The following is a 51,234-nucleotide window of genomic DNA, read 5'->3' as shown; positions in this document are numbered from 1 at the left end:
GGGGAAAATCCGGATGAAAAGGGCCAGGCCAAAGAGGAAGAAGCCGATGGTCCCCAGGAAAAGCGTCCAGTCCACCCAAGTGGGGTAGTAGAGGTGGAAGTTGCCCGGCAAGAAGTCGTGGGAGAGGCTGATCACCACGATGACGAAGCGCTCCAGCCACATGCCCACGTTGGCCAGGATGGAAAAGAGGAAAAGCCAGGTGAGGTTTTTGCGGAAGCGGGGGAACCATAGGGTCTGGAGGAGGACCACGTTGATGAGCATCATGGCCCAGTAGTAGGGGGCGTAGGGCCCCGTCATGCGCCAAAGCTGCTGGGCCCACTCCGCCGGCTCCCCGCTATACCAGGCGATGAAGATTTCCAAAAGGTAGATGTAGGCCACCCCGAGCCCCGAGGCCAGGGTCACCTTGGCCATCCAGTCCAGGTGCCTGTCGGTGATGACCCCCTCCAGCCGGTACCACCGGCGCAAGGGGATGATGAGGGTGAGGGCCATGGCGAAGCCCGAGTAGATGGCCCCGGCGGCGAAGAAGGGGGGGAAGACGGTGAGGTGCCAGCCCGGCACCAGACCGTAGGCGAAGTCCATGCTCACCACGGAGTGCACGGAGATGACCACGGGGGTGGCGAGGCCCGCCAGGAGGACGTACACCGCCCGGTAGCGTTGCCAGTGGACGGCGTTCCCCGTCCAGCCTAAGGAAAGCCAGCCGTAGAGCTTCCTCCGCCAGCCCGTGCTCCTCTCCCGCAAAAGGGCCAGGTCGGGGATGAGCCCCAGGTAGAGGAAGAGGGTGGAGATGGTGAGGTAGGTCATGATGGCCAGCACGTCCCAGGAGAGGGGGCTCTTGTACTGGGGCCAGAGGGCCATGTGGGTGGGGTAGGGCATGACCCAGTAGAAGTGTTGTGGCCGGCCCATGTGGATGAGGGGGTAGGTGGCGGCGCAGAGCACGGCGAAGAGGGTCATGGCCTCGGTAACCCGGTTGAGGGAGTCCCGCCAGTTCTGCCGCATGAGAACCAGGATGGCGCTGATGAGGGTCCCAGCGTGGCCGATGCCGATCCACCAGACGAAGTGGACGATATCGTACCCCCAGGCCACGGGCTGGTTGATGCCCCAGGTGCCCAGGCCCTGGACGAAGGTCACGAAGATGGCGTAAAGCCAGGCCAGGGTGAGGGCGAAACCCACGGCCAAAACCACCTTCCAGGGCCTTGGCGGGGGCTTCTCCACGGGCTCCAAGAGCTTTTCCACCAAGCTCCTCTCCGTCCATTCCCCTTGGATGAGGTCGCGGTCCGGGTGGGGTTCCTTAGCCATGGGCCTCCTCCTTCCTTAGGCGCGGGTTCGGGTTTTTGAGGTGGGCCAGGTAGGTGGTGCGGGGCCAGGTGTTGGCCTCCTCCAAAAGGGTGTAGTGCCGCCCCTCCTTGCGGTGGGCCTGGATGGGGTCCTCGGGGTCCAGGAGGTCGCCGAAGTGGATGGCCTTCCCCGGGCAGACCTCCTGGCAGGCGGTCCTTACCTCCCCGGTGCGGATCTTGCGCCCCTCTTTGGCGGCCTCGGCCCGGGCGAGCTCTATCCGCTGGACGCAGTAGGTGCACTTCTCCATGACCCCCCGGCTCCGCACCGTCACCTCGGGGTTCATGAGGAGGGCGAGGGGGCTTTCCTTGGCCCGCCGGGGGTCCCCTTGGCCCACGAAACGCTCGGCGTAGGGGAAGAAGTTGAAGCGGCGGGCCTTATAGGGGCAGTTGGCGGAGCAGTACTTGGTGCCCACGCAGCGGTTGTAGACCATGAGGTTTAGCCCCTCATCGGAGTGCTCCGTGGCCGCCACCGGGCAGACCGCCTCGCAAGGGGCCTTCTCGCAGTGCTGGCACATCACGGGCTGGTGCAAAGCCCCTTCGGGGGTGAAGTAGCGGTCCAGGCGGATCCAGTGCATCTCCCGCCCCTTCTGCACCTCCTCCTTCCCCACCACGGGGATGTTGTTCTCCACCTGGCAGGCCAAGACGCAAAGCCCGCACCCCAGGCAGCGGCTTAGGTCCACGGTCATGGCCCAGGCGTGCTCCCCTTGGGGCCAAGGGGGGTAGAAGGAGAGGCGCTTTTCCGCCTTGGGCTCCTTCAAGGCCTCCTTCTCGGTCATGACGTGGACCGCCTCCACCTCTCCCAAATAGCCGTGGTACTGGGTGGAAACCAGGGGGTAGTCCCGCCCGGTGGGGCTGACCTCCGCCGGGAAGGCCACCCCTCCCGGGTGGAAGAAGTGGGCGAGGGAAGCCACCAAGCTCCCCTCCGGCAAAAGGGGCAAGGGCCAAAGGGGCAGGAGGGCCTCCTGCCCCCCCGCCCGCACCCGGAGGAGGGGCCTTCGGGGATCGGCCCGGCGCTCCCGGGCCTGCACCTCCTCCAAAAACCCCCAGGCCTCCGCCTGCCCCTCCCCCGCCAAGAGGGCCCCGTCCCAGACCAAGCGGGTGAGGGGCCGGGGGAGCTCTTGGAGGTAGGGGTTTTCCCGGTAGCGGCCGTCAAAAAGGCTGGCGTCCGGGCGCAGGGTGAGCTCCAGGGGGGCCTCCTCCCGCAAGGGGGGAAGCCGGTCCATAAGGCCTGGCCTTAGGGCCACCGCCAAGGCCTCCGCCTCCGCCAAGGGGCGGCCCTCCGCCAGGGCCCGCTTCTCCTCGGGGGAGAGGGCGGGAAGCTCCTCCCCTAGGAGGCCCGCCAGGACCTCCTCCAAGGACTTTCCCCCCCAAAGGGGCTTCACCAAGGCCTGGGCGGGCCAAAGCCGCCCCTGGGCGTCCCGGTACTGGCCGGAGGCCTCCAGGGGGTGGGCGAGGGGGAGGCTATGGGGTGCCTCCTTGGGGTAGAGGGAGAGCACGGCGGCGAAGGCCTTCCCCTGAAGGCTTGGTAGGGGGCCTTCCGCCGCCCAGACCAGGCGGCTTGCCCCTTCGGCTTCCCGGAAGGCCCTAGGGGTGGCCGCCTCCCCCTCGGGCGGGGGCACATAGGCCACGGGGGCCCTTAGGTGGGCGTTCACCGCCATGGCCAGGGCCTGGGCCCCTGGGGAGAGGTGGACCCCAGGGAGCACCACCCCGCCCCTACCCAGGTCCTCCACCAGGGCGGGGAGGAAGCCGCCGTAGTCCGAGGTAGGGCTTCCCGGAACCACCCCGAGGGCCCGGGCCAGGTCCAGGAGGAAGGCCTCCACCCCGCTCGGCTTCAGGGCCAGGCGGTGGTCCGCCAGGGTCCCGAGGAGGCTTGCCCCGCTTTCCACGGCGTAGATGCGGTTCATAGGGGGAAGGCGCCTTTGGGCCAGGGCGCTTCCCCAGAGGTAGCCTGCGGGGTGCTCGTGGAGGTCCACGTCCAAGAGGAGCACGGTTTCGGCGCGCTCGGGCCGGTAAACGGGCCAGGCCCTGCGCCCGAAGGCGAGCTCGGCCCCCAGGTAGACGTTTTCCAGGCTCCAGGCCTCAAACCGGGCCACCCGCAGGTTGGGGTAGCGCCTCAGGGCCTCCCGCACCAGGCCCTCGAGGCGGGGGGAGGTGGTCCGAGGGAGGACGAGGAGGGTCTCCCCTTCCCCAAGCGCCTTGCGCCAGGCGGCGAAAAAGCCCTCCCAGTCCGGCCCTTTCCCCTTGCGGGCGGGGTCGTAGAGGGCGTAGAGGGAGGCCAGGGGGTAAGGGCTCATGGCCGCCTCGAGGGGGGTGAGGAAGAGGGGCCGCTCCTGGTAGTGGCGCACCCGCACGGGCTCGGCGAAGCCGGCGTGGGGGAAGGCGGTGACGAACTCCGCCCTTCCCCCCTCCACCACCCACTCGGGCTGGCGCACGTAGGGCACCCCCTTGCGCCGCACCACCGGGGTGCAGGCGGCGAGGCTCAAGAGGCCCAAGGCCAAAACGCCCCTTCGGGTCACGGGGCCAAAGGGAAACTCTTCCCGGAAGAGCTCCTTTTCCAGGGCTTCGGAAAAACCGCGCGTCTCCTTCATACGCCTCCTAGCGGTGGCAGGTGTTGCAGCTCGTGAGGGCCTCGGGGGAACGGATCTGGTAAACCTCCTTGAGCTTCTTGCCGAGTTCGGGATCGGGGGTGTAGGCCATGTTGAAGACCTGCTCTTTTGGCCTCAAGTGGGCCTCGGGGTTCCGGTGGCAGGAGAGGCAGAACTTCATGGTGAAGGCCTGGGGCTGGTAGACCACCGCCATCTGGTCCACCCGGCCGTGACACTCGGCGCACCCCACCCCCTTGGCCACGTGGGCGGCGTGGTTGAAGTAGACGAAATCCGGCAGGTTGATGACCCGGTTCCACTCTATGGGCTTGCCCGTCTCCCAGCTTTCCCGCACCAGGGCCAGGTTGGGGCTATCGGGCTTCACGTAGGTGTGGCAGGTCATGCAGGTTTCCGTGGGGGGAAGCCCGGCGTAGGGAGCGTGCTCCACCGCCGCATGGCAGTAACGGCAGGAAAGGCCAAGCCCCCCGGCATGGAAGGCGTGGCTAAAGGGAATAGGTTGGGCCACGGGAAGGGTGCGCTGTTCAAAGGCCCCCACCGCCACCCCGGAGAAGATCACCCCCAAGAGGGCGAACACCCCGAAGACCGAGCCCCAAAAAAGGGTGCGTACCCAACGGTTGCGTCTCCGCATGCCACCTCCGGCCTTGGGGCCTTAGGCTAAGGGCACGCCGCCTCGGTTTCCATCAGGGGCCCTGGACCATTCCATAAGAAGCGCGGCCGTACCCGTACCTAACCCCTTCGCAAGGACTTGTCAGGGGTAATCTACCGAAAGGGTGTAGGGACAAATGTCCCAAGCCCGCCAACCTTGACAAAGAAGGGGCTTTTGCTAAACTAAGCCTTGCGCGTGAGGCGCGCCCTGCCGGGATGGTGGAACTGGTAGACACGCCATCTTGAGGGGGTGGTGCCCGCAAGGGCGTGCGGGTTCAAGTCCCGCTCCCGGCACCAAGAAAGGCCCTTCGGGGCCTTTTCTGCTTATGCGGAAGACCCTCCTGCTTGCCCGAACCCTGGGGAGCCTCGAGGACACCGAAGCCCTGGCCCAGGAGGTCCTCCCCCTCCTGCCCGAAGGGGCCCTCGTGGTCCTGGAAGGTCCCTTGGGGGCGGGAAAGACCACCTTTACCCGTTTCCTGGCAGAGGCCCTGGGCTTCGGGGGCCGGGTGACGAGCCCTACCTACACCCTGATCCACACCTACCCCACCCCCCAAGGCCCCCTGGTCCACGCCGACCTCTACCGCCTAAAGGACCCCCACCTCCTCCTACCCCAGTTGGAGGCGGCCCGGGAGGGGGCGAGGCTCCTTCTGGTGGAGTGGGGCGACCCGGAGGCCCTGGAAGCGGACTTCCTCCTGCGCCTTATCCCCCAGGGCGAGGTACGGCGAGCGGAGCTATGGCACCTCCACCCCGGCGAGGAGGAGGGCGTCTAGCAAGGCCTCCCGCCCGGCACGCCCGGCGAAGAGGGCCACCACCTTGCCCTCCCCGTCCACCACGAAGGTCCAGGGCTGCCCCAAGACCTTGAAGCGGTTCGCCACCTCGTGGGGCCTGTCCCGGTCCGAGGCCAGGAGGGGGATAAAACGAGGGTAGGCCTTCATATAGGCCAGGACCACCTCCTTGGTGTCCTTGGGCTCGCGGCTGATGACGTAGAAGGGCACCCCGGTTTCCTCCGCCACCTTGTGAAGGCCCGGGAACTCCGCCCGGCACACCGGGCACCAGTTTGCCCAAAAAACGAGGACCGCGGGTTTTTTCATGGTGGCGGGGGTGACGAGGTTCCCCTGGGGGTCCAAAAGGGCGAAGTCGGGGATGCGCTGCCCAGGCTGGACGGCAAAGGCCAAGCCCAATAGGACCCCTAACGCCCAAAGAACCCGCTTGCGCATGCCCTCATTCTCTACCCTGCCCCGGCTTGGTATGTAAACCGCCTCACCTTGGCCGCCGGAGTTGCCTGAGGTCGTGGTCCGGCCAAATGCCGTCCGCCACCAAGTGCAGCCACTGGGAGAGGTAGTAGCCCAAAAGCCCCCACCCCAAGGCTTCTTTGGGCCAAACGGGAAACCTAAGGTCCAGGTCCACCCCTAAGTAGGCCAAAATCCTCCCCAAGAGGAAGGCCAAAACCCCACCCACTCCCCCCAGGTAGGCGAGCCGGGTGAGGGGCCCGAGCACCCAGGTGTGGGAAAGGCCCCGGTGGCGGAAAAGCCAGCCATAGGGCCGCCAGAGGAGGCGCAAAACCCCCCAGCGCCGCCCGGGGCCTGACCCCTTTTCCGCCAAGTCCAGGTCCGGGGAAAGCAGATAGGTGCCGGCCAAATAGGCCAAGGCGAAAGCCAGGGCCCGGGGCTCCTCCGGAGAACCCCCTTGGGCCAGGTAGGCGAGGGCCCCAGCCCCCAGAACGGTCAGGTTAAGAGCCTCGTGCACGCGCCCCGAGGGCATGGGGCCATGGTAAGGCTAAAGGGCGGGCAGAGGGAAGCGCTCCCCCGCCGCAAGCACGTCCACCTTGAGCCCCTTCACCCCCCTGGCGGTGAACTCCGCCCCCCCTGCGTCCACCAGGGTCACCCCCCCGGCCCAGACCTCCCCCAGGCCCCTCAGGAGGCGCAAGGCGGTGTTCTCCAATAGCCCTAAGCCCACCAGGTCGGGGTTGTCCGCCACCAGGCGGGAAAGGGCCAAGAAGCGGCCCTTCTCCTCCACCCGGGGCAAGAGGGCGAGGCCCCGGAGAAGGGCTAGGCCCAAGGCGGCCCGCACCTCCCCCTCCAGGGTGTAAAAGGCCGCCTCGCCCAAGATCCCCGCCGCCTCTCCCAAGGCCACCACCCCCCCGCCCTGGCGGTGGACCTCCAGGAGGGCCTCGAGGAGGAGGCTTCCCCGTATGAGGTCCAAAAACTCCGGGAGGCCCTCGGCGGCCAAAAGCACCAGGGGGCTTTCCGCCACCTTCTGGGCCACCTCGGGGTCAAAGGCCTCTTCCCGGCGCCTCAGGTAGACCACCCTCCCCCGCTTGAGCCCCAGGTGGCGGTAGGCCAGGCGCCAGGCCTCCGCCACGTCCCGCAAGGGGTAGGGAACGAGGAAAAGGGCTTCCCCCCGGGCCTCCGCCAAGAGCCTTTCCTCCACGGGGCGCAAAGCCCCCCGCAAGGGGTCTGCGGTGAGCAAGGCGAAGAAGCCCTGACGCATACCCTGCCTCCTTGTCCCTTAGGGTAGCGCTTTCCTCATGAAAGGAAAAGGGCGGTGTGGTAGACTCAAGGACGTGGCCGCGATGGTATCCCCCCCGGGGGCGATTTCCAAGGACAAGAAGCGGGCCATCCTCGAGGCCACCTTGGAAATCCTCCGGGAGATGGGGCTTTCCGGGCTCAAGATGGAGGAGGTGGCCCGGAGAGCGGAGGTGGGCAAGGGCACCATCTACCTCTACTTCCGCGACAAGAAGGACCTCCTGCGCTCCTTGGTGGAGGAAAGGACCTGGGCCTTCTACCGGGAGGTGGAGGAGGTGGTGCGCCTGCGGGCGCCCTTTTTTGTGCGCCTGGAGGCCCTCTTGCGCAAGCGCCTGGCCTGGATAGAGGAGTGGCGGGGCCTTTGGGCCGCCGTGGCCCGGGAGGCCATGGAAGACCCCACCCCTTGGCTCAAGGGCTTGCACCAGCACTACCTGGACCTTCTGGAAGAACTGGTGCGAAGCGGCCAGGCGGAAGGGGCCGTGCGGCCCGAGCTTTCCCCGAAGGCCACCGCCGCCGTCCTTGCGGCCTTAGGGTGTACCCCCCAGCTAGAGGTGGAGGCCTACATGGAGCACCTCCTTTTGGTGCTCCGGAAAGGAGTCGCGCCGTGAAAGAGTTTCGTCCCGGCGACAAGGTGGTCCTACCCCCTTATGGGGTCGGTGTGGTGGCGGGCATAGCCCAAAGGAGCGTTAGCGGCGTAAGCCGGGCCTACTACCAGGTGGATTTCCCCGGCTCCCGCTCCAAGGCCTACGTACCCGTGGAAGCCCCCCATAGCGTGGGGATGCGCAAGGCCTTAAGCCCGGACGAGGTTCCCGTCATCCTGGACCTCCTAAAGAACGGGCGCATGCCCCTGCCCAAGCAGTGGGCGGCGAGGCACCGGAAGACGAGCGAGATCCTGGCGGACGGGAACCCCTACCGCATCGCCCAGATGGCGGGGCAGCTTCGGGCTTGGGAACTAGAGCGGGGCCTGGCCGACCTGGACCGCCAGGCCCTGAGGCGGGCCATCTACCTCCTGGCCGAAGAGGTTTCCCAGACCCTGGAGATTTCCGTCCAGGAGGCTAAGCGCCTCTTTGAGGAGGCCTGGGGCGAGGAGCTCAACTAAAGGAGCAGGCTCCAGGTCTTCTTCTCCATCTCCAGGATGCGGGCCAGGTAGGCCTGCAGGAGATGGGGGTTTAGCTCGGCCAACAGGCCCTGGGCGATGACCTCCAGGTCGTAGAGCACCGCCTGGAACTCCGGGGCCGACCAGTGTTCGGCGAGCTCCTGCCAGGGGCCTTCCCCTTCCACGTGGGCGTTCCAGGCCTCGAGGAAGAGGCGGTTGAGGAAGTAAAAGAGGACGAGGCGGTAAGGGTAGGCCAGGCCCCCCATCTCCCCCAGGAGGGCGGCGTATTCCTGGCGCACGGGGTGCACGGGCTCCTTGGGATCCGCCCCTTGCGAAAGGAGCCAGTCCAGCTCCTCCACCGTGGCCAAGAGGGCCTGGACCAAGGGGAAGCGGTGGGCCTGGGGCGCCTCCGCCAAAAGCCCCACCTGGAAGCGGTAAAGAGCCTCCACAAAGGGATAGTCCTGCCTGAGCCAGAAGAGAAACCGCTCCTGGTCCCAACGGATGGGCAGGGCCTTGAGCTCCGCCAAGGCCTCGCTATAGGGAAAAAGCGCCGTTTCCAAGGGGGACATGGGAACCTCCCAGGATACCCTTGCGGACAAAACCCTGGTGCCTTAGGGCCTTCACCACCTCCTCGGCGTGGTCCTCGCTTTCCGCTAGGCCAAAAAAGGCGCTCCCCGAACCCGACATGAGGACCCCTTTGAGCCCGAAAGCCTTGAGGCGGGCCTTCACCTCCTTGAGCTCGGGGTAGAGGCGGAAGGCGGGGCCCTCGAGGCTATTCCAATAGGGGGGCTCTTCCCCCCGGGCGAGGGCCGCCAGGATCTCCTCCACGGGGAGCTCGGGGGCGAAGTCGTGGGGCTTCACCTCCCCGTACACCCGGGGGGTGGGAAGGCGCAGGCCCGGGGCGAAGACCACCACGGGCAAGGGGGGAAGGGCCAAAGGGCGAAGCTTCTCCCCCACCCCTCGGGCCTCTGCCCCCCCGCCCTGGAGGAAAAAGGGCACGTCCGCCCCCAAGGAAAGGGCCAAGGCGAAGAGGTCCACCTCCGCCGGATAGAGCTCCTTCAGGCCCAAAAGCACCTGGGCGGCGTCCGAGCTCCCCCCGCCCAAGCCCGCTCCCTCGGGCAGGGCCTTCTCCAACACGATGCGCACCCCCCCCGGAAAGCCCGCCCTCTCCAGGTAAAGGGCCGCCGCCCGGTAGGCCAGGTTCCGCTTGCCGTAACGCCCCCTGAACTCAATCCCCTCGGGAATGGGCTCCAGATAGAGCCGGTCCCCGAAGGTGAGGGCGGCGAAGAGGGTGTGGAGCTCGTGGTACCCATCGGGCCGCCGCCCCAAGAGGGAAAGCCCCAGGTTCACCTTGGCCACCGCTAGCCGTTCCATACCTGCGCCAAAGCCTCCGCCAAGGCCAAGTCCTCTGGGTAGGTGACCTTGAACGCCGTGCGCTCCCCCGGCACCAGGGCCACGGGGTAGCCCAGGGCCCGCACCAGCTGGGCATCGTCCGTGGCGGAAAGGCCCCGTTTCCTGGCGTAGGCATGGGCCTCCCGCAAAAGGGCGGTGAAGAAGCCCTGGGGGGTCTGCACCAGGCGCAAGGCCTCCCGGGGCACCACCTCCCCGTAGCCCTCCCCTTCCGGCTGGACCAAGGTGTCCGGCACGGGCAAAACGGGCACCGCCGCCCCCGTGGCCTCTGTGGCCTTCAGGACCCTATCCAAAAGGCCCCGGCTCACGAAGGGCCGGGCCACATCGTGCACCAGGACCAAGGGGAGGCTTGCCGCCTCCAGAAGCCGGGCCACGGAGGCCTGGCGGGTTTCCCCGCCCGGCAGAAAGGTGGCCCTGAGGCCCTTGGGCGCCTCCATCCCGGGAGGAAGGGCCACCAGGACCTCCGCCGCCTGGGCAAAAGCGGCCAAGGCCCATTCCAAGAGGGTCTTTCCCCCCACCTTCAGGAAGGCCTTGGGCCCAAGGCCGAGCCGCTCCCCCCTCCCGGCGGCGGGGATGAGGACGGAAACCTCCACGCCCCCATGGTAGCATGGGCCGCATGAGCGCTTGGGAAGCCCTTCTCTTGGGGGTGGTGGAGGGGCTCACGGAGTTCCTGCCCGTCTCCTCCACCGGCCACCTGACGCTGCTTTTCCACCTTCTCGGCCTACCCGTGGAAAGCGATGCCTTTTTGAAAACTTTCCTCATCGCCATCCAGCTTGGGGCCATCCTGGCCATCCTCCTCCTTTACGGGAAGCGCTTCCTGGTGGACCGGGCCCTGTGGCTCCGCATCGGGGTGGCCTTCCTGCCCACGGCGGCCATGGGCTTCCTCCTCTACCCCTTCATCAAGGGGGTGGTCCTGGGGCGGGACGAGGTGGTGGTCTTCTTCCTCTTCTTCGTGGGCCTCGTCCTCCTCTTCGCCGACCGCCTGGCGGAAAGGGCCCGCTTCCGGGACGCCACCGAGCTCCCTTGGGAACGGGTGGCCCTCATCGGCGTCTTCCAGGGCCTAGCCGCCCTCTTCCCGGGCACGAGCCGGAGCGGGGCCACCATCCTGGGGGGGCTCTTGCTGGGGCTATCCCGGAAGGGCGCGGCGGAGTTTAGCTTCCTCCTCGCTCTCCCCACCATGCTGGCGGCGGTGGGCTACGACCTCCTCAAAAGCGCCCAAGCGGTGCCCGAGGGGGGGTATGGCCTCCTCCTCCTGGGCTTTTCCGCCGCCCTCCTCACCGCCCTCCTCACCGTGCGCTGGATGCTCGGCTTCGTGGAGCGCTATGGCTTCCGCCCCTTCGCCTACTACCGCATGGCCTTAGCCCTCCTCTACGCCTACTTCTTCCTACACTAGGGCCAAGGCCCGGTCCAAGGCCGCCAGGAAGACCTGGTAAAGCTCCTTCCGCGCCCCCTCCCCCATGAGGCCAAGCCGCAGAACCGCTCCCCGGGTGGGGCCGATCCCCCCGGCCACCGCCACCCCTTGGGCGTACAGGGCCTTGACCAGGCGGTCCGCCTCCACCCCCTCAGGGGGACGGACCACCAGGACCGTGGGCAGGGGGCTTTCCTTGGGGTAAGGGCTAAAGCCCCGGACCCTTAGCTCCTCAAGAAGCCAAGCGTAGACCTCCCGCGCCCTCTTTTCCCTCGCCTCCACGCCCTCCTCCAAGACCAGGTCCAGGGCCTCGAGGAGGGCGTAGTGCAGGAGGACGGGGGTGGTGTGGTGGTACCCCCCCCGCTCCCAGTGCTCCGCCACCCGGGCGAGGTCCAGGTACCAGCCCCGCCTCCCGGAAAAGGCCTTCCTCGCCTCCGCCGAAACCGCCACCGGGGCCAGGCCCGGGGGGGCGGAGAGGCACTTCTGGCTCCCGGTGAAGGCGTAGTCCACCCCCATGGCCTGCATGGAGAAGGGGAGCATCCCCAAGGTGGTCACGGCGTCCAAGAAGAAAAGGGCCCCGGCCTCCTTGGCCAGGGCCCCGATGGCCTCCGCCGGGTTCAAAACCCCCGTGGAGGTCTCCCCGTGGACCAGGGCCACCATGCGGTAGCGGCGCTTCCTAAGGGCCTGGGCCACCCGCTCGGGGTCCACCGCCTCCCCCGGGGGGAATTCCAGGACGTCGGGGTCCAAGCCGTAGAGGGCAGCCATCTCCGCCACCCGGGCGGAGAAGGCCCCGTTGACCAACACGAGCACCGGGCCCCGGTCCAGGTTGGCCAGGCCCGCCTCCATGCCCAGGCTCCCCGAGCCAGCCAAGGCCGCCACCAGGGCCCCTTCCCCAGGGTCAAAGAGGCTTCGGAGCCTCTCCTGGATGGCCCGGTTCACCGCCAGGACCTCGGGGTCCAGGTGCCCCCGCATGGGGCGCATTAGGGCTTTCTGCACGCGTTCGGGGATGGGGGTGGGTCCGGGGGTCAGGAGCAACATGGGCTTCCTCCTAGATGAAGCGAGGCCCCCGCGGCCAAACCGGGGGGGCCCTTCCCGTAGGAAGGGGCCCCCTACCGGATAGCTCGCGAGGGCCTCATTGCCCGGCACTTTAGCAGAAGGCCCCCTTCCCTGTAAAGTGCTAGGTGGATGAAGGACTACTACGCCATCCTGGGGGTGGGCCGCGAGGCCACCCAGGAGGAAATCAAACGGGCCTACCGCAAGCTGGCCCTGCAGTACCACCCCGACCGCAACCCGGGGGACAAGGCGGCGGAGGAGCGCTTCAAGGAGATCAACGAGGCCTACGCCGTGCTCTCCGACCCGGAAAAGCGGGCCCAGTATGACCGGGGCCTTCTGGGGCAGGCGGAGTACCGCGCCGAGGACCTCTTTGACCTCTTCGCCCAGGTCTTCGGCTTCCGTTCCCCCCGGGCCGCCCCCAGGGGGGAGGACCTGGAGGCCGAGGTGGAGGTGGAGCTAAAGGACCTCCTGGAAGGCAAGGAGGCGGAGGTGGTCTACGCCCGGCTCGTGCCGTGCGAGGCCTGCGGGGGCCAGGGGGGTAAGCGGGTGGCCTGCCCCACCTGTGGGGGGCGCGGGGTGGTGGAAAGCTTTCGCCAAGGCCTTTTCGGCGGCTTCGTCACCCGCACCACCTGCCCCCACTGCAAGGGCCAGGGCCACCTTCTGGCGGAGGCCTGCCCCGCCTGCCACGGCCGGGGGCGCATCCCCCGGGAGGAAAGGATTACGGTGCGCATCCCCCCAGGGATGGACGAAGGCCACCTCCTGCGGGTGCCCGGTTACGGGAACCTGGGCCCAGGGGGGCCCGGCGATCTCTACATCCGCCTGCGGGTGCGCCCCCACCCTCACCTGGAGCGCCAGGGGGCGGACCTGGTCTTTCGCCTGCACCTGGGCCTGGCCCAGGCCGCCCTGGGCGCCCAGGTGGAGGTGCCGGGGCTTTCCGGCCCCATCCCCCTGGAGATCCCCCCGGGAACGGGGCACGGGGAGGTGTTTGAGCTTCCCGGGGAAGGCCTGCCCCACCCAGGGGGCCGGGGACGGGGGGCGCTAAGGGTGGTGGTGGAGCTTTCCGTGCCCAAGAAGCTCTCCCCTAGGGCCCGGGAGCTCCTCCGGGCCTATGCCGAGGAGGTGGGGGAAAGGGTAGCCCCCGAGGGCTTCTGGGAAAGGGTCAAGGGGTTCTTCCGCAAATAGGCCCCTCGTGGTAAAGTAAGGTATTCCGGGTCGCTATAGGGTGGCCCCATGGGTCTAAAGCAACCCCTAAGGCCCCGGATACGGGCCCCAAAAGGGCCTGGAAGCGAAGGAGCGGTATGCAGAAGGGTCGGGTCAAGTGGTTCAATGCGGAGAAGGGCTACGGCTTCATTGAGCGCGAGGGGGACACGGACGTCTTCGTCCACTTCAGCGCCATCAACGCCAAGGGGTTCCGCACCCTGAACGAGGGCGACATCGTCACCTTTGACGTGGAGCCGGGCAAGAACGGCAAGGGCCCCCAGGCGGTGAACGTCACCGTGGTGGAGCCGGCCCGCAGGTAAACGTGGCGGAGAGCCGCCCCGGGAAACCCGGGGCGGTTTTCTTTCACCCGCCTCTTAGAAGGGGCAGGGTAGCATGGGGGAGATGCGGACCCTAAGCCTCGCCTTCCGCCCGGCGGCCCCGGAGGACGCCCCCCTTCTCCACGCGGTCTACCAGGGAAGCCCCGGGTACTTCGCCCTCATCGGCATGGAGATGCCCACCCTCGAGGACGTGGCCCGCGACCTCGCCACCCTGGAAAAGGACCATCGGCGCCGCGCCTTCCTGATCTTCCAGGAAGGGGAGGCCGTGGGCTATCTGGACTACAAGCTCCACTACCCCGAGGCCAAAGACGCCACCCTAAGCCTCCTCCTCATCCGGGAAGACCGCCAGGGCCAGGGCTTGGGCCAGCGGGCCCTCGCCCACCTGGTGGAGCACCTGGCCGGGGTAGAGCGGCTTTACGCCGTGGTCTACGGCAACAACGCCCGCGCCATCGCCTTCTTCCTGGCCCAGGGCTTCCGCCACGTGAAAGACGGGGGGCCAGCCCTTAGCTGGTACGTGCGCGAGCTTAGGGCTGGCCCCTAGCGGGGGTTTACTCTAGCCCCGCCAGCTTGCGGTTCTTCTCAATGTAGGACTTCCACTGCTCGGGAACGTCCTCCTCGGGGAAGATGGCGTTCACCGGGCAAGCGGGCACGCAGGCCCCGCAGTCAATGCACTCCTCGGGGTGGATGTAGAACTGGTCCCCCCCGTCGTAGATGCACTCCACGGGGCACACCTCCACGCAGGACTGGTCCTTGACTCCGATGCAGGGCTCACAGATCACGTGCGGCATCCTTCACCTCCCGAGCGACCGCTCCCCCCTATTTTAGGGCAGGAACCCACTTGTCAAGCGTCAAAGCCCATGTGGCGGAAGAAGGCCTCCCGGGGAATGGCCCCGAGGACCTCCTCCCCCCGGAAGACCAGCACCAAAGGCTGGCGGAGGAAAAGGGGGGCGAGCTCGCCCACCGCCACCTCCTCCTCCACGCCCGCCACCTCCTCCAAGGGCAGGATGTGGTCGGCAAGGCCCAGGACGCCCACGGGCCTCCCCTCCTGCACCAAGAGGGCCACCCCCCGGCCCTCGTAGGCCTCGAGGCCCTCCACCCGGGGCAGGGGCTTGGCCAGGCGGCGGGCGGGGGCGGGTCCCAGAAGCCCGGCGGTGAGCAGGGTGGTGCAGGGCACCCGCACCGCCTTCTTGGCCAGATAAAGGGCGAAGGTAAAGGCGAGCACGAACCCAAGCCCCTCCAGAAGCCCAGCCAGGTTGAAGCTTCCCCACCCAAGCCGCCCGCCGCCCCCCAAGAGGACGTGGAGGAGGTAGGAAAATAAAAGCCCCAACACCAAGGCCGCCAGGTAGGCGAAAAGCCCCGCCAGGCGTAGCTCTTTCACCGTGCGCATGGGTCTAGCTTACCAATTCCTCCTCCCGGTCCACGTCCACCCCCACCTCGGGGTAAGGGGTGAGGAGGGCCCTGGCCTCCACCCCCAGGATCCGGCTCGCCCTGGCCTCCACCTCGGCCAGGGAGAGCTTCCCCAGAAGGAGCTTGAGGAGGATATCCAGGCCCACCAGCCGGGCCAGGGCCAAGGGCCTCTTGCGCAGGGCCACCACCCGTTTGGCCAGGGGCAGGGCCTGGAAGAAGAGGGCCTTGTCCAAAAGGAGGAGGTTCCCCCCGGTGAAGGTCCCCTCCTTGAGCCGGGCGTAGGTGCGCCGGGTCTTGGGAAAGCGGGCCTCCACCTTCTCCTTGGGCACGATGGGGTAGACCAAGGCCGCTTCCGGCGCCCTCTCCAAGACGAAGCGCACCGCCTCCGGGGTGAGGTGGGGAATGTCGGCGGTGGCCACCAGGACCCGGCCCTCCACATGGGCCAAGGCCGCCTCCAGGTTGGCGAGGAGACTCCCTTGGTCCGGCAGGGTGAGGCGGGGAGGGGGGGTAAGCCCAGGGTTTTCCCCCACGTAGAGGGCGGAAAGCCCCGCCTCGGCCAAGGCGGAAAGCACCCACTCCGCCAAAGGCCTTCCCCGGTAGGGCACCAAAGCCTTGCTCCGCACCCCGTATTTCCTGGCCCAAGCCTCCTCGCCGCCCCCTAGAACGATGGCCTCCATGCCCCCATGGTATAGGCTTTAGGGATGAAGCGCCTCCTTGCGCCTTTGGGGCTCCTTTTCACCTGGGGCATCACCCTCTACGCCTACGCCTTGCTCCCGGAAAGGATCCCCGCCCACTTCAACGCCCAAGGGGAGGTGGACCGGTACGGGAGCCGCCTGGAGATCTTCCTCCTGCCCCTGGTCCTCACCTTCCTCCTTTACCCCCTCCTCGCCTTGGCCCCCCGTTTAGACCCCAAGCTCAAGGGGCAAGCGCCTTGGGTCTGGCCCTGGCTGGTGGCCGGGGTGGTCTGGGCCTTCTTCTTCCTGCAGGGGACCCTGCTCTATGCCCTCTGGCGGGCGGTACAGGGAAACCCTTTTCCCGTAGGGCAGGCCATCCTGATCGGGGTGGGGCTCGTCTTCCTGGTCCTTGGGCCCCTCCTCCCCCGGCTTCCCCAAAACTACCTGGCGGGGGTGCGCACCCCCTGGACCCTGGAAAACCCTGAGGTGTGGCGAAAGACCCATAGGCGGGCGGGCCTCGTCTTCGCCCTCCTCGGGCTTCTCGCCTGGGCCGCCGCCTTCCTGGGAGCGTGGGGAATCTGGCTATGGCTTTTAGGGCTCCTTTTGGGCGCCCTCTACCTGGTGGTCTTCTCCTACCTGGCTTGGCGGAAAAAGCGCCCCGGCCCTTAAGGGCCGGGGCCGGCCTTCTAAAGCGGTCTAAGCTCTAGCCTGAGCACCTGGTTGCCGCTTAGGCGCACCGTCTGCACCAGGGTGCGGTAGCCCTTGGCCACCAGGGTGAGCTCGTACTCCCCCGGGGGCGCCTCCAGGCGGAGGTAGCCACCCCGGGCGAGCCCCACCTCTTCGCCGTTCAGGAAGACCCGGGCCTCCACGTTGAGGTAGAGCTCCAAGACAGCCCGCAGGGGCACAAGCTCCACAAAAAGCCGCAGGCTTTCCCCGGGGCGCACCTCCACCTGGGCCCGGTACTCGGTGTAGCCGGGGGCCACCACCCGCACCTCGTGCAGGCCGGCCTCGAGGCTAAGCCGCACGGAACCCCGCCCCACCAAGCGGCCGTCCACGTAGACCTCGGCCCCTTGGGGCCTCACCTCCAAGGAGAGCTCCCCGGTGCGGATGGGGGTAAGCCTGGCGGAAAGCCGCGTCTCCCGGCCCCGCTCCACCCGGACGCTGGCGGTGTAGGGCTCGTAGCCGGGAAGCCTAAGCTCCACCCGGTAGGTCCCCTCGTCCAGGGTGAGCCGCAAGGGGGTGCGTCCCCTAAGCTGCCCGTTCAGGTAGACCTCGGCCCCCGAGGGGCTGGACTCCAGGAGGAGGGTGCCGGTGCGGATGGGGCTTAGGCGCACGTCCAACCGCGTGGTCTCCCCCCGGCGCACCTCAATGCGGGTACGGTAGGGCTCGTAACCGGAAAGCCTAAGCTCCACCTCGTACCGCCCCTCGGGCAGGGCGAGGCTTAGGGGGGTGCGGCCCCGCAAGGCGCCATTCAGGTAGACCTCCGCCCCGCCGGGCGTGGAGGCCACCGCCAAGGTGCCCTGCCGGAGCTCGGGAACGAGCTGGGCGAAGATTTGCACCCGTTCCCCAGGCCTCGGGTTCACCGCCACCCGGTAGGGCTGGTAACCGGGAAGCCGCACCTCCACTTCCTGCCGCCCCGGGTTCACGGAGAGGGAAAGGGGCGTGCGCCCTTGGAAGCGGCCGTCCAGGTAGACCTCGGCCCCTTGGGGCCTCGAGTCCACCGCCAAGGTGGCGGTGGAAGGGGGCGGCGCGGTTACCCGGCCCACGTAGTAGCGGGCCACGTCCGTGACCCAGTCCCGGGCCGGAATGGGCTCAATGACGATGGAAAGCGCCCTCGCAAGCCCCTCCGCCCCCTCTACCCGCACCCGGTTCCCCTCCAGGTCCAAAATCTCCAGGAGGGAAAGGGGCCTCCGGCTCGCCACCGCCAGGATGCGGTCTTCCCCCTCAGGGCCGGTCACGGTGTAGCGGTAACGGGCCCATTCCGGGGGAAACCGCCGCGTCTCCCCCGCCCTTAGGAAGTTATCCCGCTCGTAGGCGTTGGGCAGGATGGGGTCTATCTTCCCGTCGGCGTTGATATTGAAGAGATAGACGTAGGCGTCTTGGTTCACGTTCACGTAGATGTGGATGGGCTCCCCCACCTGGTAAAGGGCCGTACCCCGCTTGCCGGGGTCCTTGTCCACCCAGACCTTGACCTGCAAATCCGTGGGCACCGGGTTGATGAGGATGCCCTGGGGGCTTAGCTGCTGGGCCAAAACTGCCCCCAATCCCAACACCGCTAGGAGGAACCTCCGCATATTCCTCACCTCCGCCCTCAGGCTAAAGGGTTCCTGTGAAAATCCTGAGGGAAGGAGGCCAAGGCCCCTTAAGACTCGGCGTAGGCCCCCAGGGCGCGGAAGCGGCGGTAGCGGTCCTGGTAAAGGGTTTCCGGGGTGAGGGCCTTGAGTTCCTCCAGGGTCCGCAGAAGGGCTTCCTTCACGTTCTGGATGGCCCGGTCCGGGTCCTTGTGGGCCCCGCCCTCGGGCTCGGGGATGACGGCGTCCACCACCCCAAGGGCCAGGAGGTCGTGGGCCGTGAGCTTAAGGGCCTCCGCCGCCTTGGGAGCCTCCTTAGCGTCCCGCCAGAGGATGGCGGCGCAGGACTCGGGGCTAATGACGGAGTACCAGGCGTTTTCCAGGATCAGGACCCGGTTGGCCACCCCGATGGCCAAGGCCCCCCCGCTTCCCCCCTCCCCCAGGATCACGGCAATGGCGGGCACCCTTAGGCGCCCCATGCGCTGGATGCTCTGGGCGATGACCCAGGCCTGGCCCCGCTCCTCGGCGGAAACCCCGGGGTAGGCCCCCGGGGTGTCAATGAAGCTGATGAAGGGGTAGCCGAAGCGGTCCGCCAGGTCCATGAGGCGCATGGCCTTGCGGTACCCCTCGGGGTGGGGCATGCCGAAGTTGCGCTGGAGGTTCTCCTTGGTGTCCCGCCCCTTCTGGTGGCCCACCACCACCACCTTCTGCCCCTCCAGGTAGGCGAGCCCCCCCACGATGGCGGGGTCGTCGGCGAAGGCCCGGTCCCCGTGGAGCTCCAGGAAGTCCTGGAAGGCCTTGGCCAACACGTCCAAGGTGGTGGGCCGCCCTGGGGCCCGGGCGAGCTGCACCCGCTGCCAGGGGGTGAGGTTGCCATAGATCTCCTGCTTGAGCCGCGCCAAGCGCTCCTCCAGAAGGCGGATCTCCGCCTCCAGGTCCACGCCCGTGGTGCGGGCAGTTTCCTTGAGCTCCTGGATGCGCTTTTCCAGTTCCAGGATGGGCTTTTCAAACTCCAGGGGCATAGGGGACTCCGGGGTGTAGGTGGCGCAGGGCCTGGACCACCTCCGCCTTGAGCCTACGGCGGTCCGTGACCCGGTCCACCATGCCGTGCTTTAAGAGAAACTCCGCGCGCTGGAAGCCCTCGGGGAGCTCCTGGCGGATGGTCTGGCGGATCACCCGAGGACCGGCGAAGCCGATGAGGGCCCCGGGCTCGGCGAAGATGACGTCCGCCAAGGCGGCGAAGCTGGCCGTGACCCCCCCCGTGGTGGGGTCGGTGAGGACGGAAACGTAGGGAAGGCGCTTGGCCCAAAGGAGGTCCAGGCTCATCACCGTCTTGGCCATCTGCATGAGGGAAAGGGCCGCCTCCTGCATCCTCGCGCCCCCCGAGGCGGCCACGATGACGAGGGCCCTGCCCTCTTCCGCCGCCCGCTCCACCCCCCGGGCGATCTCCTCCCCCACCACGCTCCCCATGGACCCCCCGGCAAAGGCGTAGTCCATGACCAAAAGGACGCTCGGGACCCCCCCGATGGCGCAGGTGCCGCCCACGATGGCGTCCTTGCGCCCCGTTTCCTTCTGGTAGGCCTCGAGGCGCTCCCTATAGGGCTTGGTGTCCACGAAGCCCAAGGGGTCCAGGGGGGCGAGGCGGGTGGTTTCCTGGAAGGTGCCGGGGTCGGCCAGCATGGCCACCCGCTCGGCGGCGGGCATGCGGTGGTGGTGGCCGCACTTGGGGCAGACGTAGAGGTTTTCCTTGAACTCCTTTTTGTAGAGCTGGGCCCCGCAGGCCTCGCACTTGGTCCAAAGCTCGGGGACGTCCCGGTTCTCCCCGCTCGGGCGCTTGCGGCGGAAAAGCCTCTCTAAGGCCACGCTACGCCTCCTTGGGAGCCTCGAGGGCCCGGCTCTCCCCAGCCAGGCTCTGGCCGATGAAGACCGCCCCCGCCTCCACGTCCAGGGCCTGGGCCCGCACGCTCCCCGTGAAGCGGGCCGTTTTGGAAAGGGCCACCTTCCCGGCCACGATATCGGCCTTGACCTCCCCGTGGATCTGCACCGCCTGGGCCTCTATGCGCTCCCCTTCTATGCGGCCCGTGCGCCCCACCTCCAGCTCCCCTTCCACGTAGACCGAACCCCGGACCAGGCCGTCTATGCGCACCTGGCCCTTGGCCTTGAGGTCGCCCAGGACCTCGGTTTCCGGGGCCAGGTAGGTGAGGGGGTTCTGCCTCCTTGCGAGCATCCGCCCCATTTTACCGGCCCGCCCAGGCGGGGGAAAGGTAGGGCCTGGGGTCCAGGGGGACGCCGTGGCGGTAGACGCCGTAGTGCAGGTGGGGCCCCGTGGAGCGGCCCGTGGAGCCCACGTAGCCCAGAACCTGCCCCCGCTCCACCCGTTCCCCAGGCCGCACCAGGATGCGGGAGAGGTGGCCGTAAAGGGTCTGGTAGCCCTCGGCGTGGTCCAAGAGGACGGCGAGGCCATAGGGCCCCATCCAGCCCACCCGGGCCACCACCCCGCCGCCCGTGGCGTGGACCGGCGCCCCGTAGGGGGCGGAGAAATCCAGCCCATCGTGGAACTCCAGGCCGGGGCCAAAGGGGTTTTTGCGGGTACCGAAGGAGGAGGTGATGCCCCCATGGCCCCGGAGGGGAAGCCCCCGGGGGAGGCTCGCCTCCACCTCCAACGTGCGCTCCAAGGCCGGAACAAGCTCCCGCACCTGGTTTTGCAGGTCCAGCACCGTGGCCCGCACCTCCGCCCACCCCGCCATGGCCCCCCCGCCCTGTCCCCCCTCTTGGTAGCGCACGGGCAGGGCGTTGAGGGGGGAAAGCCCGGCGCGGCGGCGGAGCTCGTCAATGGCCTTTTTCAAGGCTTCCAGTTCCCTTTTGGTACGCTCCGCCTCCTGGGAAAGCGCCCCGTTTTTGGCCTTTTCCGCCTCGAGGGCCAGGGAAAGCCTGCGGGCCTCCTGGGCCAAGGCGCGCATTCTGGCCTCCAAATCCCGGGCCTCCTGGGCCCGGTGCCAAAAGTAAAGGTTGGCCCCGCTCCACAAGGCCAAAAGGGCCAGGAGGAGGAGGGCCGCCCACCCGGGGAGGCTTAGGGCATGGCTCCCCCCGCCGCTTCGGGCGAGAAGGAGGGTGTAGCGCACGGGCCGCCTTTTCATCCCGCTAGAGTTTACCCTATCCCACCGCCTCCAGAACGAGGGGCAAGGGGCTTGCCGTTTCCCCCAAAAGGAAGGCCTCCCGCAGGTGGTCCAAGGCCTCCTCCACCCCCCGCCCCCGGTGGTAGAGGAGGGCCAGGGCCTCCCCCCTTTCCACCCGGTCCCCGGGCTTTTTCATGAGGTAAACCCCCACCCCGTGGTCAATGGCCTCGCCCTTCCTGCGCCGCCCACCCCCCAGGGCCAAAACCGCCAGGCCCACCCGGTAGGCGTCCACCTCCCGCACCACCCCGGCCTCCCGGCTCAGAAGGGGCAACTCTTCCCCAAGGGGCAGGAGGGAGAAGTCCTCCACCACCTTCGGGTTTCCTCCTTGGGCCTCGAGGAAGGCCCTAAACTTCTCCAAAGCGGCCCCGCTTTCCAGGGCCTTCTGGGCGAGGCCTGGGTCCAGGCCCTCGAGGCGCAAGGCTTCCTCCGCCAGACGCAAGGCCACCGCCACCAGGTCCTCGGGGCCCTCCCCCTTAAGGGCCAAAAGGGCCTCCCGCACCTCTATGGCGTTCCCCACCGCCCGGCCCAAGGGAGCCTCCATGCTGGTGAGGAGGGCCTTCACCCGCCTGCCCGCCCCTTGGCCGATCTCCACCATGGTCTTTGCCAGGAGGCGGGCCTCCTCCAGGGTCTTCATGAAGGCCCCCTTGCCCACCTTCACGTCCAGGACGATGCTCCGCGCCCCAGCGGCGAGCTTTTTGCTCATGATGGAGCTGGCGATGAGGGGGATGCTCTCCACGGTGGCGGTCACGTCGCGAAGGGCGTAAAGCTTCCCGTCCAGGGGAGCGAGGTCGGGGCTTTGGGCGGCGATGACGAGGCCCACCCGCCTAGCCCTTTCCAGAAACTCCGCCTCCGTCATCTCCCCCCGCCAGCCGGGCACGGACTCCAGCTTGTCAATGGTCCCCCCGGTGTGGGCCAGGCCCCGGCCGGACATCTTGGCGAAGGTGCAACCGCTTGCGGCCAGGATGGGCCCCACCACCAGGCTCACCTTGTCCCCCACCCCGCCCGAGGAGTGCTTGTCCACGGGATGGGGCAGGCCGGAAAGGTCCAGGACCTTCCCGGAATAGGCCATGGTCTCCGTGAGCCAAAGGGTTTCCTCCCGGTCCAGGCCCCGGAGGAAGGCGGCCATGAGCCAGGCGGCCACCTGGTAGTCGGGGACCTCCTCCTTCAGGTAGCCCAGGAGGAAGGCCTTTAGGTCTTCCTGCCGGTGCTTGCCTCCCTCCCGCTTCTCGCGGATGAAAAGCACGGGGTTCATGGGCCCATGCTACGCCAAAGCCGGGCCCTCCCGGTAAACCGCCCCCTCCAGGATGGGAGGAGCGGTTTACCGGATGCGCCCCATAGGACCCAGGCCCGCCTCGGCCGGGGCGTAGGCGGAACCCCCGACCGTTCGGAAAGAGGGAGCGCCCCTGGCCCTAGGCCTTACCCACGGAGCCAAAGAGCTCCATGCGGCTTTTCACCACCTCCTTCACCGCCTGCCGGGCCGGGCCCAGGTACTTCCTGGGGTCAAACTCCTTGGGGCTCTTCCCCAGGGTTTCCCGGATGAGGGCGGTAAAGGCCAGGCGCAGGTCGGTGTCGGTGTTGATCTTGGCCACGCCCAGGGCGATGGCCTTCCTGATGTCCTCGGGGTGGATGCCCGCCGCCTCCCCAATCTCCCCCCCGGCGGCGCGGAAGCGCTCCACGAGCTCGGGCGGCACGGCGCTCGCCCCGTGGAGGACGAGGGGAGCGGGGACAAGCTGGGCGATGCGCTCCAGGCGGGGGTGGTCAATGAAGGGACGGCCCTTCCCCTTGTAGGCCCCGTGGCTGGTGCCGATGGCCACCGCCAGGTAGTCGGCCCCCGTGCGCTCCATGAAGAGGCGGGCCTCCTCGGGGTTGGTGAGGAGGGCGTCCTTCTCGTCCACCGCCACGTGCTCCTCAATCCCCGCCAGGCGGCCCAGTTCCGCCTCCACCGTGACCCCCACGGCGTGGGCCGCCTCCACCACCCGCTTGGTTTCCCGGACGTTCGTCTCAAAGTCCTCGTGGGACTTGTCAATCATGACGCTGGTGAAGCCCTCCCTGAGGGCCTTGAGGACGCTTTCGTAGCTGGAGCCGTGGTCCAGGTGGATGGCCACGGGCACCCGGGCCTCCTTGGCCAGGGCCACCGCCATCTGGGTGAGGGCCCGGCCCCCGTACTTCATGGCCCCTTCGGATAGGGCCAGGATCACCGGGCTCCTAAGCTCCTCGGCGGCCTCGAGGATGGCCTGGGTGAACTCCATGTTGTTGGTGTTGAAGGCCCCCACCCCGTAGCCCTCGGCCCGCGCCTTCTTGAGGATTTCCAGTCCGGTCACCAGCATAAACGCCTCCGCCCGGGATTATACCCCGGGCGTGGAAGCGTGGAAACCAGGCCTAGTAGGCCTGTCCCGTGGCCTTGGTGAGGAGGAGGCGGAACTCGTGGGGGCTGGTGGCGGCGGAGAGGGCGTCCTCCAGGGAGATGAGCCCCTGGGTGTAGAGCTCCACCAGGTGTTGGTCAAAGGTGCGCATGCCGTGGATGCTCCCCTCCATCATGGCCTCCTTAATCTGGGGCGTCTTGTCCTCATCCTTGATGAGCTCCCGCACGTACGGGGTGGCGATGAGGACCTCGAGGGCCAACACCCGCCCCTGCCCATCCGCCCGGGGCAGGAGGCGCTGGGAAAGGATGCCGAGGAGGGATTCCGCCAGGAGGATGCGCACCTGCTGGTGCTCGTGCAAGGGGAAGAACTCAATGATGCGGTTGATGGTGCGCCAAGCGTCCAGGGTGTGGAGGGTGGAAAGGACCAGGTGCCCGGTCTGGGCGGCCATGAGGGCGGCCTCCACCGTCTCCTTGTCCCGCATCTCCCCGATGAGGATCACGTCGGGGTCCTGGCGCATGGCGTACTTGACCCCGGAGTAGAAGCTATCCGTGTCTAGCCCCACCTCCCGCTGCACCACCAGGCTCTTCTTGTGCCGGTGCAAAAACTCTATGGGGTCCTCAATGGTGATGATGTTCTTGGCGTAGTGCAGGTTGATGTGGTCAATGAGGGCCGCCAGGGTGGTGCTCTTGCCGCTCCCCGTGGGCCCGGTGACCAGGATGAGGCCCCGCTCCTTGGCCGCTAGGTTTTCCATAACCTCCCGGGGCAGGCCCAGGGCCTCAAAACTGGGGATGACCTCCGCCACCACCCGCATCACCAGGCCAAAGCTGCCCCGTTGCCTGAGGAGGTTACAGCGGAAACGGGCCACCCCGGGGATGGTGTAGGCGAAGTCCATCTCCTTCCGGTACTCCAGCTCCTCTTGTTGCTCCGGGGTGAGGAGGGCCCGCGCGATGGCCTCTGTATCCTTCGGGGTGAGGGGCCGGTTGCCAAAGGGCCTAAGCTTTCCGTCCACCCGGACCATCGGAGGGGCTCCCGCCTGCAGGTGGATATCCGAAGCCCGGGCCTGGACCATGGCCTTCAGCATCTCCAAAAGGCTTTGCTTTCCCTCGGAAGGGGCCTCGCTCATGGGTAGACCTCCAGGTTATCAATAAGCCGCACCTCGGGAAAGCGCCCGGCCACGATGCCCCTAGCCCCCTTCACCCAGTCGGAAAGGGGAAGGAGGGTCTCGGGGTCCACCAGGGCCAGGTAGTCCTTCCTAAACTCGGGCACCTCCGCCAAAACCGCCTCCCCAGCCCGCAGGGCCTCGGCCACGCTTCCGCCCTCCTTCGCCACCTCCCGCATGGCGGAAAGGGCCCTATAGAGCACGGTGGCCTTCTTGCGCCTTTCGGGGGAAAGGTAGACGTTGCGGCTGGAAAGGGCTAGGCCGTCCTCCTCCCGCACCGTGGGCACCCCCACCACCTCCAGGGGAAAGCCCAGGTCCCGCACCATCTTGCGGATCACAAGGAGTTGCTGGTAGTCCTTCTCCCCGAAGTAGGCCCGCCTCGGCCCCACCAGGAGGAAGAGGCGGGCCACCACCGTGGCCACTCCTTGGAAATGGCCGGGGCGCACCTCCCCTTCCCATAGGGCGGTGAGGGGGCCTTCCACCTGGACCCGGGTGGCAAAGCCCTTGGGGTACATCTCCTCCACGCTGGGGGCGAAGAGGAGGTCCACCCCCGCCGCCTCCAGAAGGGCCTGGTCCCGCTCCAGGTCCCGGGGGTAGCGGTGGTAATCCTCCCCAGGCCCGAACTGCAAGGGGTTCACGAAGATGGACACCACCACGAAGGGGTTTTCTGCCCGGGCCCTTTCCACCAAGGCCAGGTGGCCGGCGTGGAGGTAGCCCATGGTGGGCACGAAGCCCACCCCTTCCCGGGGCAACGCCGCCCGGAGTTCCGCCACGGTGCGGACCACGTTCACGGGGCCCAGTATACTTTCCCTGTGGGGAAGAGGAAACGGGAGGAAAAGCTCAAGAGAAAGGCCCTGAAGGAATGGGAGGCGCGCCGGCCCAAGACCTTCCGCGAGGCCTTAAAGTACTTCCCCGGGGTGTTTTTCCGCACCACCTTGGTGATGATGGGAGCGGTGAGCCTCATCCTGCTGGCGGCGGCCTTGGGGCTTAAGGTGGCGGCAAGCTTTTGGTTCCAGCTCCTCGTCTACCTGGGCTTCTACCTGGCCTTCCAGCGCTTCATCATGGGGCCTTTGGCCCCGCCCCGCATCAAGTAGTTAAAGCCTTTCGGCGTCGGCCCAGAAGCCCTCGAGGTCGTAGTACTCCCGGGCCTCGGGGGTCATGAGGTGGACCACCACCTCCCCGTAGTCCAGGACCACCCAGCGGGGGCTTTGCCCCTCCGTGGGCCTAGGGCGCAACCCCTCCTCCTCTAGCTTCTCCTGCACGTGCCGCTCCAGGGCCTGGAGGTGCGGGGTGCTGGTGGCGCTCGCCACCACGAAGTAGTCCAGGCTTTCGGAAACGGCCCTGAGGTCCAGGGCCACCACGTTCTCCGCCTTTTTTTCCCAAAGAAGTTCCTTAATGCGCCCGACGAGCTCTACCGCCTCCTTGGTCTTCACCATCTAGCCTCATTGTAGCAGGTCCTTCCCAAGCTCCACCACCACGCCCGAAAGGGGCCTATGGGGGGCGAGGAGGGGCAGGTGGAAAAGCTCGGCGTAGTAGGCCCCGGCCACGGGGTCTTGGGTGTAGACGGCGCTCCTCTCTACCCCCGCCTCCTCCAAAACGGGCCTTACCCCTTCCCTTTGCAAAAGCGCCTGCCCCCAGCGCAAAAGCGCCCCTTCTCCTCGCAACACCACCGGCACGTCCGGGGGTGCCAAAGGGGGGTTTTCGCCGAAGAAAGCGGCGAGGAAGCGGGCCCGGGCCTCCTCGTCCACGTAGAGGAAGGTGCCGGGGCCCTCCCGGGTGGGCAGGGTGGCCAGGGAAACCTTAAGCCCCTGGACGGCGGGTAGATAGCCCAGGACCTCCTCGAGGGTGAGGTCCGTGTCCAACTGGGCCCAGACCTCCCGCAGGGCCAGGGCCAAGGCGGGCCAGGTGCGGGGGTCTTGGGCTTTCCGCAAGACTTGGACCAACACCTCCTTGATGCGGTCCAGCCGGGCGTAGTCCCCCAGGGCATCGTGGCGGAAGCGCATGTACTTCACCGCCTCCTCCCCGTTTAGGTGGAGGCGGCCTGCGGGGAAGTCTATGAAGAGCCTGGCCGCCCGGTCGGTGTAGCGCATGGGCCTTTCCAGATAGACCTCCACCCCCCCCACGGCGTCCACCACCCGGGCCACGCTCTCCAGGGTGAGGATGAGGTGCCTTTCCACCACCATCCCCGTGGCCTCGGCCACCGCCCGCTTTAGAAGCTCCGCCCCACCCCGGCCGTAGGCGGCGTTCACCTTGCCCCCCACCAGGGGGCTATAGAGGTCGCGGGGGATGGCCACCCCCTTGGCCTCCTGGCCCCTTAGGCGCAGGTAAAAGATGGTGTCCGTGCGGGAACCGGGGCCGCAGGGGGTGTGGTAGCCGCAGTACTCTATGTCCCGGGCCGCCACCACCACCCCCATCTCCGGCAAGGCCCCCGCCCGCACGGGGCGCACCTCCCCCTCCTCCTTCGGACGGGGCAGGGAAAGAACGCCCCCAAGGGCGAAAAGCGCCAAGGCCAAGAGGAGGAAGGAAACCCTAGGGCGCATGTTGGAGGCTCTCGTACACCTCCAGGGTCCTGGGGTGGACGGGAATGCCCTTGCCCTGGAGGTAGTGCACCTTGTTGACCACCGCCTCCCGGTAGGCCTCCCGAAGCCTCCCCGAAAGGGCGAGGTCGCGGATCTCCCCGTTCACCCCCCTCCCGGGCTCGGAAACGTCGGCCACGTAGAGGGCCATGCCCAGCCCGTTCTCGGGGGAAACCCCGTAGACGTGCCCCTCTATGGCCTCCAGGACCTCCGGGTCCTCCACCCCCCAAGCCTCCGCCAGCCTGCGGGCCGCCCGGCCGTGGAGGGCCAAGGGGTGGGCCCTCTCCACCTCGTTCTCCGGGGAGGCTAGGCGCAAAAGCTCCTCCAAAGGCAGGTCCCGCGCCGCATCGTGCAGAAGCCCCGCCAAGTAGGCCCGTTCGGGGTCTAGGCCGTTCCTCTCGGCGATGGTGCGGGCAAGCTCGGCCACCCGCAGGATGTGCGCCCACCTTTCCGGGGTCACCAAAGGCCTCACCTTTTCCAAAAGCTCAGCGGTAGAGGGCGTGCTTTTCAAGGTACACCTCCACGGCCCGGGGCACCCAGTAGCGCACGGAAAGCCCTTCCCGGATGCGCCGCCTGATCTCGGTGCTAGAGATGCCCACCTCCGGCACCCAAAGGGGCACCACGGGCACGGGCATCGCCTCCAAAGGATACCCCGGGCGGGCCACGGCCACCAGGGTGGCGAGCTCGTGGAGCCGGTGCCCTTCCTTCCAGGTGAGGACGTCCCGGTAGGCGTCGGCCCCGGTGATGAAAAAGAGCTCGTCCTCGGGGAAAAGCTTGCGGGCTTCCTCCAGGGTATCCACGGTGTAGCTGGGCCCGGGGCGGTCTAGCTCCAGCCTCGAGGCCCCAAACCTCCGGTCCTCCGCCGTGGCCAAGAGGACCATCTCGTACCGGGCCTCCGGGGGGGCCACGGGGGTCTTGTGGGGCGGACGGGCGGCCACCACGAAGAGGACCTGGTCCAGGCCCAGGGCGCTGGCCGCCTCGCTGGCGGCGATGAGGTGCCCCAGGTGGATGGGGTCAAAGGAGCCGCCAAAAAGGCCAATCCGCACCCTAGCCCTCCGGGATGTACTCAAACTCCAGCCCCCCCAGGCGCACCACGTCCCCCGCCCGCACCCCCTTGGCCCGAAGGGCCGCCTCCACCCCGTGACGCTTGAAGACCTCCTGCAGGTACCCCGCCGCCTCGGAAAGGTCGCCCTTTAGCCGCTTGAGGTAGCGCTCCACCTCCGGGGCCCGCACCTCGTAGACCCCCTCAGCCACGGGCACCACCTCCACCCCTGCCCGCACCTCGGTCTTGGGGATGGGCTTGGGCAACTCGGGAGCCGGGGTGGCCTGGACCAGGCTCCAGAGGGCCTCCTTTAGCGCATCCAGGCCTTCCCCGGTAAGGGCGCTCACCGGAAGGACGGGAAGGCCCTCCGGGAGGAGCTCCGCCACCCTGACCTCCACCTCCTTGGGGGCGAGGAGGTCCACCTTGTTGAGGGCGATGAGGGCCGGGCGGCGGAGGAGGGCGGGGTCGTAGGCCCCCACTTCCTGGCGCAAGGTGGCGAGGACCTCCTTGGGGTTTTCCGTGGCGTCCAGCACGTAGAGGAGAACCCGGGTCCGGGCGATGTGGCGCAGGAACTCCAGGCCAAGCCCCTTCCCCTGGCTCGCCCCCTCAATGATCCCCGGGATGTCCGCCAGGGTGAAGCGGGCCTCCTCGGAAAGCTCCACCACCCCCAGGTTGGGGCTCAGGGTGGTGAAGGGGTAAGGGGCGATCTTGGGGTGGGCGCGGGTGGTGGCGGCGAGGAGGCTGGACTTGCCGGCGTTGGGATAGCCCACGAGGCCTACGTCGGCGATGAGCATGAGCTCCAGGCGGAGTCTGCGCCTCTCCCCCTCCTCCCCCGCCTCGGCGAAGCGGGGAGCCTGGCGGGTGGGGGTGACGAAATGGGTGTTCCCCCGCCCCCCCTCCCCGCCCCGGGCCACCAGGAGCACCTCCCCTTCCTGGGTCAGGTCCCCCAAAAGCTCTCCCGTGTCCGCATCGTAAACCCGGGTCCCCCGGGGCACCTCTATGTAAAGGTCCCGCCCGGCGCGGCCGTGCTGGCCGCTTCCCTTGCCGTGCTCCCCGTCTTCCGCCTTATAGGTGCGCTTGGAAAGCTCGGAAAGGGAGTCCACGCTCCCCCGGGCCCGGAGGTAGACGCTCCCCCCCCGCCCCCCGTCCCCCCCGTCCGGCCCTCCTTTGGGCACGAACTTTTCCCGGCGGAAGGAAACGGCGCCGTCGCCACCCTTGCCGGCGGCGACGGTGATGAGGAGAACGTCTTGGAACACCTTACGCCAAGGGGCGCACGTGCACGTACCGGCCTAGACGCCCCTTGTCCTGGAACTCCACCACCCCGTCCACCAGGGCGAAGAGGGTGAAGTCCCGGCCCATGCCCACGTTCTTGCCCGGCTTGAACTTGGTGCCCCGCTGGCGGACCAGGATGTTACCCGCCCGCACCACCTGGCCGCCGTAACGCTTCACGCCCAAGCGCTTGGCCTGGGAGTCGCGGCCGTTTTTGGTAGAACCTAGACCCTTTTTATGCGCCATGGCTCACCCCTGGATTTCCTTGATGAGGATCTCGGTGTAGGGCTGGCGGTGCCCCTTCTTGCGCCGGTACTGAACCTTGGCCTTGAACTTGGAGATGGTGATCTTCTTGCCCCGGCCGTGGGCCAGCACCTCGGCCACCACCTTGGCCCCCTCCACGAAGGGGGTCCCTACCCGTATTCCCTCGCCCCCCAAGAGCAGGACGGGGAGCTCCACCTGGCTGCCGGGCTCGGCGGCCAGCTTCTCCACCCTGAGCTTAAGCCCGGGCTCCACCCGGTACTGCTTTCCACCCGTCTTGACGATTGCGTACATGGCCTTCCCCTTCCCAAAGCCCCAGAGGGCCTACCGGTCTTCCACTATACCCAAGCGGGGGGCTTCCCGCAAGCGCCTCTGCTGCTGCGTTCTCCTCCTTTTTTCCGTAGGGGCTTGACCAAGGGAAAACAAAGAGGGGGTTGGGTAAGGTATGCGAATGCTCCTCCTCCTTTAGACCACCACATGGGCCCCCACGGTCTTCCGGCTCCCCAGAAAACCCGCGCCCACCCACCCCTCCCCCTTTCCCTGCCCGAACCGAGTTAGGGGTCCAGGCCCTGGGGTATGTCCCCCTTTTCCTCCCTAGACCGGGGCTTTGACCGGGTCTCCCGGATGGGGCAGGAGGAATGGGACATGGGGTTCCTCATCCGGTCCCTACGCCAACGGGAGGTGGAGATGGAGGAGGGGGAGCGCTACCCGGAGGTGCGGGAGGCGGAGGGCAAGGGGGCTTGGCTTTCTGGGTACGACGGGAGGAGGGTGGAGGTGAAGCTCTTTCTGGCCCAAGGTCCTCCTTCCCTGCGGGGCGTGGCGGTGCGGGTGCTTGGGGGTTTTTCCCAGCAACCGGCACGGGGTGGGGGAAGGGATGCGAGCTCAGCTCCGCCTGCACTTGACAAAGGTGCCAAGCTTCACTATAGTTAAGGATGGCGACGCGGGGTGGAGCAGCCTGGTAGCTCGTCGGGCTCATAACCCGAAGGTCGCGGGTTCAAATCCCGCCCCCGCAACCAAACCGCCCCCGGGCACAATGGGCCCGGGGGTTTTGCCTTACCCTTAGGGCATGGACTGGGAGGTGCGCCAAGACCCCGAGCGCCTCTACAAGCGCTTCCGCTTCAAGGACTTCCGGGAGGCCCTGGCCTTCGCCAACCGGGTGGGGGAACTGGCCGAGGCCCAGGGCCACCACCCCCGCCTCACCGTGGCCTGGGGCCAAGTGGAGGTGGAGTGGTGGACCCACAGCGCCGGGGGCATCACGGAGAAGGACCGGGAGATGGCCCGCCTCACGGATAGCCTCCTGTAGGCTAAGGGCATGGAGGCGCGGACCCTCGAGCTCGTCTTCCCCGAGCACACCAACCCCTTGGGGGCGGCCTTTGGCGGCTTCGTCCTGGGCCTTATGGACAAGGTGGGCTCCTACGCCGCCGCCCGCTACGCCAAAAAGCCCGTGGTCACCGTGGCGGTGGGGAGCGTGGAGTTCAAGGTGCCCATCCGCACCGGGGACCTCCTGGAGGTGGTGGCCCGGGTGGTGCGGGTGGGGCGCACCTCCTTGACCGTGGAGGTGGAGGTGTACAAGGAACGCTTCGGCCACGAAAACGGCCGCACCCTCGCCACCAAGGGCACCCTCACCTACGTGGCGGTGAACGAGAAGGGGGAGCCCGTCCCCGTGGAGGCCCATGCGGGTGCTGATTGACGCCCAGTGCCCCTACTGCCGGGCCTTGGGAGAGGCCCTAAAGGCCCTGGACCTGGGGAAGGCCCTTCGGGTGGAGCCCCTACAAGGGGCCACGGACCTGGAAAAGGAGGCCCTTCTCCGGGAGCTCCACGTCCTGGAGGGGGAAAGGGTCTACCGGGGCTATGGGGCACTCCTCCACCTGGCCCGCCGCCTCCCCCTCCTTTGGCCCCTTTTCCCCTTCCTCTACCTCCTAAGCCCTTTGGGGAAGCCCCTTTACCGCCTCCTGGCGGCGCGGAGGCCCCGTGCCTGAGCTGCCCGAGGTGGAAACCACGAGGCGCCGCCTCCTCCCCCTCCTAAAGGGGAAACCCCTCCTAAGGGTGCGCCACCAGGACCCCCTGCGCTACCGCCACACGGAACGGGCGGAAGGAAAGCGCATCCTGGACATCGGGCGCCGGGGGAAGTTCCTCCTCTTCGCCCTTTCCGGGGGGCTGGAGATGGTGGTCCACCTGGGGATGACGGGGGGCTTCCGCCTCGAGGCCACCCCCCACACCCGGGCCACCCTGGAGTTCCCCTCCTTCCCCCTCCACTTCCACGACCCCCGGCGCTTCGGCCGCATCTGGGTGGTGGAAGGGGGAAACTACCAGGAAATTCCCCTCCTAAGCCGCCTCGGCCCCGAGCCCCTTTCGGAAGATTTCCGACTGGAAGGCTTCCTCCAAGGGCTTCGCCGAAGCGCCAAGCCCCTCAAGGCCCTCCTCCTGGACCAGACCCTGGCGGCGGGGGTGGGGAACATCTACGCCGACGAGGCCCTCTTTCGGGCCCGCCTCCACCCCTTGCGCCGGGCCAAGGAACTCCGCCCCGAGGAGGGGGAAAGGCTTTTCAGGGCCCTAAAGGAGGTCCTGGCCGAGGCCCTCGCCCTTGGGGGAAGCACGCTTTCCGACCAAAGCTACCGGCAGCCCGACGGCCTCCCCGGAAGCTTCCAGGAGCGCCACGCCGTCTACGGGCGGGAAGGCCTCCCCTGCCCCGCCTGCGGCGCGCCCATCCGGCGGCAGGTGGTGGCGGGGCGGAGCGCCCACTTCTGCCCCCGGTGCCAGGGCTAGCCCCCGTAGAACCAGCCCGTGTCCCACATGACGAGGGGCTTGGCCTCGTACCGCACCCCCGCCCCCACCACCTCCGCCACCACCACGCTGTGGTCCCCGCCGGGGTAGAGGTGGCGCACCTCGGCCTCGAGCCAGTAGGGGAGTTCGGTGAGGAGGGGGAGGCCCAGGGTGGGGGAAGGCGCAAAGGGGTGGCCGTTTAGGGTGTTCCCCTCCCTCTGCGTGGGCTTGAAGAAGTCCTGGGCGATGGCCTTCTGGTCGGCGGCGAGGGTCATGAGGGCGAGTTTCCCCGTGCGCTCTATGAGGGCGTGGAGGTGGCTATCCCGCTTCACCCCCAGGGCAATGAGGGGCGGGGTGAAGGAGGCTTGGGTCACCCAGTTCACCGTGCCGGCAGCGTAGTCCTCGCCGTCTTTGGCCGTGAGGATGTAAAGGCCGTAGGTGAAGCTCCTTAGGACCTTCTTCTTGGCCTCCAGGTCCATGTCCCCATTCTAGTCTTCCCGGAGGGTCCGGAGCAAAGCCTCGTGGATGCGGCCGTTGGTGGCCACGATGTAGCGGTGGCCCAGGCGGTAGGGCCTCCCCTCCAGGTCCGTGACCTTCCCCCCCGCCTCCTCCACCAAAAGCCACCCCGCCGCCACGTCCCAGGGGTTGAGCTTCACTTCCCAGAAGCCCTCGAGGCGGCCCGCCGCCACGTAGGCCAGGTCCAAGGCGGCCGCCCCCGGCCGCCGCACGAGAAGCCCCCGCCTCAGGGCCCGGGCGAAGTAGGTGAGGTTCTCCGGGTCCTGGGCCACGTCGTAGGGGAAGCCCGTGGCGAGGAGGCTTCCCAGCAACTCCGCCCGCTCCGTGACCCGGATGGGCCGCCCGTCCAGGTACGCCCCCCCGCCCCTCAGGGCGTAGAAGACCTCCCCCCGGGCGGTGTCCATCACCACCCCCGCCTGGACCACCCCCTCCACCTCCAGGGCCAGGGAAACCCCGTAGAAGGGGAAGCCGTGGGCGTAGTTCACCGTGCCGTCCAAGGGGTCCACGATGAAGCGGAGGGCCTTTCCCCCCTCGCTTCCCCCCTCCTCCCCCAAGAACCCCGCCTCGGGGAAGCGGGCGAGGAGGAGTTCCCGGATGGCCGCCTCCGCCTCCCGGTCCGCCTGGGTCACCAGGTCCGTGGGGCCCGACTTGGTCCCCTGGGTGAAGCCCTTGGCCAGGTAGTAGGCGTGGATGCCCCGGGCGAGGTCCGCCGCCTCCAGCATGGCCATGAGATGGGGAAAGAAGGGATGACCCTTCACGCCCCCATCATAAAGGCCCGCACCCGGGCGAAAAGGGCCTTAAGCTTCTCCGGGCTCTTCACCCCCGCCGCCGCCTCCACCCCGCTCGCCAGGTCAATGGCGTAGGGCCGGAGGGCCAGGGCCTCGAGGGCGTTCTCCGGGGTGATCCCCCCGGCGAGGATCACCCGCTTGCCCGTGGCGAGGAGGGGCTTGGCCCACTCCCTGGGGTAGGGCTCGCCGCTTCCCGGGAGGCGGCTATCCAGGAGGAAGGCCCAGGCAGGGTAGTGGGCCCACTCCGGCCTGGCGGGGCCCTCCAGGGGGAAGGCCTTGATGACGGGGAAGAAGCGGCCGATGGCCTCCGCCCACTCCGGGGGCTCCTCCCCGTGGAGCTGGGCCACCTGGAGCCGGGCCTCCTCCATGAGCCTCAAAACCTCCCCGGGGGGCTGGTCCCGGAAGACCCCCACCCGCACCACCAAAGGCCCCAGGGCCCGGGAGATCTCCCGGGCCGCTTCCGGGGCCAGGCGCCTTTTGGACCCGGGGGCCAGGACGAAGCCCAGGGCGTGGGCCCCGAGCGCCTCAGCGAGGAGGGCGTCCTCGAGGCGGGTGAGACCGCAGATCTTCACCCGCACCATCCGCCTAGCCGCACTTGGAGTAGCCGCAGGCCTGGCACTTGTAGCAGCCCTCTTCCCGCACCAACGCCTTCTCCCCGCACACCGGGCAGGTCAAAGCCCCAGGGAGGGCGAGGCCTCCCCCGGAAAGCGGCAGGGGGGCTTCCGCCTCCTCGGGGGGAAGGCCCCGTTTGAAGGCCTGGGGAATGGTCTCCAGGGCCACGGCGATGAGGTCCGCCTTGCTGGACACGAGCCTCCCCTGGTAGCTCCCGTAAAGCCCCCCGTTGATGCCCCTAAGGGTCCGGATGATGGCCTCGGGGGGCACCCCGTACTGGAGGGCGATGGACACCACCCGGCCCAGGGCTTCGCTATCGGCGTTGGCCTCGTCCCCCGCCTTCCCCGAGGTGAGGATGACCTCAATGGGCCTATCCCCGAGGAGGTTCACCGTGACGAGGAAGCTCCGCTTGGCCCCCTCGGGGGTAAGGAGCTTCACCATGTCCGTAAAGCCCATGAGGCGCCCCGGGCGCTCGTAGACGGGACCTTCTGGCCTCTCCTCCCGCTTTGGCGCGCTTGCTGGGGCCGCCTGGGGCTCCCCTTCGGGCGCCTTTTTCTCCTTGCCCTTCTCTTCTTTCTTCACCGTGAGCACCTGGAACTCCCGGGAGCCATCCCGGTAGACGGTAATCCCCTTGCACCCCGTGCGGTAGGCCTCGGCGTAGGCCGCCTCCACGTCCGCCACCGTGGCCTCATGGGGCAGGTTGATGGTGTTGTGGGAGAGGACGCCGTTCACCACATAGCGGTGGACCTCCTCCACCTCTATGTCGTACATTTCCACCTCGCCCACATCCTCCACCTCCACCACCCTAAAGGCCAACACCTCCGTGGGCCAACCCAGACGGTCCGCGGTGCAGTTGTAAACGTGGGAAACCCCCCTGCTCCGCACCGACCTTAGGTTTGTGTACCCAGGATGGTGCACCCCCACGCGGGTGGCCTCCACAACCTCCTCCGGAACGAACACCCTGTACTGCCTGTCCACCCGGGGAATGCGTTTATGGACCTCAATAGGCTCCACCAGTTCCTGCAGGGGACCCGAAACGACCACCGAATGGACGAAGTATGTCTCCTTAGGTGCTTCTACTTTCTTGCGCCCCTGGTACACCTGGGGCAACCCGAAGCTCCGGGCCACCTCCGCAGCCTCGTAAGCAAGCCGGGCACTCTTGCCCTCGTAGACCACGAGGCCCAAGTCCGGACGAGCATAGCCATCCAAGGTCAGCCCCTTAAGGAAAGCGAGCTTCTCCTCGGCGTTTCCCTGAAGGATCTGGCGCGGCACCCGCTTTTCAGCGGCCCCCTTGCCGATTAAAGCCTCCACGTAACGGACCAGGCGCCTGGAGGTAAGGTACAGGTTGCGCACCCCCGTGCGTTTGTCCACCGTTACCTTGGGTTCCGTGCCGAAGAGCCGTTGGACCACCTCTCGGAAGGTCGCTTCCACCTCCGGGCTCTTGGTGGCTATGCCCACAAAACCGGTGCTCTCCACCGTGGAACCGTCCGCGGCCAACATGCCCAGAAAGAGGGCCAGTTCGGGGCTCATCCTTTCGGGCAGAGGAAGGGCCTTGGCGTTGGTGCGCAGGGGAAACTCTAGCGAAATAGGGGCTCCCCCAGGACCATGGGCGGGAACCAGCTTGCCCAAAACGAGGTCTCCGGGCTTAAGCTCCCGCATCAGGCGCCAACCCTGGGGAGTGAGGACGCGGTGGCTCTCCCACGCACCCACCAACTCCGCCCCATTGTCTAGGCGCACCCGAACCCCCCTCTTCTTGCCAGCGAAGTAGTGGGCGGTGATGCGGTATCCCTCCGCCGTGTACAAGCCGTCCACCGGGGCAAAGGTGTCCTCGGGATGGGGTGGGGCGATCTCCTCAACGGGGATGAGCCCTTTGGAGGTAGGAATCAGGGTGCCCTTGGCGATGCACTTAGATAGGGAGTTGGCGGCGTACCCCTCGGCGTCAAAGGCCCGTTGCACCACTCCCTGCATGCGCACGTGGTCCAAGGGGTGGATGTCGTGGGCGCACCGGAAGACCCTGCGGATGGGCTCGGGCACGAAGGAGAGGTTCTGCACGGAGCCGTGGCCGTCCCGTTGGATCTCCTCAACGATCTTGTCCCAGTCCCACTTCCCGTCCTTCTCGTAGCCGGGGGCGGGCGGGTAGGCCTCCATGAGCTCCACGAAGAGGGGGTGGAGGAGGGGCTTGTACTCCCCGCCGATCCTCCGCCAGACGAAGGGACTAAAGACGGGCTCAATCCCGCTGCTAACCCCCATGAGCATGCTGGTGGTGCCCGTGGGGGCCACGGTGAGGACGGCCACGTTGCGCCGGGGGCGGATGCCGAGCTCCTGGAAGTACTCCCGGTGCGCCTCGTAGAGGGGGAAGGGGCCCCTTTCCTCGGCGAGGGCCTCCGAGGCCTTGATGGCCTCCTCCCGCATGGCGGAGATGATCTCGTAGACCTTCTCCCGGGCCGCCTCGGAGTCGTAGGGGAGGCCCATCTTGATGAGGGCGTCCGCCAGGCCCATGACCCCAAGACCCAGGCGCCTCAGGCTTTTCGCCGCCTCCTCGTTGTCCTTGAGGGCGAAGCGGTTCACGTCCAGGACGTTGTCCAGGAAGCGGATGGCGGTATGCACGTCCCGGCGGAAGGTTTCCATCTGGAACTCCCCGTCCTTCACGTAGGCGGCGAGGTTCAAAGCCCCGAGGTCGCAGGGCTCGCCCACGGTGAGTGGGATTTCACCGCACGGGTTAGTGGAACGAATCCAAAAACGCTCCCCCAACCCCTTCAGCGCCGAAAGGGCGTTGATGCGGTCCACGAAGATGAGCCCCGGCTCCCCCGTGGCCCAGGCGTGCCAGGCGATCTCGTGCCAAAGCCAACGGGCAGGGACCTTGCCCCCAAAGAGCGGGATGGGCTTGGCCCCGTCCTCCCGCTCGGGAAGCTCGGGGAGCTTCCCGGTGTAGGGGCCTTCCAGGGGGTATGGGTAGTACTTGCCGGGAACCTCAATGGGGGTCACGGGCCAAAGGGCATCCTCCTCCAGGGCCCGCATGAAGGCGTCGCTCACCAGGACGGAGATGTTGAAGGTGGAGATGTCCCCTTCCGCCTTCTCCCGGTCCAGGTCCTTGGCGGTGAGGAAGTCCAAGAGGTCCGGGTGCTCAATGGAGAGGGTGGCCATCCCCGCTCCACGGCGGGTACCTCCCTGCCGCACCACCCGGAGCACAGGGGCATAGACGTAGCGCAAGGTGGCCACGGGACCCGCCTCTTCCGCCCCCAAGGCCGCCCACTCCAAGAAGTTGTCAAAGATCTCAAAGAGGAAGCTCACCGGGCCCGAGCTCGTCCCCCCGCTACCCCGGATGGGGGCCCCTTCGGGCCGAAGGAGGGAGAAGTCCACGTGGGCGACAAGCCCCCGCCTCGCCCGGTCCGCCGCCTCCTTGGCGGCGTCCACGATGCCCCCCATGTCATCGGGAACCCGGATAACGTCCTCCGGGGGTTCCTGGGCCAGGGCCACCCCGTAGCGCTCCGCCAAGGCCTTTAGCTCGGGAGAAACCTCCCCGTAGACTACCCGGGCAAAGTTCTTCAGGGCGATTTCCTCTTTCGGTCCATCGGGGTTGATGGGGGGACGCATGAGGCCGCGGATGAAGTCCTCCACATCGGGGTGGCTTGCGGCCAGGTAAGCCACCCCCTGCACGGGCCGCCGCTTCCTCCCGCCCTTGGAGCGGTAGGGGTCCAGGTTCACCCCGTTCCCCCCGCCCACCTTGGTGACCAGGGCGAGCTTTCTGGCCACCTCCATGATGCCGGCAAAGCTTTCCGGAGGGTTTTCCGTGGCCCCTTGGACGAAGCAGTTGAGGAGGTTGCCGTGGGCGGTACCGGCCCCCGCCAGGATGCGCCCGCCCGGGGAGAAGCGCTTGGTGGCCATGAGCTCGTAGAACTTCTCCTCCCAGTAGGCCCGCGCCTCCGGGCGCTCCACCTTGGCCATTTCCCGGGCCACCCGGCGGAACATGCCCAGGATGTCCCCGTCTTCGGGCTGGAGATACTGCCGCTTGGCAATGGCTTGGGCGTGCTCGTCAAAGAAATAGGGCTCCATAATGCCTCCCACATCCCCCATATCTTGGGGCCTACGGCGGGAATACTACTACTCCTTGGGTTTTCACGGCAAGTGGGGGGGCGCACATTTAGCCCCGCTCCACCTCCACCCGCACCTTGTAGTTGCCCCTTCGGGTGGCGCCCAGGACCTCGAGGAGCCGGAGGCTTCCCAACCCCTCGGCCAGGAGGGTATCCCCAGGCCGCACCTCGTCCTTGGGGGAAGCGGGCCTTCCCCTCAGGCGCACCTTCCCCGCCTTCACCCCCTGCACGAAGTAGCTCCGGGAAACGCCGAAGCCCTTGGCCCCGAGGGCGTCCACCCTTAGGGAGGGCACCACCAGGGTGCGCACCCCCTTGCTGGCCTTGAAGGCGGCCTCGGGGGCGGGGTGGAGGGTATAGCCCGCCTCCAGAAGGGCCTTTTTCCCCTCGGGAAGGAGGGCCACCACATAGCCCTCCTCCCAGGCCTCCACGTCCCCCAGGGCCTCTCCCAGGTCCGGGGGCTCCTTCTCCAGGAGGTAGACCTCCACGGGGTCCTGGACGCTCGGGACCTCCTCGGGGTAGAGGATGGCCACCTTGCGCTCGGCCAAGGGGAAGCCCCCAAAGAAGGAAACCTTCAACCCTTCCGCCCGGGCCTTTTCCTCCAAGAGGGCTTGGTCCTCGGGCTCCAGAAAGCCCGTGCGCACCACCCGCCCGCCCCGGGCCCGTTTCAGGTAGGCGGAAAGGTCCATCACCCCTCCCGCACGGCGAAGCTGAGGGTGGCGCTCGCCCGCTCCTCCCCCTCCACCAAAGCCTTCACCGCCACCTTGCCGAGGCCGCGGCGGAAGAGGAGGAGTTCCCCTTCCAGGATGAGGGTGTCCCCCGGCACCACGGGCTTTTTAAACCGGGCCTCCTCCACCCCCACCAGGAAGACGAGCCCCCCCGGCTTGAAGCCGGGCTGCTTGGCGATGGTCCCCACCGCCGCCTGGGCCATGGCCTCGAGGATAAGCACCCCCGGCATGATGGGGTAGCCGGGGAAGTGCCCCTGGAAGTGGGGCTCGTTGAAGGTCACGTTCTTCAGGGCGCGGAAGCCCTTCTCGTCGGCTTGGAGTACCCGGTCAACGAGGAGGAAGGGGTAGCGGTGGGGGAGGAGTTTCAGGATCTCCTGGATGTCCAAGCCTCACCTCCTTAGGACATCGTCGGAGGAGAGGATGGTGTCCTCGAGGACGTGGAGCATCTCCAAGGCCTTGCCCGTGCCCAGGGCCACGGCCTCAATGGGGTTTTCCGCCACCACCACGGGCACCCCGGTGGCCTCCTGCAAGGCCACGTCCAGGTTCTTGAGAAGCGCCCCACCCCCGGTGAGGAGGATGCCCCGTTCGTAGATGTCGGAGGCCAGTTCGGGCGGGGTGGTTTCCAACACGCCCTTCACCCCCTGGAAAATCTTCTCCAAGGGCTCCTTGAGGGCCTCGGCCACGTCCTCCGCCGGGATCTCCGCCGTGCGGGGAAGGCCGGTGACGAGGTCCCGCCCCCGGACCTCCGCCACCTCCTTCTCCTCCCCCGGCAGGAGCTTGGCCCGGCCCAGCTGGATCTTGAGCTCCTCGGCGGTGCGCTCCCCGATGAGGAGGCTGTACTTCTGCCGGACGTAGCGGATGATGGCCTGGTCCATCTCGTTCCCGGCGATGCGGAGGCTTTCCGAGCGGACGATGCCCCCTAAGGAGATGACGGCGATGTCCGTGGAGCCGCCCCCGATGTCCACCACCATGCTCCCCGTGGGTTCGGCCACGTTGATGCCGGCCCCGATGGCGGCGGCCAAGGGCTCCTCAATGAGGTAGACCTTCTGGGCCAGGGCGGAAACCGCCTGGACCACGGCCCGCCGCTCCACGTCCGTGACCCCGGAGGGCACCCCCACCATCACCCGGGGCTTGAAGAAGCGGCTTAAGGGGGAGAGCACCTTCTGCAGGAAGAGGAGGAGCATGCGCTCGGTGAGGGCGTAGTCGGCGATGACCCCGTCCTTTAAGGGGCGCACGGCCACGATGTTGCCGGGGGTGCGCCCCAGCATCCGGTAGGCCTCGGCCCCCACCGCCTTCACCTCCCGCTTCCCCTGCACCACGGCGATCACCGAGGGCTCGCGGAGGACGATCCCCTTCCCCCGCACGTAGATGAGGACGCTGGCCGTCCCCAGGTCAATCCCGATGTCCTCGCCCCGAAGCATATCGCCCCATTTTAGCCTATCGGGCGTACTCCACCGCCCGGCTTTCCCGCACCACCGTCACCTGGACCTGCCCCGGGTAGTTCATCTCCCGCTCAATGCGGCTTGCGATCTCCCGGGCCAGGAGCACCGCCTTGGCGTCGGTAATCTTGTCCGGCTTGACGATCACCCGCACCTCCCTCCCCGCCTGGACGGCGAAGGCGGTTTCCACCCCGGGGAAGGAGAGGGCGATGCGTTCCAGGGCCTCGAGGCGCTGGAGGTACTCCTCCAGGCTCTCCCGCCTGGCCCCAGGACGGGCGGCGGAAAGGGCGTCGGCGGCGGCCACCAAGACGGCGTAGACCGTCTCGGCGTTCTCGGGGTCGTGGTGGTGGGCGATGCCGTCAATGACCTCCTTGGGCTCCCCGAAGCGCCGGGCCAAGGCGATGCCGATCTCCACGTGGCTCCCCTCCACCTCCCGGTCCACGCTCTTGCCGATGTCGTGAAGGAGCCCAGCCCGCTTGGCCAAGGCGGCGTCCAGGCCCAGCTCCGCCGCCATAATCCCCGCCAGGTGGGCCACCTGCACGGAGTGCTTGAGGACGTTTTGGCCGTAGCTGGAGCGGAAGTGGAGCCGGCCCAAAAGCTGGATGAGGCCGGGCTTTAGCCCCACCACCCCGGCCTCCAAGGCCGCCTCCTCTCCCCTCTCGTAGATGAAGGTCTTCATCTCCTGCTTGGCCTTCTCCACCACCTCCTCAATGCGGCTTGGGTGGATGCGGCCGTCTTTTAAGAGCTCCTCCAGGGCCATGCGGGCGATCTCCCGGCGGATGGGGTTGAAGGAGGAGAGGAGGACCGCCTCGGGGGTGTCGTCAATGATCAGGTCCACCCCCGTGAGGGCCTCAAAGGTGCGGATGTTCCGCCCCTCCCGGCCGATGATGCGCCCCTTCATGGCGTCCGAGGGGATGGGGACCACGGAAACGGCGAGCTGGGCGGCGGTTTCCGAGGCCTGGCGTTGGATGGCCTGGGCCAGGATTTTCTGCGCCTCCCGCCGGGCCTCGAGGCGGACCTTCTCCAGGGCCGCCCGCACCCTTTGGGCCTTCTCCTCCTCCAGCTCCTGGTCTAGCTTTTCCAGGATGAGCCTGCGCGCCTCCTCCGGGGAGAGGCCCGCCACCTCGTAAAGCTTCTTTTCTATCTCCCTTTCCCGCTCCAGAAGCCCCGCCTCCCGCGCCTTCAGGGCCTCCTCCTTCTGGGCAAGGGCCTCCTCCAGGGCGTCCAGCTTTAGGGCCCGGGCGTCCAGGGCCTCGCCCCGCTTGGAAAGCCTTTCCGCCTCCCGGCGAAGCTCCTCCCTTTCCTCCTTCAGGCGCTCCCTTTCCGCCTTTAGCTCCTCCTGAAGGCCCCTAAGCCGATCCCTTTCCGCCCTTAGCTCTTCCCGCTCGGCCTTGAGGCGCTCCTCCAGCTGGGCCAGGCGGGCCTTGGCCTCGGCCTCCGCCGCCTCCGCCCGCCGCTTGAGCTCGGCCTCCAGCTCCCCCCTGAGGGCCTTGGCCCGGGCCTCCGCCTCCTCCCTTAGGGCCTTGGCCTCGTGCCGGGCCGTTTCCAGGATCTCCTTGGCCTCCTTCCGGGCGGCCTCCAGGGCCGCCTTCGCCTCCTCCTTGGCGGCCTCGAGGAGGCGCTTCGCCTCCTCCCCCGTGCGGTCCTCGCCCTTACGCCTTAGGAAAAGGGCCGCCAAGAGAAGGAGGACCAGGGCCAAAAGGACCAGGTCCAGAAGGCTCATTCCTCCCCCTCTTCGCTGGCGGCGAGGACCACCTGGTCGGCCCGCTCCAGGACCTTGGCCCGGATCTCCTCTAAGAGTTCAGGCCGCTCCTTGAGGAAGTCCGCCGCCTTCTCCTTGCCCTGGCCCAGGCGGTGCTCGCCGTAGGAGAACCAGCTCCCCGCCTTCTCAATGACCCCAGCAGCCACGGCCACGTTCACCAGGTCCATCACCGGGTCAAAGCCCTTGCCGAAGTAGATCTCCAGCTCCGCCTCGCGGAAGGGGGGGGCCAGCTTGTTCTTCACCACCTTGACCTTGACCTTGATGCCCACCGCCTCGCTCCCCACCTTGATGGGCTGGCCGCTTTTGCGCACATCCAGGCGCACGCTGGCGTAGAACTTGAGGGCCCGCCCCCCCGGGGTGGTCTCGGGGTTGCCGTACATCACCCCCACCTTCTCCCGCACCTGGTTGATGAAGATGGCGGCGGTGTTGCTCTTGGAGAGGACCGCGGTGAGCTTGCGCAGGGCCTGGCTCATGAGCCGGGCCTGGAGGCCCACGTGGGCGTCCCCCATGTCCCCCTCAATCTCCGCCTTGGGCACCAAGGCGGCCACGGAGTCCACCACGATGACGTCCACCGCCCCGGAGCGGGCCAAAAGCTCCACGATCTCCAGCGCCTGCTCCCCCGTGTCCGGCTGGGAAACCAGGAGGTCTTCCACCTTGACCCCAAGCCTTGCGGCGTAGAGGGGGTCCAGGGCGTGCTCGGCGTCCACGAAGGCGGCGATACCCCCTTGCTTCTGCGCCTGGGCGATGATGGTGAGGGCCAGGGTGGTCTTGCCCCCGGACTCGGGGCCGTAGATCTCCACCACCCGGCCCCGGGGAATACCCCCGATGCCCAAGGCCAGGTCCAGGCCCAAGGAGCCCGTGGGGATCACGTCCACCTGGAGCTTGGGCATCTCCCCAAGCCGCATCACCGCCCCCTTGCCGAACTCCTTCTCAATGGTCTTTAGGGCGTTCTCCAGCGCTTTCCTCTTGTTCTCGTCCATGTTCACCTCTTAAAGGGAATTTCTCCAGAATAGTGTACACGGGCCCCTTGGGCCGAAGCTCGGAGCGCACCAGGGCGAACTCCGTTACCGGCCACTCCAAGCCGAAGACCACGGGGGGTACCCGTGGGGCGGGGGCCTTGCGCCGGGCCAGGGTGATGTGGGGCTTGAAGGGCTTATCCCCTCCCGCCCTTAGGGCCTCCTCCCCCAAAAGCTCCGACACCCCTTCCCTCAAGGCCCCCGCCAGGAGGGAAAACCCTTCCCCCTCCGCCTTGGCGAACCAGACCCTGGGGGTGCCCTCGTTGGGGAAGTAGCCCGTGCCCCGGATGCGGGCGGGGAAAGGGGCATGGAGGCGCCCCAGGCGGTGGCCCAGGGCAAGGAGGTCCTCGAGGTCCCCTTCCGGCCTCTCGCCCAGGAAGAGCAGGGTGAGGTGGAGCTGGTGGGGCGCCACCTCCTTCCAGCCCTTATAGCGGGACACCTTTTCCTGGGCCTCCACCAGGGCCCGCCGCACGTCCTCAGGGAGAAAAACTGCGTAGAAGAGCCTCATGTCACCAAAAGGGCCAAGGCGGCGTAGACGCTCCGAAGCCGCACCGCCTCCCGGTCCCCGGGAAAGCGGTAGCGCCTGGCCTCCGTCCCCTTGGGCCCCGCCAGGGCCACGTAGACCGTGCCCACGGGCTCGCCCTCCAAGGGGTCAGGCCCCGCCACCCCCGTGGTGGCCAGGGCATAGGTGGCGCCAAAAAGGGACCTTGCGGCCTCCGCCATGGCCTTGGCCGTTTCGGCGGAAACCGTCTTGGCCAAAAGCTCCTCAGGCACACCGAAGCGGGCCTTGGCCCCTACGGAATAGGATACCACGCCCCCCAGGTAGAAGCGGCTCGCCCCGGGAACCCGGGTGATCTCCGCCCCGAGCAGCCCCCCCGTGAGGCTTTCCATGGTGGCCAGGGTGGCCCCCTCCAGCTCCATGCGCCTTTTCACCGCCTCGGCCAGGGTCAGGTCCCCTTCGCCCCAGATCTCCCGCAAAAGCTTCTTCTTGATCCTTTCCGCAAGCTCCGCCACCCGGTCCTCCCGGCCCCGGACCACCACCTCCACCCCGTGGAGCTTGGGGTAGGTGCCCACCTCCACCTCCTCGCCCCGGACGAAAAGTTCCCCAAGCCGCTCCACGATGTCCGACTCCCCGATGCCCCAGGTCTTGAAGACCCGTTCGGCGTAGGGCCTTGGGGGAAGGGCAAGCCTCGGGAGCACCTCCCGCCACATGGGCCGCCACTCGGGGGGAGGCCCCGGGAGGAGGACGAGGTCCTTGCCCCCCTTGCGCACCCACCAGCCCGGGGCGGTGCCCACGGGGTTTTTAAGCCAGGTGGCCGAGGGGATCTTCAGGGCCTGCTTGCGGTTGGCCGGGGGCATATCCCGCCCCCGGGCGCGGAAAAGGGCCTTAATCTCTGCCAGCACGGCCTCGTCCAGCTCCAAGGGCTCCCCCAGGGCCAGGGCCACCGCCTCCCGGGTCACGTCGTCCGGGGTGGGGCCAAGCCCCCCCGAGAGGACCACGAGCCGCGCCCGCTCCCAGGCCGCCCGCACCTCCTGGGCCAGGGGCTCGGGCTCGTCCACCACCCGCAGGGTCCTTTCCACCTTGAGGGCGTAGGGCTTGAGGCTTCGGGCGATCTCCGCCGTGTTGGTGTCCAGGGTTTCCCCGTAGATGAGTTCCGTGCCTACGCCGATGAGCTCTGCCCGCTCCACGCCGCCTCCTCAAAGGGAAGGGAGGAAAGGCGGTACCGCCCACCGCCCCCTTCCACCACCGCTCCAAAGGGCACCTCCGGCCGCACCACCCCTAGGCCCAAGGGGCCAAAGGGGGTGGCCTCGAGGCGCTTCGCCTCCCCCACCCGCTTGCCCTCCCAGAAAAGCTCCGCCGGGGCCTCCCCCCTTTCCACCACCCTCAGGCCCACCAAGCGGTAGGGCGCCGCCTTGCCCTCGGTGCGGGCCATGATCTCCTGGCCCACGTAGCACCCCTTGCCGTAGTCCACCAGGGAGAGGAGGCCCACGCTTTGGGGAAGCTCCCCCCGGATGTCGGAGAGGAGGGGAAGGCCTTTGAGGAGGGTGTAAAGGGGGTAAAGCTCCCCAGGCCACGCCCCCTCGGAGGTCTCCCCTAGCTCCTCCCGCCCGTCCGCATAGACCAGGCGGAAAAGGGGAAGCGCCTGGAGTTCCACCTGGTCAAAGACGATGTAGCGCTTAAGCCTATTCCGAAGGCCCTCGAGGGTGCCCCAAGGGGCGAGGAGGAAGCCCTCCTTGTGGGGGAAAACCGTGGCCGCCTCCTCTATCTGGCCCTTGTGGTTGAGGAATAAGGCCCCCATAGGGGCCGAAAGGCGCCTCAGGTCCCGGGTGCACTGCCCCTGGAGGAAGGAAAGGGCATCGGGCCCCCGCACCAGGAGGACGCCGGGAAAGGCGAAGAAGCCTTCCCCCGCAAGAGCCTTGGCCAACAGGGCCTCCATGCCTCCCATTATTGACCAAAGGGTCAGGAAGGGGGAGAATGGCGGACGTGCGCTTTTTCTGGGGCTCGTTTCTCGCCCTTTTCCTCGTGGGGGTCATCGTGGCCCTCCCGGGGGCGGCCCTCCCCCTTTGGCGGGCCCGGTACGGGGTGGGGGAGGAGGTTTCCTTCTTCTTCACCGTCCTCCTCCTGGGCCTCCTCCTCGGGGTACGCCTGGCCCAAGGGGAAAGGCGCCACCCCCTTTTTCCGGGGGCGCTTTTCCTGGTGGGGCTAGGCTTCCTGGGCCTAGCCTTGGCCCCTAGCTTCCCCTGGGTGGTGGCCCTGGCCTTTCTCTTAGGCCTCGGGGAAGGCACCATGAACGTGCACGGGAATAGCCTCGTGGGGGAGCTGGACCCAAGGAGGCGGGTGGAGCTTCTAAACCGGGTGAACGTGGCCTTTGGCCTGGGGGCGGTGACTACCCCCTTCGCCCTCACCTTCCTGCCCTATGGTCTCTTCCTCGCCCTGGCGGGGCTTTTGGCCCTTTTGGCCGCCTTCCTCGTCTGGGGAGCGCCGGCGGTGGCCCATGCGCCCCGGGGCGAGGCGGGGCGGCTATGGCCTTTTCTGCTCCTGGTGGCCCTCTACACCGGGCTAGAAGGGGCCTTGGCCACCTGGAACCGGGTCTGGCTCGAGGCCCTGGGCCACCCCACCGCCTTAGGGGGCGTGCTCCTCTCCCTCTACTGGCTTTTCCTAGCCCTAGGAAGGCTCGTCCTGGCAAGGCGGGTGGCGGCAAGGCCCCTCTTCGCCCTAAAGGCCCTTTTAGCCGGGGTGATGGGGCTCCTTTGCCTAAACTTCCTGCCCCCCACCGCCCTCCTCTTCCCCTTGGCGGGTTTCCTCCTCGGGCCCCTCTTTTCCACCCTCTTCGCCCTGGTCCAGGCCCGCTTCGGCCACAGGGCCCTGGGGGGGCTCATGTACGCCGGGGCCACGGGGAGCACCCTGATCCCCGCCCTCTTCGCCCTCCTGCCCCATGGGGGGATTCCCGTGGGGCTTTTGGCCCTGGCGGCGGGGATTTTCCTGCTTCTACGGGAGCTAGAGCGGAGGGAAGCCCATGCTTAAGGCCCTCCTCTTTGACCTAGACGGAACCCTGGCGGACACCGACCCCTTGCACCTCCTCGCCTGGCGGGAGGTCCTAAAACCCTTTGGGCTCGCCGTTGACCGGGACTTTTACCAAAGGCGCATCTCCGGCCGGCTAAACCCGGAGATCGTGCGGGACCTCTTGGGGCTAGAGGGCGAGGAAGCCGCTCGCCTCATAGAGGCCAAGGAGGCCCGCTTTCGGGAGCTCGCCCAGGGGCTTAAGCCCACCCCGGGGCTTTACGAGCTCCTTCAAGAAGCGGAGGCCAAGGGGCTCCTTTGGGGGGTGGTCACCAACGCCCCCAAGGAAAACGCCCGCCACGTGCTCCAGGCCCTTTCCTTGGAGCCCCCCCTCCTCGTCCTGGCGGAGGAGGTGGGCCGGGGGAAGCCCGACCCCCTTCCCTACCGGGTAGCCCTGGAGCAACTGGGGGTGGCCCCGGAGGAGGCTCTGGCCTTTGAGGACTCCCCTTCCGGGGTGCGGAGCGCCGTGGGGGCCGGCATCCCCACCTACGCCCTCCTCACGGGGCACGGGGCGGAAAGCCTCCTGGAGGCGGGGGCCAAGGCAGTCATTTGGACCTTTAACGAGAGCCTGCCGTTGTTGCGTCTGGAATAGGTATGTTTTTGTTTGGTAGATCTTTCTTGGACGCTCTCTTTTGCTTGCAGGGAGCCTAATCAGCATTGTAAAATGCCTCTACCCCGATATGGGGGGGAGGTGTTTTATGAGGAAAAGCATCCTGGTTCTGAGCTTTTTAGCGATGCTTATAGCTGGGTGTGGCGGTACGCAAACCCCAAGCAGCTCTCCTCCACGCTCCTCTGGACCTACATCCAACGTAACGGTAAGCGTAGCCTTTCCCCAAGACCTAGCGCCCGGAACACCTCCTTCTCCTGGTTTACCCCTAGGGCCTAGCAAGGTTTCTACCCAAGGTGTCCCCGGGGGATTCTGGGACCTTTCCGCCGAGCTCATCGTTTACCAAGGAAACCAGGTAGTAGATCGCCGCACCCTAACCCCTTCTAGCCCTTCAACCACCCTCCAACTTCAAACATCCCAGACCTATAGCTTTGAGCTGAGCGTAAAGGCCAATGACACAGAGGTGGCCTGGGTTAGGGATACCCGCCCAATTCAAGGAGACACAACCCTGTCTCTTCGGCCAAGAGCCATCGTCAGGAAGGTCTACCTCTACCCCGATACTTCCCTAGGACCAGTTTCCCTTAAAGAGAATGAATCCATCCGCATCAACCTTGGGGTAGAGACACCGGCAGGAATAGCGAGCGCATTCCCTCAGGGAGATCTAGAAAACGTCACCTACCAAGCTATTGGGAACGCTGAGGTCCTAACTGATCCTGATCTCAAAACCGCTGTGCTGTTACGGGCAAAACCAGGAAGTGGTGGGACCGAAGTCGGCGCGCGGGTAACCCTTCAAGCCCTTGGCCCCAACCGTCAGCTCCAAACTTTCACCGAGGAAATCCAGATAGCCGTTCTGCCGACATCCCTGCCCAACAACGATGGACGGCAAATTCAAGGCAACGTAGCCAATCTGCAACCGGGCTACCTAAGCCAGCCTGTTCCGATAAGGGCCCTGGGTGGACCTCAAAGGTCCACCGACCTAGGAATCTGGGGGCAGCTTAACCCTGACAGCTCTTTTCAGGTTCAACTTCCCCCAGGAGCATACCTTAACCAAGAAGCTTTTGGACCCATCCAGTTTGAAGGGATGAGCTGCTCCTGGAGTAATGCTCCGGAAACTGTGAATGTGCTCCTAGTGGACTTTAAACTGGCGAGCGGAAGTGACCTGGTTTTAGCCAACAACCTTAACTTCTACCAGCCGGGCAACACGCGAGCCTTCTTCCTCTACGCTGATCGGGATTTCTCCGCCCAGGGCGTTTGCACAACTAGCAACTCTACCTACAACTTCAACATTGCTTGGGTCAAAGGGTGGAATATAATGAAAATAACCTCCAACAATACAGACCTTCTCTACGATGGCCAGCCCTTCAGCGGGAGCCTTCCCCAAGACCTGCAGTGGTTCCTTTACCCTGAGCCGGGCAGTGGGGGCTCCGGAGGGGGAAGCGCGAATGTGGGAATTTCCTTAGACCTCGCACCTCCCTATGGTTACATCGGGCCAGATGGCCCCGGTCCCTTCCAGGCAAACACCCTCTTAACCTTGAGTGGACACGCAGAGGACGAAACCTCTCTGCAAGGAGTTAAGCTCCTCATCAATTTGCAACCCGTCCCACTGCAAGTCCAAAAAGTATCCGCTACCCAATGGAACCTTTCTGCCACCTGGACCCCCCAAGCTCCTGGACGCTACTACATAGACCTCATCGTGGAGGACGCTGGCGGGAACACCTACACCCACACCCTCTCCTTACAGGTTAACTAGAACCCTCCTTTAGACCCTAAAGGGGCTAGGTTCGCGGGAGAACCTAGCCCCCTCTCCTTCTAGAAGGCGTACTGGGCAAAAGCCGCCTCGTCAAAGCGGCCCTCCACCAGGTCCTCCCAGTAAAGCCACCCCTCCCGGAGGGCGGGGAAGGGGAAGAAGCCCCCTTCCGCCTTGAGGTGGAAGGCGAGCTCCGAAGGCTCCGTCACCCCCTGCTGGAAGGCGAGGAGGGCGGACTGGTAGGCGCCAAAGGAGCTTTGGGCTTGGCTCCCCACCATGGCCTTCTTGCCCTTTTCCCGGGCCAGGGCGAGCATCTCCAGGGTCCAGGTGATGCCGGTGCGGGCGGGCTTTAGGTTCAGGACGTCAAAGGTGTCCAGGATGAGTTCCCGCTTTAAGTCCTGAGGGGTCATGGCCGAGTCGTCGGCGATGAGGGGGAGGATTTTCTTTTCCCTAAGGCGCCTCCGCGCCTCCACCTCCTCTATGGGCAAGGGCTCCTCCACGTAGCGGAGGCCCAGGGCCTTCCAGGCCTCCAGGTAGCGCTCGGCGTCCTTGGGGGAAAGGGCCTCGTTGGCGTCGGCGTAGAGGTCCACGTCCGGGAAGGCCTCCTGGAGGCAGGCGATACGCCTCGTGTCCCCCTCCAGGTCCCGCCCCACCTTTACCTTGAAGACCCTAACCCCCGCCCCGTAGGCCAAGCGGGCGTCCGCCAAGACCTCCTCCTCCCCACCCAGGCCCAGGATGTAGGCCACCCGCACCCGGTGCTTGGCGGGCTTGAGGACCTGGTAAAGCTCCTCCCCCTCGCTCCGGGCCCAGGCCTCCCAGATGGCGGTGTCCAGGGCCCCCTTGAGGCCGAAGTTGAAGGGGAAAGCCTCCAGAACCCTGCGGATGGCCTCCTGGTCGTCCGCCTCGAGGCCCTTAAGCCGGGGCCAGAGGTAGCGAAGCCCCGCCTCCACGCTTCCTAAGGTCTCCCCGTAGATGGTGGGCCGGATGGCCACCTCCGCCCGGCCCACGGAGCCATCGGAGAGCTCCACCTCCAAAAGGGCGTGCTCCAAGACGGCTAGCTCCGAGGCCTTCCCCCAGCGCAAGGGGGACTTTAGGGGGATACGGAAAGGGATGAGGCGGAAGTCCTTTAGGGTCGCCATACCCGCTATTCTAGAAGCCCCTTCTCCCGTAGGAAGCCCAAGACCCTCGCCACCTCCTCCTCCGGGGTGAGCCTTTCCGTATCCAGGATGAGGGCCCGGGGTTGCCCCTTTAAGAGGCGCAAGGGGCCTTCGGGGTCATAGTTTTTCTTCTCCTCCGCCACGATCTTGAGCTTGGCGAGGACCTCCTCCAAGGGGGCAAGGGCCAAGGCCTCCTCCAGCTCCTCCCGGGCGAGCACCCCCTCGGCCAGGGCCTGGAGGTCCGCCCATTCCTCCGGCTTCAGGTCCACCCGGTCAAAGGCGTCCTGGCGGGAAAGGAGGCGCTTGAGGCGGGTGGCCTCCCGAGCGTGGAGGACCACGAAGTGGGCCCGGGGCAGGTGCATGAGGGCGAAGGCCACCTCCTTCTCCCCCCTGAGGCCGTCAAAGAGGAGAAGGCCCCTGGCCTCCACGTACCCCCGGGCCAAGACCTCCGCTACCCCGCCCGGAAACTCCTCCCGGAAAAGCCGGGTGTAGCGGAAGCGCTCCTCTCGGGGAACAGGGGGCTTCGCCCCGTAGCGGGGGAGGACATACCGGTCCACGAGCTCCCGGCGGTCGGGAAGCCGGGGGAGGCCCAGGGCCTCCACCAGGGTGCTCTTCCCCA

The 51,234-nt window shown here is 67.3% G+C and carries 60 protein-coding genes and 2 tRNA genes (2 of these 62 only partly in view); 19 read left to right on the top strand and 43 right to left on the bottom strand.

The window, feature by feature from the left end:
• The 3 genes in view from nrfD to L0C60_RS06315 are tightly spaced (at most 7 nt apart) and all read right to left on the bottom strand, a layout consistent with a single transcriptional unit that may run on beyond the window.
• Positions 1–1,296, bottom strand: the 5' portion of a protein-coding gene (gene nrfD, locus L0C60_RS06325; protein ID WP_234508488.1) for an NrfD/PsrC family molybdoenzyme membrane anchor subunit. Its footprint begins 54 nt before the window's first position; only the first 1,296 of its 1,350 coding nucleotides appear in the window; the start codon lies at positions 1,294–1,296; its stop codon lies beyond the left edge, outside the window.
• Positions 1,289–3,922: a 4Fe-4S dicluster domain-containing protein gene (locus L0C60_RS06320; RefSeq protein ID WP_234508490.1), complete on the bottom strand. Its 2,634-nt coding sequence runs from the start codon at positions 3,920–3,922 to the stop codon at positions 1,289–1,291. The genes nrfD and L0C60_RS06320 overlap by 8 nt, the downstream gene beginning before the upstream one ends.
• A gap of 7 nt (positions 3,923–3,929) precedes the next feature.
• Complete coding sequence (locus L0C60_RS06315; protein ID WP_234508491.1) at positions 3,930–4,565, bottom strand: cytochrome c3 family protein; 636 nt, start codon at positions 4,563–4,565, stop codon at positions 3,930–3,932.
• 227 nt (positions 4,566–4,792) lie between these two features.
• Here L0C60_RS06315 and L0C60_RS06310 point away from each other — a divergent pair.
• Positions 4,793–4,879: transfer RNA gene (locus L0C60_RS06310), tRNA-Leu, on the top strand.
• 29 nt (positions 4,880–4,908) lie between these two features.
• Positions 4,909–5,352, top strand: a complete 444-nt coding sequence (gene tsaE / locus L0C60_RS06305; RefSeq protein ID WP_234508493.1) for a tRNA (adenosine(37)-N6)-threonylcarbamoyltransferase complex ATPase subunit type 1 TsaE — start codon at positions 4,909–4,911, stop codon at positions 5,350–5,352.
• Here tsaE and L0C60_RS06300 read toward each other — a convergent pair.
• Genes L0C60_RS06300 through L0C60_RS06290 form a run of 3 tightly spaced genes read right to left on the bottom strand, consistent with a single transcriptional unit; the run spans position 5,314 to position 7,072 of the window.
• Positions 5,314–5,799 carry a TlpA family protein disulfide reductase gene (locus L0C60_RS06300; protein WP_234508495.1) on the bottom strand — a complete coding sequence of 162 codons (486 nt, stop codon included), beginning with the start codon at positions 5,797–5,799 and terminating at the stop codon, positions 5,314–5,316. The two genes, tsaE and L0C60_RS06300, sit on opposite strands and share 39 nt — an antisense overlap.
• A 43-nt stretch (positions 5,800–5,842) precedes the next feature.
• The gene (locus L0C60_RS06295; protein WP_234508497.1) at positions 5,843–6,343 is read right to left on the bottom strand and encodes a metal-binding protein; all 501 of its coding nucleotides are present in this window, start codon (positions 6,341–6,343) and stop codon (positions 5,843–5,845) included.
• A 15-nt stretch (positions 6,344–6,358) separates the two neighbouring features.
• Positions 6,359–7,072 (bottom strand): type 1 glutamine amidotransferase family protein, encoded by a 714-nt coding sequence (locus tag L0C60_RS06290; protein WP_234508498.1) that lies wholly within the window; start codon positions 7,070–7,072, stop codon positions 6,359–6,361.
• An 82-nt stretch (positions 7,073–7,154) separates the two neighbouring features.
• On the opposite strand from L0C60_RS06290, the gene L0C60_RS06285 reads away from it, so the two are divergent.
• Both L0C60_RS06285 and L0C60_RS06280 read left to right on the top strand, forming a co-directional pair.
• Positions 7,155–7,715: a TetR/AcrR family transcriptional regulator gene (locus L0C60_RS06285; protein ID WP_039457764.1), complete on the top strand. Its 561-nt coding sequence runs from the start codon at positions 7,155–7,157 to the stop codon at positions 7,713–7,715.
• Complete coding sequence (locus L0C60_RS06280) at positions 7,712–8,206, top strand: CarD family transcriptional regulator (protein WP_234508502.1); 495 nt, start codon at positions 7,712–7,714, stop codon at positions 8,204–8,206. Before L0C60_RS06285 ends, L0C60_RS06280 begins: the two co-directional genes overlap by 4 nt.
• Here L0C60_RS06280 and L0C60_RS06275 read toward each other — a convergent pair.
• The 3 genes from L0C60_RS06275 to ispD are packed head-to-tail and all read right to left on the bottom strand — an operon-like array spanning position 8,203 to position 10,206.
• A complete protein-coding gene (locus L0C60_RS06275; protein WP_234508504.1) occupies positions 8,203–8,772 on the bottom strand; it encodes a TenA family protein in 570 nt (189 codons plus the stop codon). The genes L0C60_RS06280 and L0C60_RS06275 overlap by 4 nt on opposite strands.
• Positions 8,738–9,577 (bottom strand): 4-(cytidine 5'-diphospho)-2-C-methyl-D-erythritol kinase, encoded by an 840-nt coding sequence (gene ispE, locus L0C60_RS06270; RefSeq protein ID WP_234508506.1) that lies wholly within the window; start codon positions 9,575–9,577, stop codon positions 8,738–8,740. The genes L0C60_RS06275 and ispE overlap by 35 nt, the downstream gene beginning before the upstream one ends.
• Entirely contained in the window at positions 9,565–10,206 is a 642-nt protein-coding gene (gene ispD / locus L0C60_RS06265; RefSeq protein WP_234508507.1) for a 2-C-methyl-D-erythritol 4-phosphate cytidylyltransferase, read from the bottom strand. The genes ispE and ispD overlap by 13 nt, the downstream gene beginning before the upstream one ends.
• Positions 10,207–10,229: 23 nt before the next feature.
• Here ispD and L0C60_RS06260 point away from each other — a divergent pair, with 23 nt between their 5' ends.
• Entirely contained in the window at positions 10,230–11,006 is a 777-nt protein-coding gene (locus L0C60_RS06260; protein WP_479729387.1) for an undecaprenyl-diphosphate phosphatase, read from the top strand.
• Here L0C60_RS06260 and L0C60_RS06255 read toward each other — a convergent pair.
• On the bottom strand, positions 10,998–12,059 hold the full coding sequence (locus L0C60_RS06255; protein WP_234508511.1) for an alanine--glyoxylate aminotransferase family protein: 1,062 nt from the start codon (positions 12,057–12,059) through the stop codon (positions 10,998–11,000). The two genes, L0C60_RS06260 and L0C60_RS06255, sit on opposite strands and share 9 nt — an antisense overlap.
• Positions 12,060–12,206: 147 nt before the next feature.
• Between L0C60_RS06255 and L0C60_RS06250 the strand changes: the two genes are divergently transcribed.
• From L0C60_RS06250 to L0C60_RS06240, 3 genes are all read left to right on the top strand, one after another.
• Entirely contained in the window at positions 12,207–13,256 is a 1,050-nt protein-coding gene (locus L0C60_RS06250; RefSeq protein WP_234508513.1) for a DnaJ C-terminal domain-containing protein, read from the top strand.
• A 116-nt stretch (positions 13,257–13,372) separates the two neighbouring features.
• The gene (locus L0C60_RS06245; RefSeq protein WP_014516375.1) at positions 13,373–13,594 is read left to right on the top strand and encodes a cold-shock protein; all 222 of its coding nucleotides are present in this window, start codon (positions 13,373–13,375) and stop codon (positions 13,592–13,594) included.
• Between the two features lie 73 nt (positions 13,595–13,667).
• Entirely contained in the window at positions 13,668–14,153 is a 486-nt protein-coding gene (locus L0C60_RS06240) for a GNAT family N-acetyltransferase (RefSeq protein ID WP_234508515.1), read from the top strand.
• 7 nt (positions 14,154–14,160) lie between these two features.
• Here L0C60_RS06240 and L0C60_RS06235 read toward each other — a convergent pair whose 3' ends face one another.
• Genes L0C60_RS06235 through L0C60_RS06225 form a run of 3 tightly spaced genes read right to left on the bottom strand, consistent with a single transcriptional unit; the run spans position 14,161 to position 15,696 of the window.
• On the bottom strand, positions 14,161–14,400 hold the full coding sequence (locus L0C60_RS06235; protein WP_003043460.1) for a ferredoxin: 240 nt from the start codon (positions 14,398–14,400) through the stop codon (positions 14,161–14,163).
• Positions 14,401–14,453: 53 nt separating this feature from the next.
• Positions 14,454–14,999, bottom strand: a complete 546-nt coding sequence (locus tag L0C60_RS06230) for a hypothetical protein (protein ID WP_234508517.1) — start codon at positions 14,997–14,999, stop codon at positions 14,454–14,456.
• Positions 15,000–15,003: 4 nt separating this feature from the next.
• Complete coding sequence (locus tag L0C60_RS06225) at positions 15,004–15,696, bottom strand: NTP transferase domain-containing protein (protein ID WP_234508519.1); 693 nt, start codon at positions 15,694–15,696, stop codon at positions 15,004–15,006.
• Between the two features lie 24 nt (positions 15,697–15,720).
• Here L0C60_RS06225 and L0C60_RS06220 point away from each other — a divergent pair, with 24 nt between their 5' ends.
• Positions 15,721–16,362, top strand: a complete 642-nt coding sequence (locus L0C60_RS06220) for a DUF1648 domain-containing protein (RefSeq protein ID WP_234508521.1) — start codon at positions 15,721–15,723, stop codon at positions 16,360–16,362.
• Between the two features lie 17 nt (positions 16,363–16,379).
• Here the strand turns inward: L0C60_RS06220 and L0C60_RS06215 are convergent, their stop codons facing one another.
• The 9 genes from L0C60_RS06215 to panC form a co-directional block, all read right to left on the bottom strand.
• Positions 16,380–17,987 (bottom strand): PEGA domain-containing protein, encoded by a 1,608-nt coding sequence (locus L0C60_RS06215; protein WP_234508523.1) that lies wholly within the window; start codon positions 17,985–17,987, stop codon positions 16,380–16,382.
• 68 nt (positions 17,988–18,055) lie between these two features.
• Entirely contained in the window at positions 18,056–19,006 is a 951-nt protein-coding gene (locus L0C60_RS06210; RefSeq protein WP_234508525.1) for an acetyl-CoA carboxylase carboxyltransferase subunit alpha, read from the bottom strand.
• Entirely contained in the window at positions 18,990–19,847 is an 858-nt protein-coding gene (gene accD / locus L0C60_RS06205) for an acetyl-CoA carboxylase, carboxyltransferase subunit beta (RefSeq protein ID WP_234508527.1), read from the bottom strand. The genes L0C60_RS06210 and accD overlap by 17 nt, the downstream gene beginning before the upstream one ends.
• Before the next feature lies 1 nt (position 19,848).
• Positions 19,849–20,211, bottom strand: coding sequence for a bactofilin family protein (locus L0C60_RS06200; protein WP_234508529.1), 363 nt, complete (start codon positions 20,209–20,211; stop codon positions 19,849–19,851).
• 10 nt (positions 20,212–20,221) lie between these two features.
• Positions 20,222–21,121: a M23 family metallopeptidase gene (locus L0C60_RS06195; RefSeq protein ID WP_234508531.1), complete on the bottom strand. Its 900-nt coding sequence runs from the start codon at positions 21,119–21,121 to the stop codon at positions 20,222–20,224.
• Between the two features lie 16 nt (positions 21,122–21,137).
• Positions 21,138–22,412, bottom strand: coding sequence for a thymidine phosphorylase (locus tag L0C60_RS06190; protein ID WP_234508533.1), 1,275 nt, complete (start codon positions 22,410–22,412; stop codon positions 21,138–21,140).
• A 157-nt stretch (positions 22,413–22,569) separates the two neighbouring features.
• Positions 22,570–23,487 carry a class II fructose-1,6-bisphosphate aldolase gene (fba, locus tag L0C60_RS06185; protein WP_234508535.1) on the bottom strand — a complete coding sequence of 306 codons (918 nt, stop codon included), beginning with the start codon at positions 23,485–23,487 and terminating at the stop codon, positions 22,570–22,572.
• A gap of 52 nt (positions 23,488–23,539) precedes the next feature.
• Entirely contained in the window at positions 23,540–24,646 is a 1,107-nt protein-coding gene (locus L0C60_RS06180; protein ID WP_234508536.1) for a type IV pilus twitching motility protein PilT, read from the bottom strand.
• Positions 24,643–25,473: a pantoate--beta-alanine ligase gene (gene panC, locus L0C60_RS06175; RefSeq protein WP_234508538.1), complete on the bottom strand. Its 831-nt coding sequence runs from the start codon at positions 25,471–25,473 to the stop codon at positions 24,643–24,645. Before panC ends, L0C60_RS06180 begins: the two co-directional genes overlap by 4 nt.
• A 21-nt stretch (positions 25,474–25,494) precedes the next feature.
• Between panC and L0C60_RS06170 the strand changes: the two genes are divergently transcribed.
• Positions 25,495–25,776, top strand: a complete 282-nt coding sequence (locus L0C60_RS06170) for a hypothetical protein (RefSeq protein WP_234508540.1) — start codon at positions 25,495–25,497, stop codon at positions 25,774–25,776.
• On the opposite strand, the gene rsfS is transcribed toward L0C60_RS06170, so the two are convergent.
• Genes rsfS through rplU form a run of 7 tightly spaced genes read right to left on the bottom strand, consistent with a single transcriptional unit; the run spans position 25,777 to position 30,124 of the window.
• Positions 25,777–26,118: a ribosome silencing factor gene (rsfS, locus tag L0C60_RS06165; RefSeq protein ID WP_234508542.1), complete on the bottom strand. Its 342-nt coding sequence runs from the start codon at positions 26,116–26,118 to the stop codon at positions 25,777–25,779. It abuts the gene before it with no gap.
• 6 nt (positions 26,119–26,124) lie between these two features.
• Positions 26,125–27,222, bottom strand: a complete 1,098-nt coding sequence (locus tag L0C60_RS06160) for an LCP family protein (protein WP_234508544.1) — start codon at positions 27,220–27,222, stop codon at positions 26,125–26,127.
• Positions 27,212–27,769, bottom strand: a complete 558-nt coding sequence (yqeK, locus tag L0C60_RS06155; protein ID WP_234508546.1) for a bis(5'-nucleosyl)-tetraphosphatase (symmetrical) YqeK — start codon at positions 27,767–27,769, stop codon at positions 27,212–27,214. Before yqeK ends, L0C60_RS06160 begins: the two co-directional genes overlap by 11 nt.
• Positions 27,744–28,304: a nicotinate-nucleotide adenylyltransferase gene (nadD, locus tag L0C60_RS06150; protein WP_234508548.1), complete on the bottom strand. Its 561-nt coding sequence runs from the start codon at positions 28,302–28,304 to the stop codon at positions 27,744–27,746. Before nadD ends, yqeK begins: the two co-directional genes overlap by 26 nt.
• 1 nt (position 28,305) lies before the next feature.
• The gene (gene obgE / locus L0C60_RS06145) at positions 28,306–29,556 is read right to left on the bottom strand and encodes a GTPase ObgE (RefSeq protein WP_234508550.1); all 1,251 of its coding nucleotides are present in this window, start codon (positions 29,554–29,556) and stop codon (positions 28,306–28,308) included.
• A 1-nt stretch (position 29,557) separates the two neighbouring features.
• Positions 29,558–29,815 (bottom strand): 50S ribosomal protein L27, encoded by a 258-nt coding sequence (rpmA, locus tag L0C60_RS06140; protein ID WP_126164836.1) that lies wholly within the window; start codon positions 29,813–29,815, stop codon positions 29,558–29,560.
• A gap of 3 nt (positions 29,816–29,818) precedes the next feature.
• Positions 29,819–30,124 (bottom strand): 50S ribosomal protein L21, encoded by a 306-nt coding sequence (gene rplU, locus L0C60_RS06135; protein WP_234508552.1) that lies wholly within the window; start codon positions 30,122–30,124, stop codon positions 29,819–29,821.
• Between the two features lie 282 nt (positions 30,125–30,406).
• On the opposite strand from rplU, the gene L0C60_RS06130 reads away from it, so the two are divergent.
• From L0C60_RS06130 to L0C60_RS06105, 6 genes are all read left to right on the top strand, one after another.
• Positions 30,407–30,760: a hypothetical protein gene (locus tag L0C60_RS06130; RefSeq protein WP_234508554.1), complete on the top strand. Its 354-nt coding sequence runs from the start codon at positions 30,407–30,409 to the stop codon at positions 30,758–30,760.
• 9 nt (positions 30,761–30,769) lie between these two features.
• Positions 30,770–30,846 (top strand) — tRNA-Met (locus L0C60_RS06125).
• Between the two features lie 50 nt (positions 30,847–30,896).
• On the top strand, positions 30,897–31,133 hold the full coding sequence (locus tag L0C60_RS06120) for a 4a-hydroxytetrahydrobiopterin dehydratase (RefSeq protein ID WP_234508556.1): 237 nt from the start codon (positions 30,897–30,899) through the stop codon (positions 31,131–31,133).
• Positions 31,134–31,142: 9 nt separating this feature from the next.
• The gene (locus L0C60_RS06115; protein WP_234508558.1) at positions 31,143–31,520 is read left to right on the top strand and encodes an acyl-CoA thioesterase; all 378 of its coding nucleotides are present in this window, start codon (positions 31,143–31,145) and stop codon (positions 31,518–31,520) included.
• A complete protein-coding gene (locus L0C60_RS06110; RefSeq protein ID WP_234508560.1) occupies positions 31,504–31,809 on the top strand; it encodes a thiol-disulfide oxidoreductase DCC family protein in 306 nt (101 codons plus the stop codon). The genes L0C60_RS06115 and L0C60_RS06110 overlap by 17 nt, the downstream gene beginning before the upstream one ends.
• Positions 31,802–32,596, top strand: a complete 795-nt coding sequence (locus L0C60_RS06105) for a DNA-formamidopyrimidine glycosylase (RefSeq protein ID WP_234508562.1) — start codon at positions 31,802–31,804, stop codon at positions 32,594–32,596. Before L0C60_RS06110 ends, L0C60_RS06105 begins: the two co-directional genes overlap by 8 nt.
• On the opposite strand, the gene L0C60_RS06100 is transcribed toward L0C60_RS06105, so the two are convergent.
• From L0C60_RS06100 to L0C60_RS06045, 12 genes are all read right to left on the bottom strand, one after another.
• The gene (locus L0C60_RS06100) at positions 32,593–33,072 is read right to left on the bottom strand and encodes a flavin reductase family protein (protein ID WP_234508563.1); all 480 of its coding nucleotides are present in this window, start codon (positions 33,070–33,072) and stop codon (positions 32,593–32,595) included. The genes L0C60_RS06105 and L0C60_RS06100 overlap by 4 nt on opposite strands.
• 9 nt (positions 33,073–33,081) lie before the next feature.
• Entirely contained in the window at positions 33,082–33,837 is a 756-nt protein-coding gene (locus L0C60_RS06095) for an inositol monophosphatase family protein (RefSeq protein ID WP_234508587.1), read from the bottom strand.
• Positions 33,838–33,863: 26 nt separating this feature from the next.
• Positions 33,864–34,475 (bottom strand): phosphoribosylanthranilate isomerase, encoded by a 612-nt coding sequence (locus L0C60_RS06090; protein WP_234508589.1) that lies wholly within the window; start codon positions 34,473–34,475, stop codon positions 33,864–33,866.
• A gap of 7 nt (positions 34,476–34,482) precedes the next feature.
• A complete protein-coding gene (locus L0C60_RS06085; RefSeq protein WP_243092604.1) occupies positions 34,483–38,562 on the bottom strand; it encodes an adenosylcobalamin-dependent ribonucleoside-diphosphate reductase in 4,080 nt (1,359 codons plus the stop codon).
• Positions 38,563–38,650: 88 nt separating this feature from the next.
• The gene (locus L0C60_RS06080) at positions 38,651–39,289 is read right to left on the bottom strand and encodes a S4 domain-containing protein (protein ID WP_234508568.1); all 639 of its coding nucleotides are present in this window, start codon (positions 39,287–39,289) and stop codon (positions 38,651–38,653) included.
• The gene (gene fabZ, locus L0C60_RS06075) at positions 39,286–39,711 is read right to left on the bottom strand and encodes a 3-hydroxyacyl-ACP dehydratase FabZ (RefSeq protein WP_234508569.1); all 426 of its coding nucleotides are present in this window, start codon (positions 39,709–39,711) and stop codon (positions 39,286–39,288) included. Before fabZ ends, L0C60_RS06080 begins: the two co-directional genes overlap by 4 nt.
• A gap of 3 nt (positions 39,712–39,714) precedes the next feature.
• Positions 39,715–40,746, bottom strand: coding sequence for a rod shape-determining protein (gene mreB / locus L0C60_RS06070; protein WP_234508570.1), 1,032 nt, complete (start codon positions 40,744–40,746; stop codon positions 39,715–39,717).
• A 16-nt stretch (positions 40,747–40,762) separates the two neighbouring features.
• Entirely contained in the window at positions 40,763–42,487 is a 1,725-nt protein-coding gene (rny, locus tag L0C60_RS06065) for a ribonuclease Y (protein ID WP_234508571.1), read from the bottom strand.
• Entirely contained in the window at positions 42,484–43,506 is a 1,023-nt protein-coding gene (recA, locus tag L0C60_RS06060) for a recombinase RecA (protein ID WP_234508572.1), read from the bottom strand. The genes rny and recA overlap by 4 nt, the downstream gene beginning before the upstream one ends.
• Positions 43,457–44,050, bottom strand: coding sequence for an RNA 2',3'-cyclic phosphodiesterase (gene thpR, locus L0C60_RS06055; RefSeq protein ID WP_234508573.1), 594 nt, complete (start codon positions 44,048–44,050; stop codon positions 43,457–43,459). Before thpR ends, recA begins: the two co-directional genes overlap by 50 nt.
• On the bottom strand, positions 44,047–45,231 hold the full coding sequence (locus L0C60_RS06050; protein ID WP_243092603.1) for a CinA family nicotinamide mononucleotide deamidase-related protein: 1,185 nt from the start codon (positions 45,229–45,231) through the stop codon (positions 44,047–44,049). The genes thpR and L0C60_RS06050 overlap by 4 nt, the downstream gene beginning before the upstream one ends.
• A complete protein-coding gene (locus L0C60_RS06045; protein ID WP_234508579.1) occupies positions 45,204–45,980 on the bottom strand; it encodes a YgfZ/GcvT domain-containing protein in 777 nt (258 codons plus the stop codon). The genes L0C60_RS06050 and L0C60_RS06045 overlap by 28 nt, the downstream gene beginning before the upstream one ends.
• Positions 45,981–46,018: 38 nt before the next feature.
• Between L0C60_RS06045 and L0C60_RS06040 the strand changes: the two genes are divergently transcribed.
• The 3 genes from L0C60_RS06040 (at position 46,019) to L0C60_RS06030 (ending at position 49,461) form a co-directional block, all read left to right on the top strand.
• Positions 46,019–47,068: an MFS transporter gene (locus tag L0C60_RS06040; RefSeq protein ID WP_234508581.1), complete on the top strand. Its 1,050-nt coding sequence runs from the start codon at positions 46,019–46,021 to the stop codon at positions 47,066–47,068.
• Positions 47,061–47,696 carry an HAD family hydrolase gene (locus tag L0C60_RS06035; protein WP_234508583.1) on the top strand — a complete coding sequence of 212 codons (636 nt, stop codon included), beginning with the start codon at positions 47,061–47,063 and terminating at the stop codon, positions 47,694–47,696. The genes L0C60_RS06040 and L0C60_RS06035 overlap by 8 nt, the downstream gene beginning before the upstream one ends.
• A gap of 106 nt (positions 47,697–47,802) precedes the next feature.
• Complete coding sequence (locus tag L0C60_RS06030) at positions 47,803–49,461, top strand: hypothetical protein (RefSeq protein WP_243092602.1); 1,659 nt, start codon at positions 47,803–47,805, stop codon at positions 49,459–49,461.
• Positions 49,462–49,520: 59 nt separating this feature from the next.
• Here the strand turns inward: L0C60_RS06030 and L0C60_RS06025 are convergent, their stop codons facing one another.
• Together L0C60_RS06025 and L0C60_RS06020 are read right to left on the bottom strand one after the other, a co-directional pair.
• The gene (locus L0C60_RS06025; RefSeq protein WP_234506167.1) at positions 49,521–50,597 is read right to left on the bottom strand and encodes an enolase C-terminal domain-like protein; all 1,077 of its coding nucleotides are present in this window, start codon (positions 50,595–50,597) and stop codon (positions 49,521–49,523) included.
• 5 nt (positions 50,598–50,602) lie between these two features.
• Positions 50,603–51,234, bottom strand: the 3' portion of a protein-coding gene (locus tag L0C60_RS06020; protein WP_234506172.1) for an AAA family ATPase. It continues 88 nt past the right edge of the window; only the last 632 of its 720 coding nucleotides appear in the window; the start codon falls outside the window, past its right edge — the gene reads right to left on this strand; the stop codon is at positions 50,603–50,605.

Source organism: Thermus hydrothermalis (genome assembly GCF_022760925.1).
Taxonomy (GTDB): Bacteria; Deinococcota; Deinococci; order Deinococcales; family Thermaceae; genus Thermus; species Thermus hydrothermalis.
Note: the sequence above shows the minus strand (reverse complement) of the source record. Positions and strands in the feature narration are given on the sequence as shown.

What these genes read in the sequence shown, in the direction of transcription:
- L0C60_RS06255 (WP_234508511.1), bottom strand. Translation starts at nt 12,059, where the DNA reads ATGTTGCTCCTGACCCCCGGACCCACCCCCATCCCCGAACGCGTGCAG.
- L0C60_RS06240 (WP_234508515.1), top strand. Translation starts at nt 13,668, where the DNA reads ATGGGGGAGATGCGGACCCTAAGCCTCGCCTTCCGCCCGGCGGCCCCG.
- rpmA (WP_126164836.1), bottom strand. Translation starts at nt 29,815, where the DNA reads ATGGCGCATAAAAAGGGTCTAGGTTCTACCAAAAACGGCCGCGACTCC.
- L0C60_RS06100 (WP_234508563.1), bottom strand. Translation starts at nt 33,072, where the DNA reads ATGGACCTGGAGGCCAAGAAGAAGGTCCTAAGGAGCTTCACCTACGGC.
- L0C60_RS06235 (WP_003043460.1), bottom strand. Translation starts at nt 14,400, where the DNA reads ATGCCGCACGTGATCTGTGAGCCCTGCATCGGAGTCAAGGACCAGTCC.
- L0C60_RS06160 (WP_234508544.1), bottom strand. Translation starts at nt 27,222, where the DNA reads ATGCGCCCTAGGGTTTCCTTCCTCCTCTTGGCCTTGGCGCTTTTCGCC.
- L0C60_RS06035 (WP_234508583.1), top strand. Translation starts at nt 47,061, where the DNA reads ATGCTTAAGGCCCTCCTCTTTGACCTAGACGGAACCCTGGCGGACACC.
- L0C60_RS06300 (WP_234508495.1), bottom strand. Translation starts at nt 5,799, where the DNA reads ATGCGCAAGCGGGTTCTTTGGGCGTTAGGGGTCCTATTGGGCTTGGCC.
- ispE (WP_234508506.1), bottom strand. Translation starts at nt 9,577, where the DNA reads ATGGAACGGCTAGCGGTGGCCAAGGTGAACCTGGGGCTTTCCCTCTTG.
- mreB (WP_234508570.1), bottom strand. Translation starts at nt 40,746, where the DNA reads ATGCTTCGGGGCGAGGACATCGGGATTGACCTGGGGACGGCCAGCGTC.
- L0C60_RS06085 (WP_243092604.1), bottom strand. Translation starts at nt 38,562, where the DNA reads ATGGAGCCCTATTTCTTTGACGAGCACGCCCAAGCCATTGCCAAGCGG.
- L0C60_RS06215 (WP_234508523.1), bottom strand. Translation starts at nt 17,987, where the DNA reads ATGCGGAGGTTCCTCCTAGCGGTGTTGGGATTGGGGGCAGTTTTGGCC.
- L0C60_RS06295 (WP_234508497.1), bottom strand. Translation starts at nt 6,343, where the DNA reads ATGCCCTCGGGGCGCGTGCACGAGGCTCTTAACCTGACCGTTCTGGGG.
- L0C60_RS06180 (WP_234508536.1), bottom strand. Translation starts at nt 24,646, where the DNA reads ATGAGCGAGGCCCCTTCCGAGGGAAAGCAAAGCCTTTTGGAGATGCTG.
- L0C60_RS06290 (WP_234508498.1), bottom strand. Translation starts at nt 7,072, where the DNA reads ATGCGTCAGGGCTTCTTCGCCTTGCTCACCGCAGACCCCTTGCGGGGG.
- L0C60_RS06130 (WP_234508554.1), top strand. Translation starts at nt 30,407, where the DNA reads ATGTCCCCCTTTTCCTCCCTAGACCGGGGCTTTGACCGGGTCTCCCGG.
- L0C60_RS06210 (WP_234508525.1), bottom strand. Translation starts at nt 19,006, where the DNA reads ATGCCCCTGGAGTTTGAAAAGCCCATCCTGGAACTGGAAAAGCGCATC.
- L0C60_RS06040 (WP_234508581.1), top strand. Translation starts at nt 46,019, where the DNA reads ATGGCGGACGTGCGCTTTTTCTGGGGCTCGTTTCTCGCCCTTTTCCTC.
- rny (WP_234508571.1), bottom strand. Translation starts at nt 42,487, where the DNA reads ATGAGCCTTCTGGACCTGGTCCTTTTGGCCCTGGTCCTCCTTCTCTTG.
- L0C60_RS06200 (WP_234508529.1), bottom strand. Translation starts at nt 20,211, where the DNA reads ATGCTCGCAAGGAGGCAGAACCCCCTCACCTACCTGGCCCCGGAAACC.
- L0C60_RS06260 (WP_479729387.1), top strand. Translation starts at nt 10,230, where the DNA reads ATGAGCGCTTGGGAAGCCCTTCTCTTGGGGGTGGTGGAGGGGCTCACG.
- L0C60_RS06230 (WP_234508517.1), bottom strand. Translation starts at nt 14,999, where the DNA reads ATGCGCACGGTGAAAGAGCTACGCCTGGCGGGGCTTTTCGCCTACCTG.
- L0C60_RS06245 (WP_014516375.1), top strand. Translation starts at nt 13,373, where the DNA reads ATGCAGAAGGGTCGGGTCAAGTGGTTCAATGCGGAGAAGGGCTACGGC.
- L0C60_RS06285 (WP_039457764.1), top strand. Translation starts at nt 7,155, where the DNA reads ATGGTATCCCCCCCGGGGGCGATTTCCAAGGACAAGAAGCGGGCCATC.
- L0C60_RS06315 (WP_234508491.1), bottom strand. Translation starts at nt 4,565, where the DNA reads ATGCGGAGACGCAACCGTTGGGTACGCACCCTTTTTTGGGGCTCGGTC.
- L0C60_RS06030 (WP_243092602.1), top strand. Translation starts at nt 47,803, where the DNA reads ATGAGGAAAAGCATCCTGGTTCTGAGCTTTTTAGCGATGCTTATAGCT.
- L0C60_RS06250 (WP_234508513.1), top strand. Translation starts at nt 12,207, where the DNA reads ATGAAGGACTACTACGCCATCCTGGGGGTGGGCCGCGAGGCCACCCAG.
- L0C60_RS06195 (WP_234508531.1), bottom strand. Translation starts at nt 21,121, where the DNA reads ATGAAAAGGCGGCCCGTGCGCTACACCCTCCTTCTCGCCCGAAGCGGC.
- L0C60_RS06045 (WP_234508579.1), bottom strand. Translation starts at nt 45,980, where the DNA reads ATGGAGGCCCTGTTGGCCAAGGCTCTTGCGGGGGAAGGCTTCTTCGCC.
- rsfS (WP_234508542.1), bottom strand. Translation starts at nt 26,118, where the DNA reads ATGGTGAAGACCAAGGAGGCGGTAGAGCTCGTCGGGCGCATTAAGGAA.
- thpR (WP_234508573.1), bottom strand. Translation starts at nt 44,050, where the DNA reads ATGAGGCTCTTCTACGCAGTTTTTCTCCCTGAGGACGTGCGGCGGGCC.
- L0C60_RS06275 (WP_234508504.1), bottom strand. Translation starts at nt 8,772, where the DNA reads ATGTCCCCCTTGGAAACGGCGCTTTTTCCCTATAGCGAGGCCTTGGCG.
- L0C60_RS06120 (WP_234508556.1), top strand. Translation starts at nt 30,897, where the DNA reads ATGGACTGGGAGGTGCGCCAAGACCCCGAGCGCCTCTACAAGCGCTTC.
- L0C60_RS06220 (WP_234508521.1), top strand. Translation starts at nt 15,721, where the DNA reads ATGAAGCGCCTCCTTGCGCCTTTGGGGCTCCTTTTCACCTGGGGCATC.
- L0C60_RS06225 (WP_234508519.1), bottom strand. Translation starts at nt 15,696, where the DNA reads ATGGAGGCCATCGTTCTAGGGGGCGGCGAGGAGGCTTGGGCCAGGAAA.
- L0C60_RS06095 (WP_234508587.1), bottom strand. Translation starts at nt 33,837, where the DNA reads ATGGCCATGCTGGAGGCGGCGGACCTCGCCCGGGGCATCCACGCCTAC.
- recA (WP_234508572.1), bottom strand. Translation starts at nt 43,506, where the DNA reads ATGGACGAGAACAAGAGGAAAGCGCTGGAGAACGCCCTAAAGACCATT.
- tsaE (WP_234508493.1), top strand. Translation starts at nt 4,909, where the DNA reads ATGCGGAAGACCCTCCTGCTTGCCCGAACCCTGGGGAGCCTCGAGGAC.
- L0C60_RS06115 (WP_234508558.1), top strand. Translation starts at nt 31,143, where the DNA reads ATGGAGGCGCGGACCCTCGAGCTCGTCTTCCCCGAGCACACCAACCCC.
- rplU (WP_234508552.1), bottom strand. Translation starts at nt 30,124, where the DNA reads ATGTACGCAATCGTCAAGACGGGTGGAAAGCAGTACCGGGTGGAGCCC.
- fba (WP_234508535.1), bottom strand. Translation starts at nt 23,487, where the DNA reads ATGCTGGTGACCGGACTGGAAATCCTCAAGAAGGCGCGGGCCGAGGGC.
- L0C60_RS06190 (WP_234508533.1), bottom strand. Translation starts at nt 22,412, where the DNA reads ATGAACCCCGTGCTTTTCATCCGCGAGAAGCGGGAGGGAGGCAAGCAC.
- L0C60_RS06110 (WP_234508560.1), top strand. Translation starts at nt 31,504, where the DNA reads ATGCGGGTGCTGATTGACGCCCAGTGCCCCTACTGCCGGGCCTTGGGA.
- L0C60_RS06320 (WP_234508490.1), bottom strand. Translation starts at nt 3,922, where the DNA reads ATGAAGGAGACGCGCGGTTTTTCCGAAGCCCTGGAAAAGGAGCTCTTC.
- L0C60_RS06025 (WP_234506167.1), bottom strand. Translation starts at nt 50,597, where the DNA reads ATGGCGACCCTAAAGGACTTCCGCCTCATCCCTTTCCGTATCCCCCTA.